The sequence below is a fragment of the Streptococcus shenyangsis genome, assembly GCF_006385785.1.
Lineage (GTDB): Bacteria > Bacillota > Bacilli > Lactobacillales > Streptococcaceae > Streptococcus > Streptococcus shenyangsis.
Genome location: NZ_VFSH01000002.1, coordinates 117,064 through 174,312, shown reverse-complemented (window position 1 = coordinate 174,312; position 57,249 = coordinate 117,064). Strand labels below are relative to the sequence as shown.

At 40.9% G+C, this 57,249-nt stretch carries 56 protein-coding genes, 2 pseudogenes and 3 riboswitches (1 of these 61 only partly in view); of the genes and pseudogenes, 48 read left to right on the top strand and 10 right to left on the bottom strand.

The features are described 5' to 3' along the window. The first annotated feature begins 42 nt into the window (after positions 1–42). From murD to pyrE, 5 genes are all read left to right on the top strand, one after another. Positions 43–1,395: a UDP-N-acetylmuramoyl-L-alanine--D-glutamate ligase gene (murD, locus tag FJR77_RS02525; RefSeq protein WP_140833127.1), complete on the top strand. Its 1,353-nt coding sequence runs from the start codon at positions 43–45 to the stop codon at positions 1,393–1,395. A gap of 2 nt (positions 1,396–1,397) precedes the next feature. Then, positions 1,398–2,456 (top strand): UDP-N-acetylglucosamine--N-acetylmuramyl-(pentapeptide) pyrophosphoryl-undecaprenol N-acetylglucosamine transferase, encoded by a 1,059-nt coding sequence (locus FJR77_RS02520; protein WP_140833128.1) that lies wholly within the window; start codon positions 1,398–1,400, stop codon positions 2,454–2,456. 9 nt (positions 2,457–2,465) lie between these two features. Beyond that, positions 2,466–3,701: a cell division protein FtsQ/DivIB gene (locus FJR77_RS02515; protein ID WP_140833130.1), complete on the top strand. Its 1,236-nt coding sequence runs from the start codon at positions 2,466–2,468 to the stop codon at positions 3,699–3,701. A gap of 231 nt (positions 3,702–3,932) precedes the next feature. Next, complete coding sequence (gene pyrF, locus FJR77_RS02510; RefSeq protein WP_140833132.1) at positions 3,933–4,634, top strand: orotidine-5'-phosphate decarboxylase; 702 nt, start codon at positions 3,933–3,935, stop codon at positions 4,632–4,634. Between the two features lie 33 nt (positions 4,635–4,667). Beyond that, positions 4,668–5,300 (top strand): orotate phosphoribosyltransferase, encoded by a 633-nt coding sequence (pyrE, locus tag FJR77_RS02505; RefSeq protein ID WP_140833134.1) that lies wholly within the window; start codon positions 4,668–4,670, stop codon positions 5,298–5,300. Positions 5,301–5,362: 62 nt separating this feature from the next. Here the strand turns inward: pyrE and FJR77_RS02500 are convergent, their stop codons facing one another. The 4 genes from FJR77_RS02500 to FJR77_RS02485 are packed head-to-tail and all read right to left on the bottom strand — an operon-like array spanning position 5,363 to position 8,305. Continuing rightward, entirely contained in the window at positions 5,363–6,217 is an 855-nt protein-coding gene (locus FJR77_RS02500; RefSeq protein ID WP_140833136.1) for a cysteine ABC transporter substrate-binding protein, read from the bottom strand. A gap of 11 nt (positions 6,218–6,228) precedes the next feature. Next, entirely contained in the window at positions 6,229–6,987 is a 759-nt protein-coding gene (locus FJR77_RS02495) for an amino acid ABC transporter ATP-binding protein (RefSeq protein ID WP_140833138.1), read from the bottom strand. Beyond that, on the bottom strand, positions 6,988–7,665 hold the full coding sequence (locus FJR77_RS02490; protein WP_140833140.1) for an amino acid ABC transporter permease: 678 nt from the start codon (positions 7,663–7,665) through the stop codon (positions 6,988–6,990). It abuts the gene before it with no gap. Continuing rightward, positions 7,625–8,305 (bottom strand): amino acid ABC transporter permease, encoded by a 681-nt coding sequence (locus FJR77_RS02485; RefSeq protein WP_140833142.1) that lies wholly within the window; start codon positions 8,303–8,305, stop codon positions 7,625–7,627. Before FJR77_RS02485 ends, FJR77_RS02490 begins: the two co-directional genes overlap by 41 nt. A 215-nt stretch (positions 8,306–8,520) precedes the next feature. Here FJR77_RS02485 and lctO point away from each other — a divergent pair, with 215 nt between their 5' ends. From lctO to thiE (FJR77_RS02425), 11 genes are all read left to right on the top strand, one after another. Then, the gene (gene lctO / locus FJR77_RS02480; protein WP_140833144.1) at positions 8,521–9,657 is read left to right on the top strand and encodes an L-lactate oxidase; all 1,137 of its coding nucleotides are present in this window, start codon (positions 8,521–8,523) and stop codon (positions 9,655–9,657) included. Between the two features lie 148 nt (positions 9,658–9,805). Further along, positions 9,806–9,894: riboswitch (TPP riboswitch) on the top strand. Positions 9,895–10,107: 213 nt separating this feature from the next. Next, positions 10,108–10,776, top strand: a complete 669-nt coding sequence (locus FJR77_RS02475; RefSeq protein WP_140833146.1) for a TenA family protein — start codon at positions 10,108–10,110, stop codon at positions 10,774–10,776. Positions 10,777–11,010: 234 nt separating this feature from the next. Beyond that, the gene (gene thiM, locus FJR77_RS02465; protein ID WP_140833148.1) at positions 11,011–11,793 is read left to right on the top strand and encodes a hydroxyethylthiazole kinase; all 783 of its coding nucleotides are present in this window, start codon (positions 11,011–11,013) and stop codon (positions 11,791–11,793) included. Between the two features lies 1 nt (position 11,794). Further along, complete coding sequence (gene thiE, locus FJR77_RS02460; protein WP_140833150.1) at positions 11,795–12,424, top strand: thiamine phosphate synthase; 630 nt, start codon at positions 11,795–11,797, stop codon at positions 12,422–12,424. A gap of 213 nt (positions 12,425–12,637) precedes the next feature. Beyond that, a riboswitch (TPP riboswitch) is annotated at positions 12,638–12,726 on the top strand. Between the two features lie 158 nt (positions 12,727–12,884). Then, positions 12,885–13,445, top strand: coding sequence for an ECF transporter S component (locus FJR77_RS02455; RefSeq protein WP_000915276.1), 561 nt, complete (start codon positions 12,885–12,887; stop codon positions 13,443–13,445). Further along, positions 13,446–14,831: an ATP-binding cassette domain-containing protein gene (locus tag FJR77_RS02450; RefSeq protein ID WP_140833152.1), complete on the top strand. Its 1,386-nt coding sequence runs from the start codon at positions 13,446–13,448 to the stop codon at positions 14,829–14,831. A gap of 1 nt (position 14,832) precedes the next feature. Continuing rightward, positions 14,833–15,483, top strand: a complete 651-nt coding sequence (locus tag FJR77_RS02445; protein WP_140833154.1) for an energy-coupling factor transporter transmembrane component T — start codon at positions 14,833–14,835, stop codon at positions 15,481–15,483. A gap of 10 nt (positions 15,484–15,493) precedes the next feature. Continuing rightward, on the top strand, positions 15,494–16,183 hold the full coding sequence (gene tenA, locus FJR77_RS02440; RefSeq protein WP_140833156.1) for a thiaminase II: 690 nt from the start codon (positions 15,494–15,496) through the stop codon (positions 16,181–16,183). Positions 16,184–16,190: 7 nt separating this feature from the next. Continuing rightward, a complete protein-coding gene (gene thiW, locus FJR77_RS02435; protein WP_140833159.1) occupies positions 16,191–16,715 on the top strand; it encodes an energy coupling factor transporter S component ThiW in 525 nt (174 codons plus the stop codon). Beyond that, entirely contained in the window at positions 16,715–17,518 is an 804-nt protein-coding gene (locus FJR77_RS02430) for a hydroxyethylthiazole kinase (protein WP_140833161.1), read from the top strand. Before thiW ends, FJR77_RS02430 begins: the two co-directional genes overlap by 1 nt. Continuing rightward, positions 17,511–18,143: a thiamine phosphate synthase gene (gene thiE, locus FJR77_RS02425; protein ID WP_140833163.1), complete on the top strand. Its 633-nt coding sequence runs from the start codon at positions 17,511–17,513 to the stop codon at positions 18,141–18,143. Before FJR77_RS02430 ends, thiE (FJR77_RS02425) begins: the two co-directional genes overlap by 8 nt. Before the next feature lie 148 nt (positions 18,144–18,291). Here thiE (FJR77_RS02425) and thiD read toward each other — a convergent pair whose 3' ends face one another. Next, positions 18,292–19,083 (bottom strand): bifunctional hydroxymethylpyrimidine kinase/phosphomethylpyrimidine kinase, encoded by a 792-nt coding sequence (thiD, locus tag FJR77_RS02420; protein ID WP_140833165.1) that lies wholly within the window; start codon positions 19,081–19,083, stop codon positions 18,292–18,294. 83 nt (positions 19,084–19,166) lie between these two features. Further along, a riboswitch (TPP riboswitch) is annotated at positions 19,167–19,264 on the bottom strand. A 184-nt stretch (positions 19,265–19,448) separates the two neighbouring features. Here thiD and FJR77_RS02415 point away from each other — a divergent pair. From FJR77_RS02415 to manA, 7 genes and pseudogenes are all read left to right on the top strand, one after another. Continuing rightward, complete coding sequence (locus FJR77_RS02415) at positions 19,449–19,844, top strand: CopY/TcrY family copper transport repressor (RefSeq protein ID WP_140833167.1); 396 nt, start codon at positions 19,449–19,451, stop codon at positions 19,842–19,844. 10 nt (positions 19,845–19,854) lie between these two features. Then, positions 19,855–20,226 (top strand): cupredoxin domain-containing protein, encoded by a 372-nt coding sequence (locus tag FJR77_RS02410; RefSeq protein ID WP_024057754.1) that lies wholly within the window; start codon positions 19,855–19,857, stop codon positions 20,224–20,226. Positions 20,227–20,235: 9 nt separating this feature from the next. Beyond that, complete coding sequence (locus FJR77_RS02405; RefSeq protein WP_140833169.1) at positions 20,236–22,479, top strand: heavy metal translocating P-type ATPase; 2,244 nt, start codon at positions 20,236–20,238, stop codon at positions 22,477–22,479. 322 nt (positions 22,480–22,801) lie between these two features. Continuing rightward, positions 22,802–24,577, top strand: a complete 1,776-nt coding sequence (spxB, locus tag FJR77_RS02400; RefSeq protein WP_061759194.1) for a pyruvate oxidase — start codon at positions 22,802–22,804, stop codon at positions 24,575–24,577. A gap of 58 nt (positions 24,578–24,635) precedes the next feature. Beyond that, positions 24,636–24,983: a VOC family protein gene (locus tag FJR77_RS02395; protein WP_140833171.1), complete on the top strand. Its 348-nt coding sequence runs from the start codon at positions 24,636–24,638 to the stop codon at positions 24,981–24,983. Between the two features lie 260 nt (positions 24,984–25,243). Then, positions 25,244–26,682, top strand: a pseudogene (locus FJR77_RS02390) (6-phospho-beta-glucosidase). Positions 26,683–26,802: 120 nt separating this feature from the next. After that, positions 26,803–27,747 (top strand): mannose-6-phosphate isomerase, class I, encoded by a 945-nt coding sequence (gene manA / locus FJR77_RS02385; protein ID WP_140833173.1) that lies wholly within the window; start codon positions 26,803–26,805, stop codon positions 27,745–27,747. Between the two features lie 41 nt (positions 27,748–27,788). On the opposite strand, the gene FJR77_RS02380 is transcribed toward manA, so the two are convergent. Further along, a complete protein-coding gene (locus FJR77_RS02380; RefSeq protein ID WP_140833175.1) occupies positions 27,789–29,129 on the bottom strand; it encodes a sodium-dependent transporter in 1,341 nt (446 codons plus the stop codon). 234 nt (positions 29,130–29,363) lie between these two features. On the opposite strand from FJR77_RS02380, the gene FJR77_RS02375 reads away from it, so the two are divergent. Beyond that, a complete protein-coding gene (locus FJR77_RS02375) occupies positions 29,364–30,104 on the top strand; it encodes a MerR family transcriptional regulator (RefSeq protein WP_140833177.1) in 741 nt (246 codons plus the stop codon). Between the two features lie 41 nt (positions 30,105–30,145). Here FJR77_RS02375 and FJR77_RS02370 read toward each other — a convergent pair whose 3' ends face one another. From FJR77_RS02370 to FJR77_RS02360, 3 genes are read right to left on the bottom strand one after another with little or no spacing between them, the layout of a single operon-like run. Beyond that, entirely contained in the window at positions 30,146–30,667 is a 522-nt protein-coding gene (locus FJR77_RS02370) for a DUF1697 domain-containing protein (protein WP_140833257.1), read from the bottom strand. Between the two features lie 37 nt (positions 30,668–30,704). After that, entirely contained in the window at positions 30,705–31,883 is a 1,179-nt protein-coding gene (locus tag FJR77_RS02365) for a BaiN/RdsA family NAD(P)/FAD-dependent oxidoreductase (protein WP_140833179.1), read from the bottom strand. A gap of 57 nt (positions 31,884–31,940) precedes the next feature. Next, a complete protein-coding gene (locus FJR77_RS02360) occupies positions 31,941–32,786 on the bottom strand; it encodes a DegV family protein (protein ID WP_140833181.1) in 846 nt (281 codons plus the stop codon). A gap of 124 nt (positions 32,787–32,910) precedes the next feature. Between FJR77_RS02360 and FJR77_RS02355 the strand changes: the two genes are divergently transcribed. From FJR77_RS02355 to FJR77_RS10435, 18 genes are all read left to right on the top strand, one after another. Next, on the top strand, positions 32,911–33,468 hold the full coding sequence (locus FJR77_RS02355; protein WP_000004132.1) for a TetR/AcrR family transcriptional regulator: 558 nt from the start codon (positions 32,911–32,913) through the stop codon (positions 33,466–33,468). A gap of 18 nt (positions 33,469–33,486) precedes the next feature. Then, positions 33,487–33,954, top strand: a complete 468-nt coding sequence (locus tag FJR77_RS02350; protein WP_140833183.1) for a deoxycytidylate deaminase — start codon at positions 33,487–33,489, stop codon at positions 33,952–33,954. An 88-nt stretch (positions 33,955–34,042) separates the two neighbouring features. Continuing rightward, positions 34,043–34,672: a uracil phosphoribosyltransferase gene (gene upp, locus FJR77_RS02345; RefSeq protein WP_140833185.1), complete on the top strand. Its 630-nt coding sequence runs from the start codon at positions 34,043–34,045 to the stop codon at positions 34,670–34,672. Positions 34,673–34,845: 173 nt separating this feature from the next. After that, entirely contained in the window at positions 34,846–35,436 is a 591-nt protein-coding gene (gene clpP / locus FJR77_RS02340; RefSeq protein WP_000613475.1) for an ATP-dependent Clp protease proteolytic subunit ClpP, read from the top strand. Positions 35,437–35,514: 78 nt separating this feature from the next. Further along, a complete protein-coding gene (locus FJR77_RS02330) occupies positions 35,515–35,802 on the top strand; it encodes a YlbG family protein (protein WP_000462127.1) in 288 nt (95 codons plus the stop codon). A 65-nt stretch (positions 35,803–35,867) separates the two neighbouring features. Next, positions 35,868–37,028, top strand: a complete 1,161-nt coding sequence (locus FJR77_RS02325; protein WP_140833187.1) for an ABC transporter substrate-binding protein — start codon at positions 35,868–35,870, stop codon at positions 37,026–37,028. 268 nt (positions 37,029–37,296) lie between these two features. Continuing rightward, positions 37,297–38,166 carry a branched-chain amino acid ABC transporter permease gene (locus FJR77_RS02320; protein ID WP_020901916.1) on the top strand — a complete coding sequence of 290 codons (870 nt, stop codon included), beginning with the start codon at positions 37,297–37,299 and terminating at the stop codon, positions 38,164–38,166. A gap of 3 nt (positions 38,167–38,169) precedes the next feature. Continuing rightward, positions 38,170–39,126, top strand: coding sequence for a branched-chain amino acid ABC transporter permease (locus FJR77_RS02315; RefSeq protein WP_000662290.1), 957 nt, complete (start codon positions 38,170–38,172; stop codon positions 39,124–39,126). Then, positions 39,126–39,890, top strand: a complete 765-nt coding sequence (locus FJR77_RS02310; RefSeq protein ID WP_001185995.1) for an ABC transporter ATP-binding protein — start codon at positions 39,126–39,128, stop codon at positions 39,888–39,890. Before FJR77_RS02315 ends, FJR77_RS02310 begins: the two co-directional genes overlap by 1 nt. After that, the gene (locus FJR77_RS02305) at positions 39,890–40,600 is read left to right on the top strand and encodes an ABC transporter ATP-binding protein (RefSeq protein WP_000062219.1); all 711 of its coding nucleotides are present in this window, start codon (positions 39,890–39,892) and stop codon (positions 40,598–40,600) included. Before FJR77_RS02310 ends, FJR77_RS02305 begins: the two co-directional genes overlap by 1 nt. Positions 40,601–40,961: 361 nt before the next feature. Then, positions 40,962–41,618, top strand: coding sequence for a CBS domain-containing protein (locus tag FJR77_RS02300; protein WP_000268671.1), 657 nt, complete (start codon positions 40,962–40,964; stop codon positions 41,616–41,618). 107 nt (positions 41,619–41,725) lie between these two features. Beyond that, a protein-coding gene (gene prfB / locus FJR77_RS02290; protein WP_140833189.1) for a peptide chain release factor 2 occupies positions 41,726–42,821 on the top strand; the annotation gives its coding sequence in 2 pieces (ribosomal slippage) (positions 41,726–41,797 and positions 41,799–42,821; 1,095 coding nt in all). A gap of 17 nt (positions 42,822–42,838) precedes the next feature. Beyond that, positions 42,839–43,531 carry a cell division ATP-binding protein FtsE gene (ftsE, locus tag FJR77_RS02285; RefSeq protein ID WP_000022265.1) on the top strand — a complete coding sequence of 231 codons (693 nt, stop codon included), beginning with the start codon at positions 42,839–42,841 and terminating at the stop codon, positions 43,529–43,531. After that, positions 43,524–44,450, top strand: a complete 927-nt coding sequence (gene ftsX / locus FJR77_RS02280) for a permease-like cell division protein FtsX (RefSeq protein ID WP_140833191.1) — start codon at positions 43,524–43,526, stop codon at positions 44,448–44,450. The genes ftsE and ftsX overlap by 8 nt, the downstream gene beginning before the upstream one ends. A gap of 185 nt (positions 44,451–44,635) precedes the next feature. Then, positions 44,636–46,816, top strand: a complete 2,181-nt coding sequence (locus tag FJR77_RS02275) for a PTS transporter subunit IIBC (RefSeq protein WP_140833193.1) — start codon at positions 44,636–44,638, stop codon at positions 46,814–46,816. 51 nt (positions 46,817–46,867) lie between these two features. Then, positions 46,868–47,683, top strand: a complete 816-nt coding sequence (locus FJR77_RS02270) for an endonuclease/exonuclease/phosphatase family protein (RefSeq protein WP_140833195.1) — start codon at positions 46,868–46,870, stop codon at positions 47,681–47,683. Between the two features lie 140 nt (positions 47,684–47,823). After that, positions 47,824–49,167, top strand: coding sequence for a DEAD/DEAH box helicase (locus tag FJR77_RS02265; RefSeq protein WP_140833197.1), 1,344 nt, complete (start codon positions 47,824–47,826; stop codon positions 49,165–49,167). A 470-nt stretch (positions 49,168–49,637) separates the two neighbouring features. Further along, positions 49,638–49,898 carry a hypothetical protein gene (locus tag FJR77_RS10435; RefSeq protein WP_140833259.1) on the top strand — a complete coding sequence of 87 codons (261 nt, stop codon included), beginning with the start codon at positions 49,638–49,640 and terminating at the stop codon, positions 49,896–49,898. 220 nt (positions 49,899–50,118) lie between these two features. On the opposite strand, the pseudogene FJR77_RS02255 reads toward FJR77_RS10435, so the two are convergent. Continuing rightward, positions 50,119–51,949 (bottom strand): annotated as a pseudogene (locus FJR77_RS02255) (LTA synthase family protein). A gap of 116 nt (positions 51,950–52,065) precedes the next feature. Here FJR77_RS02255 and FJR77_RS02250 point away from each other — a divergent pair. The 6 genes in view from FJR77_RS02250 to FJR77_RS02225 are tightly spaced (at most 18 nt apart) and all read left to right on the top strand, a layout consistent with a single transcriptional unit that may run on beyond the window. Beyond that, positions 52,066–53,229, top strand: coding sequence for a class I SAM-dependent rRNA methyltransferase (locus tag FJR77_RS02250; RefSeq protein WP_181146585.1), 1,164 nt, complete (start codon positions 52,066–52,068; stop codon positions 53,227–53,229). Continuing rightward, positions 53,226–53,903, top strand: coding sequence for a type I 3-dehydroquinate dehydratase (gene aroD, locus FJR77_RS02245; RefSeq protein WP_140833199.1), 678 nt, complete (start codon positions 53,226–53,228; stop codon positions 53,901–53,903). Before FJR77_RS02250 ends, aroD begins: the two co-directional genes overlap by 4 nt. Next, positions 53,893–54,747 (top strand): shikimate dehydrogenase, encoded by an 855-nt coding sequence (locus tag FJR77_RS02240; RefSeq protein ID WP_140833201.1) that lies wholly within the window; start codon positions 53,893–53,895, stop codon positions 54,745–54,747. The genes aroD and FJR77_RS02240 overlap by 11 nt, the downstream gene beginning before the upstream one ends. A gap of 18 nt (positions 54,748–54,765) precedes the next feature. Then, positions 54,766–55,833: a 3-dehydroquinate synthase gene (gene aroB / locus FJR77_RS02235; RefSeq protein ID WP_061759763.1), complete on the top strand. Its 1,068-nt coding sequence runs from the start codon at positions 54,766–54,768 to the stop codon at positions 55,831–55,833. 9 nt (positions 55,834–55,842) lie between these two features. Then, positions 55,843–57,009, top strand: a complete 1,167-nt coding sequence (gene aroC, locus FJR77_RS02230; RefSeq protein WP_061759764.1) for a chorismate synthase — start codon at positions 55,843–55,845, stop codon at positions 57,007–57,009. A gap of 9 nt (positions 57,010–57,018) precedes the next feature. Further along, positions 57,019–57,249: the 5' portion of a prephenate dehydrogenase gene (locus FJR77_RS02225; protein WP_061759765.1), read on the top strand. The gene runs 873 nt beyond the window's last position; only the first 231 of its 1,104 coding nucleotides appear in the window; its start codon is at positions 57,019–57,021; the stop codon falls past the right edge of the window.

Here is a 57,249-nt window from a genome sequence, read left to right as displayed (position 1 = left end):
TAAAAATGGTAAAATAGTAGGAGTAGAAATGGAGTTTGAGACATGAAAGTAATAGATCAATTTAGAAATAAGAAAGTCCTTGTTTTAGGTTTGGCCAAGTCTGGTGAATCTGCAGCTCGTTTGTTGGATAAGCTAGGTGCCATTGTGACGGTAAATGATGGGAAGCCTTTCGAAGACAATCCAGCTGCGCAAAGTTTGCTGGAAGAAGGGATCAAGGTTATCACAGGTGGCCATCCTTTGGAACTTTTGGATGAAGAGTTTGCCCTTATGGTGAAAAATCCAGGCATTCCCTACAGCAATCCTATGATTGAAAAGGCTTTGGCCAAGGGAATTCCAGTCTTGACTGAGGTGGAATTGGCTTACTTGATTTCAGAAGCGCCCATTATCGGTATCACAGGTTCAAATGGAAAAACAACCACAACGACTATGATTGGGGAAGTTTTGACTGCTGCTGGGCAACATGGTCTTTTATCAGGAAATATCGGCTATCCTGCCAGTCAGGTTGCTCAAACTGCGACAGACAAGGACACGCTTGTCATGGAACTTTCTTCCTTCCAACTCATGGGTGTGCAAGAATTCCATCCTGAGATTGCTGTTATTACCAATCTCATGCCAACTCATATCGACTACCACGGTTCTTTTGAGGAATATGTAGCAGCTAAGTGGAATATCCAGAACAAGATGACAGCAGCTGATTTCCTTGTCTTAAACTTTAACCAAGACTTGGCAAAAGAATTGGCTACCCAAACACAGGCTACTGTTGTTCCATTTTCAACACAGGAAAAGCTTGCTGGAGCTTATCTAGAAGATGGTAAACTCTACTTCCGTGGGGAAGTTGTCATGGCAGCTAGCGAAATCGGAGTTCCAGGTAGTCACAATGTGGAAAATACCCTTGCGACGATTGCTGTAGCCAAGCTTCGTGGTGTTGATAACCAAACCATCAAAGAAACTCTTTCAGCCTTTGGTGGTGTCAAACACCGTCTCCAATTTGTGGATGAAATCAAAGGTGTTAAGTTCTATAATGATAGTAAATCAACCAATATCTTGGCTACTCAAAAAGCCTTGTCAGGATTTGACAACAGCAAGGTCGTCTTGATTGCAGGTGGTTTGGATCGTGGCAATGAGTTTGACGAATTGGTTCCAGATATTACTGGACTCAAGAAGATGGTCATCCTTGGTCAGTCTGCAGAACGTGTCAAACGGGCAGCGGATAAGGCTGGTGTAGCTTATGTGAATGCGACTGATATTGCAGATGCGACCCGCAAGGCCTACGAGCTTGCGACTCAAGGAGACGTAGTCCTTCTCAGTCCTGCCAATGCTAGCTGGGATATGTATGCTAACTTTGAAGTACGTGGCGACCTCTTTATCGACACAGTAGCGGAGTTAAAGGAATAAGTATGAAAAAAATTGTCTTTACAGGTGGGGGGACGGTTGGACACGTGACCCTCAATCTTTTGTTAATGCCCAAGTTTATCGAAGATGGCTGGGAAGTCCACTATATCGGGGACAAGCGTGGTATTGAACACCAAGAAATCCTCAAGTCAGGTTTGGATGTCACCTTTCATTCCATTGCGACTGGAAAATTGCGTCGCTATTTCTCTTGGCAAAATATGATGGACGTCTTTAAAGTTGGCTGGGGGATTGTCCAATCTCTCTTTATCATGTTGCGACTTCGTCCACAGGCCCTTTTTTCAAAGGGAGGTTTTGTCTCTGTGCCGCCTGTTATCGCAGCGCGTGTGTCAGGAGTGCCTGTCTTTATTCACGAATCTGACCTGTCTATGGGCTTGGCCAATAAAATCGCCTATAAATTTGCGACTAAGATGTATTCAACCTTTGAACAAGCTTCAAGTTTGTCTAAGGTTGAGCATGTGGGAGCAGTGACCAAGGTTTCAGATCAAAAAAATCCAGAACCCGATGAATTGGTGGATATTCAAACCCACTTTAATCCCCAATTGCCAACTGTATTGTTTGTCGGTGGTTCAGCAGGCGCTCGTGTCTTTAACCAATTGGTGACAGACCATAAGAAAGAACTGACAGAGCGCTACAATATTATCAATCTAACTGGAGATTCTAGCCTGAACGAGTTGAGCCAAAATCTTTTTCGTGTTGACTATGTGACCAATCTCTATCAACCCTTGATGGAATTGGCTGATATTGTTGTGACAAGAGGTGGCGCCAATACGATTTTTGAGCTCTTGGCCATGGCAAAATTACATGTTATTGTGCCGCTTGGTCGTGAAGCTAGTCGTGGAGACCAGATTGAAAACGCAGCCTACTTTGTTAAGAAAGGCTATGCAGAAGAGCTTCAAGAAAGCGATTTGACCTTGGATAGTTTGGAAGAGAAGCTGTCTCACTTACTAAGCCACAAGGAAGACTACCAAGCTAAGATGAAGGCTTCTAAGGAATTGAAATCTCTAGCAGATTTTTATCAACTATTGAAAAACGATTTATCATAAGGAAAGTAAATGTCAAAAGATAAGAAAAATGAGGGCAAAGAAATCCTCGAAGAATTGAAAGAGTTATCAGAATGGCAGAAACGAAACCAAGAATATCTAAAAAAGAAGGCTGAAGAAGAGGCGGCCCTAGCTGAGGAGAAGAAAAAGGAAAGACAAGCTCGAATGGGAGAAGAATCTGAGAAGTCAGAGGACAAGGAGAGTGAAGCTGACCCAGAAGACTCAGAATCAGCCATGGAAGAGTCTGAAGAAAAAGTAGCATCCTCAGAGGGAGATAAAGAGGAAGAAGAGATAGAAGAATCAGGGGCTAAAGAGGGCGAGGAACAGGATAAAAAGCTTGCTAAAAAGGCTACAAAAGAAAAACCAGCCAAAGCAAAGATTCCTGGCCTCCATATCTTACGAGCCTTAACGATTTTATTTCCAAGTCTGCTTTTATTGATTGTCTCTGTTTACTTACTCAGTCCTTATGCGACTATGAAGGATATCCGTGTTGAGGGAACGGTGCAAACTACAGCTGATGATATTCGACAGGCTTCAGGCATTCAGGATTCGGATTATACGATTAACCTTCTGCTAGACAAGGCAAAATATGAAGAGCAGATCAAGTCTAACTATTGGGTTGAATCAGCTCAACTTGTCTATCAATTTCCAACCAAGTTTACTATCAAGGTCAAGGAATATGATATTGTTGCCTACTATGTTTCTGGTGAAAATCATTATCCTATTCTTTCCAGTGGTCAGCTTGAGACCAGTGCTGTGAGCTTGGTCAGTCTACCAGAAACTTATTTGTCAGTTCTCTTTAATGATAGTGAACAAATCAAGGCTTTTGTCTCAGAACTTTCTCAAATTAGCCCAGAACTCAAGGCTGCTATCCAAAAGGTGGAGCTAGCCCCAAGCAAGGTGACTTCCGATTTAATTCGATTGACCATGTATGATACAGATGAAGTCTTGGTTCCCCTGTCTGAAATGAGCAAGAAATTACCTTACTACAGTAAGATTAAGCCTCAATTGTCAGAACCGAGTGTGATTGACATGGAAGCTGGAATTTACAGTTACACTGTAGCGGATAAATTAATTATGGAGGCAGAAGAAAAAGCTAAAAAAGAGGCCGAAGAAGCTGAGAAGAAACAGAAAGACGAAGAGAAGAAAAGGCTAGAAGAACAGCAGAATAAATTGGAAGAAGAGAAGAAAAAGCTGGAGGAAGAAAGCAATCGAAATCAAACGCCCCAGCGTTCACCGCGTCGCTAGGTTTACCTTTTTTCTCATAGTACTTTAGTGACTAGTTTTTACTTGACAAGTGCTAGTAGAAATAATAGAATAGTAAAAAACCTTTAAAGCAGTCCAGAGAGGCAGCTAAGGTTAGACGATGAAAGGGTGGAGACTACCCATTTTTCGTGGAACCTTGCTGTTGGCAGGTTCCTTTTTTCGTGTCTTCTGTTGGCCAGACTCTCTCACTAGCAAAGGTAAAAGGAGAAACCTATGCGAGAACATCGTCCAGTCATTGCTCTTGATTTTCCTAGTTTTGAGGCAGTCAAGGAATTCTTAGCTCTTTTTCCAGAGGAAGAAAGCCTTTATCTCAAGGTAGGGATGGAGCTTTATTATGCAACGGGACCTGAGATTATTTCCTATTTAAAAAACTTGGGACATAGCGTCTTTCTTGATCTCAAACTTCATGACATTCCCAATACAGTCAAATCAGCCATGAAGGTCCTGTCTCAGCTTGGTGTGGATATGACCAATGTTCATGCGGCTGGGGGTGTAGAGATGATGAAGGCTGCGCGTGAAGGTCTTGGAAACCAAGCCAAATTGATTGCAGTGACTCAGCTCACATCAACCTCAGAAGCTCAGATGCAGGAGTTTCAAAATATCCAAACCAGCCTGCAAGAGTCTGTGATTCATTATGCTAAGAAGACAGCTGAAGCGGGTTTGGATGGTGTCGTTTGCTCGGCTCAGGAAGTGCAAGTCATCAAGCAGGCTACCAATCCAGATTTTATCTGTCTGACACCGGGCATTCGTCCACAGGGAGCTGCTGTTGGTGATCAAAAACGCGTGATGACACCTGCTGATGCCTATCAAATCGGTAGTGACTATATCGTAGTGGGACGTCCCATTACCCAAGCTGAGGCTCCTGTTGCAGCTTATTATGCTATCAAGGATGAATGGACACAGGACTGGAATTAAAGAACTAGATTAGAAAAATAAAAGGAGAATACCATGACACTTGCTAAAGATATCGCTAGCCACCTCTTGAAAATTCAAGCCGTTTACCTCAAACCAGAGGAGCCTTTCACTTGGGCATCTGGTATTAAGTCACCGATTTATACTGATAATCGTGTGACACTAGCCTATCCAGAAACTCGTACCCTAATTGAAAATGGCTTTGTGGAAGCTATTAAAGAAGCCTTTCCTGAGGTTGAGGTGATTGCAGGAACTGCAACAGCAGGGATTCCACACGGAGCTATTATTGCTGATAAGATGGACCTTCCTTTTGCCTACATCCGTAGCAAACCAAAAGACCACGGTGCTGGTAATCAAATCGAAGGCCGAGTAGCTCAAGGTCAAAAAATGGTAGTGGTTGAAGACCTGATTTCAACAGGTGGTTCTGTTCTCGAGGCCGTGGCAGCAGCCAAGCGAGAAGGAGCAGAGGTTCTCGGTGTTGTAGCGATTTTCAGCTACCAATTGCCAAAAGCAGACAAAAACTTTGCAGATGCGGGTGTTAAGCTGGTGACGCTTTCTAACTACAGTGAACTCATTCACTTAGCCCAAGAAGAAGGATATATCACACCAGAAGGATTGGATCTCCTAAAACGCTTTAAAGAAGACCAAGAAAATTGGCAAAATGTTTAGAGCATAGAAAAATCAGGTAGTCGCTAGGATTACCTGATTTCTTTTTGTGATTTCATTAAGTATTAGTCGACTTTTCCACCTTCAACAACCAGGTCATCTACTTTAGCAGCGTCACCATAGGTTGGGTGAAGTGTTTTTTCATAGGCCTTGTGGAAGAAGTTTTCCTTACCTAATTTTTCAATATCTTTATTGATGAAGTCTAGCAATTCTTGGTTGCCTTTTTGAACTGCTGCCGCAATGGTATCTGGATTACCAAGAGAAGTAATTCCTACTTCAAATCCTTTATTTTCAAGCGCCCAAGCTAGAACTTCCGTATTGTCAGTAGAGAAGGCATCTCCACGTCCGTCAAGAAGGGCTTGGTAAGAGTCACTGTATTGGTCGTATTTTTGGAGTTTGATTTCTGGATGATTCTTTTCAAAATAAGTCTCAGCAGTCGTTCCTTTTGTAACAATTAAGGTTTTACCTTCAAGTTGTTTGACGTCTGTAATGAGACCAGTCTTAGGTGATACGACACCCAGAGAAACTTTCATATATGGAAGGGCAAAGTCAACTTGTTTCTTACGTTCGTCAGTTACTGTAAAGTTGGCAAGGGTAATATCCACCTTGTTTGAAATCAAGTATTCCGCACGGTTGGCAGCATCAACTGAAACGTATTTAACCTTGACACCAAGGTCTTGAGCCAGTTGGTTCCCAAGCTCAATATCGTAACCTTTGTAAGAACCATCATTGTCAACGTAACCAAAAGGTTTCTTATCTCCAAATACGGCGATTCGCAGTTCACCGCTTTTTTTGATTTCATCGATTGTGCGAGCCTTGGCCGTCGTTTTTCCAGATGAGGAACCTGAGCTACAAGCTGTGACAAAGATAAGGGCAAAGGCAAGTGCCAAAACAGTTAAGAGTGGTTTGAATAGTTTCATAAGAATCTCCTTTATAGATATGAGCCAAATTGGCTAAAGTCAAAGACGTTTAAAAATTCTTGTGCTCGTTTGGTTTGTGGATTTGTGAAGAATTCTTGAGCAGTTCCTTCTTCAGCAATCTTCCCTTGGTCAAGGAAGATGATGCGATCGGCAATTGCTTGGGTAAACTGCATTTCATGGGTTACCAGAATCATGGTACGGCCTTCTTGAGCCAAATCATTGATAAGTTCCAGCACCTCACGCACCATTTCTGGATCCAGCGAAGCAGTCACTTCGTCAAAGAGGATAATTTCTGGATGCATGAGCAGGGCACGGACAATTGCAACCCGTTGCTTTTGTCCACCAGATAACTGGCGAGCAAAGCTATGTTGTTTATCTAGTAAACCGACTCGTTCTAGTAGTTTCAAAGCTTCTTCAGTGACTTCTTTCTTGTCTCTCCCTTGAGCCTTGATAGGGCCTAGGATGAGGTTTTGAAGGACATCCAAGTGAGGGAAGAGTTCATAACTTTGAAAGACCATGCCAATCTTTTGGCGAACTAGGTGAAAATCTTTTTTATTTTCAACGATAGACTGACCATCCAGCAGGATATCTCCACCTTGAATACTTTCTAAGCCATTGAGGCAACGAAGGAGGGTACTTTTCCCACAACCAGATGGCCCTAGGATGACGACAACTTCCCCTTTATTGATTTGTAGAGATAGACCTTGGAGGATGGGATTGTCTCCGAAGGATTTTTTTAGTTCCTTGATTTCTAAGATAGTTTCAGACATTTAGTTCCTCCAATGTTTTTCTAGGTGAGTGGATAGTTTGGAAATAGGAAAGCAGACTGCGAAATACAAGACAAGAATGGTTCCATAAATCCAGAAGGAAGCGGTTGGGATGGTCAGGCGATTGCTATCGATGATTTGCTGTCCAACCTTGGTCACTTCAACTACCCCAATCAAGACAACCAAGGAAGTGGTTTTGATCATCCGAGTGACAAGGTTAATGGCTTGTGGAAGCAATCTTCTCAAGACCTGTGGGATGATGATGTGGTAGTAAAGTTGAACATTGGTCAAGCCGAGCGCCTGTCCACTTTCAAACTGATGCTTAGAGAGGGAAGTGATAGCTCCACGTACCAAGTCTCCCATTTCAGCTGTTCCCCAGAGGGTAAAAACGATAATAGCAGAAGTTTCACCTGAGATATTAATATTAAAGTTTCGAGCCAGGCCAAAGTAAACGATAAAAAGTAGCACCAACTGGGGCATGATACGGATGAATTCCAGATAAAATCGTGTCAAAAATCGTACGATTTTAGAATGGGAGGTCATGATGATTCCCATGACTGTTCCGAACATCATGGATAAGAGGACAGACAGGATGGATATTCCAATCGTAACGCCCAGTCCCTGTACGATTCTCAAGAGATTATTTCCCTGAAAGAGTACTTGGATTCCCGAATACTGCATGGCGGAGCCTCCTTTCTATCCAGCTAAAGACCAGTGAGATAGGTAGCAGCATGATCAGGTAAGCAATTACCAACATAGCCAGCGCAATATCTGTCTCATAGTAGAGCCCAATCAAGTCCTTGGCGACGTACATGAGATCGGCCAAAGCCACTGCTGAGAAAACAGAGGTTTCCTTGATGAGGAAAATGACATTGGCACTAAAAGACGGTAGGGCAACTGCTGTTGCTTGCGGCAGAACCACATAGCGAAAAACCTGAAATGGAGTAAGCCCGATGGCTAAACCAATTTCATGCTGGGTTTGACTGACAGCTTCTAGTCCACTTCGGAAGGATTCCGCCATGTAGGAACCACCTAAAAAGACCAGTCCTAAAGTGGCACAGACTTCCGAAGATAGCACAATCCCTATTCGGGGAAGTCCGAAATAGAGAAAGAAGAGTTGAATCAAAAGGGGCGTGTTGCGTGACAATTCAATGTAGGCTGTCGCTACTTGCGCCAAAACAGGGATTCGATAATGTCGGATGATACTAACGATTAAACCGAGCAGAAAGGATCCCAGAATCCCCCAAAATGCAATATGTAAGGTCAGAAGAAATGCCTTTTGATATAGTGGTAGATATTGTTCAACAATGGACCAATCCAAAACTAGAACCTCCCATCTAGAAATAATACAGTTATTGTAGCACTTAAAATCTTCTTTGGATAATATCTATTTTTTATTGACCTTATAAGGATTTTTTATCATAGAAATAAAATTTCTGAAATTTCCAAACAAAATATTTGAAAAATTTTGAAAAAAGAGTTAAAATATCTTTGTAATATACAAAGTAAACGCTTACTTATTAAGGAGGGCATTTTATGTCATACAAAACAAGCAATGCAGAAGGTCCTGTAGATTTCATCAATACCTATGATTTGGAGCCAATGGCGCAACAAGTTATTCCTAAAGCAGCATTTGGCTATATCGCTAGTGGAGCAGAAGATACTTTCACTTTAAGAGAGAATATCCGCGCCTTTAACCACAAACTCATCGTTCCGCATACGCTTTGTGGTGTTGAAAATCCAAGTACAGAGATTGAATTTGCAGGTGAAAAATTGTCTTCACCAATCATTATGGCGCCTGTTGCGGCCCATAAATTGGCAAACGAACAGGGTGAAGTGGCGACTGCGCGTGGTGTGCATGAGTTCGGTTCGCTTTATACAACTAGCTCTTACTCTACTGTAGATCTTCCAGAAATTACAGAAGCCCTTCAAGGGACACCTCACTGGTTCCAATTTTACTTTAGTAAAGATGATGGAATTAACCGCCATATCATGGACCGTGTGAAGGCTGAAGGGTATAAAGCGATTGTCTTGACGGCAGATGCGACTGTAGGAGGCAATCGTGAGGTGGACAAGCGTAATGGTTTTGTCTTCCCAGTTGGTATGCCGATTGTTGAGGAATATCTGCCAGAAGGTGCTGGAAAATCAATGGACTTTGTTTACAAATCAGCTAAACAACGCTTGTCTCCACGTGATGTAGAATTTATCGCTGAATACTCAGGACTTCCTGTGTATGTCAAAGGACCACAATGCCGTGAGGACGTTGAACGTTCGCTTGCTGCGGGAGCTTCTGGTATCTGGGTAACCAACCACGGTGGTCGCCAAATCGACGGTGGACCAGCTGCCTTTGACTCACTTCAAGAAGTAGCAGAAGCAGTTGACAAACGTGTACCAATCGTCTTTGACTCTGGTGTTCGTCGTGGTCAACACGTCTTTAAAGCCTTGGCCTCAGGAGCAGACTTGGTAGCTATTGGTCGCCCTGTTATCTATGGCTTGGCTCTCGGTGGTAGTGTCGGTGTACGTCAAGTCTTTGAACACTTGAATGCAGAATTGAAGACAGTCATGCAATTGTCTGGAACTCAGACCATTGAAGATGTCAAACATTTCAAACTCCGTCACAACCCATATAACCCAACCTTCCCAGTTGACCCTCGTGACTTAAAATTGTATTAATAAAACAGCTTGCCTCCACTGAATGTGGAGGTTTTTCTTCGTCTATAGGAAGAATAAATCGCTATTTAAAACTATATAAATATATTTTTCAGTCAAATATCTTGCTAGGGCTTTCATTTTTTGCTATACTGGTGCAGTAATTAAATAATAAAGACATTTGGGGTGCTTTAGGCTGAGATGATACCCATTGAACCTGATACAGTTAAGACTGGCGAAGGGAAATGTGAAATGTTTTTTCGTATGTCGAAATGAACGGTCTAATCTTGTAAGCTAAACTCCAGTTCCTATATGTAATTGGAGTTTTTTGTTCATTAATAGCTGACAGCTTTGAGGCCAAGCGTTTAGGTAGCTCTTCTTGAAGCCCTTGATTTTCTTTAAAAAAGTCAAGTAAAACTAGGATTTTCTTGGTGTTTTGTTGATTACGAACGAGTAAAGAGAGGAAAAATAAATATGGAAACACAAGACTATGCATTTGAGCCAGGTTTGACTGTCGGAGAATTATTAAAAAGCAGTCAGAAGGATTGGCAGGCTGCAATCAATCACCGTTTTGTTCAGGAACTTTTTGCGGGGACAATTGAGAATAAGGTCTTAAAAGACTACCTAATTCAAGATTATCACTTCTTTGATGCTTTCTTATCCATGCTGGGCGCCTGTGTAGCCCACGCAGACCAGCTTGAATCCAAGCTTCGTTTTGCCAAGCAACTAGGCTTTCTTGAAGCAGACGAAGATGGTTATTTCCAAAAGGCTTTCAAAGAGTTAAAAGTATCTGAGAATGACTATCTAGAAGCGGACTTGCACCCTGTAACAAAAGCCTTTCAGGATCTTATGTATTCGGCAGTGGCTTCATCAGACTATGCTCATCTTTTGGTCATGTTGGTCATTGCAGAAGGTCTCTATTTAGACTGGGGTTCTAAAGATTTGGCTCTACCTGAATCCTATATTCATTCGGAATGGATCAATCTCCACAGAGGTTCTTTCTTTACAGAGTGGGTTCAATTTCTGGTTGATGAACTCAATCGTGTCGGAAAAGATCGAGAAGATTTGACAGAACTTCAGGAACGCTGGAATCAAGCGGTTGGTTTGGAATTAGCCTTTTTTGATATTGGCTATGACGCCTAGAGAAAGTTTAGGATATTTACAAATTTGATGAGGTAATTCTCTTCGAAAATCAAATTCAAACCACGTCAGCTTCACCTTGCCGTACTCAAGTACAGCCTGCGGCTAGCTTCCTAGTTTGCTCTTTGATTTTCATTGAGCATAAATCATTCAATGTAACTGAAAAATTTCTTAACGAAAGATAGAGATAAATCGAAATCAGTAGATCGTATAAAGTGAAAAAGGAAGGATTTCAATATGACAAGTTTAAAATTATTAAAAGAAAAAACACCTTTGGTCATTTGCATAACCAATGATGTAGTAAAAAATTTCACAGCAAATGGATTAGTAGCACTGGGTGCATCACCAGCCATGAGTGAGTTTCCTGCAGATTTAGAGGATTTGTTAAAGTATGCTGGTGGTTTATTAATAAACATAGGAACATTGACAGATGAAAATTGGAAATTATACCAAGCTGCTCTGAAAATTGCAGAGAAATATAATGTCCCAGCAGTTTTAGATCCTGTAGCTTGTGGAGCAGGATCTTATAGAAAAAAAGTATCCGAAGATTTAATAAATAATTACAAGCTCGCAGCGATTAGGGGAAATGCTGGCGAGATTGCCTCTTTAGTAGGAATAAATGTGGCATCTAAAGGAGTAGATAGTGCAGGTGTAGATAATATTGACGAAATTGCTCTAGCAGCAAATGAGAAGTTCAATATTCCTATAATAGTAACAGGTGAAGTGGATGCTATTGCGGTAAATGGAGAAGTGGTAACGATTCATAATGGTAGTGCCATGATGCCAAAAGTTATTGGGACAGGATGCTTATTAGGTGCTGTAGTAGCAAGCTTTATCGGACTTGAAAAAGGTCAAGAATTGAAATCACTAGAAACAGCAATGTTGGTTTACAATATCGCTGGAGAAATGGCAGAAAAACGTCCAAATGGACATCTTCCTGGAACATTTAAAGTTGAATTTATAAATGCTTTATATGAGATTACAGATGAAGATGTAAAGGAATTCAAAAGAGTGAAGTAAGATGTTTCATAAAGAATTACTAAAACTATATTTTATTTGTGGAACGACTACTTGCAAAGGAAAAGATTTATATACAGTCGTTGAGGAAGCTTTAAAAGGTGGTATAACCTTATTTCAATTCCGTGAAAAAGGTGAGGGAGCCCTGGAAGGTAAAGAAAAAGTGAAATTAGCAATTAAACTACAGGATCTTTGTAAAAAATACAATGTGCCGTTTATTGTTAATGATGATATAGATTTGGCAATGGAAATTGACGCTGATGGCGTACATGTAGGTCAAGACGATCTTGGAGTTGATGAAATTAGAAAATTGATGCCAGATAAAATAATTGGTCTTTCTATAAAAAACGAGGAAGAATTTCAACAATCAAAAGTTGAATATGTAGATTATGTTGGTGTTGGTCCTGTATTTGATACCCAGTCAAAGGATGATGCTGGTGGTGCTATAGGTTATGAAGGTCTTAAATTAATGAGAAAACTATTGCCACAAATGCCCTTAGTTGCAATTGGTGGGATACAGACGCAACATATTAAAGACATTATGAAGACCAATATGGATGGTGTTTCAATCATTTCAGCAATATCGTATTCAAAAAATATAGAAAAAACTGTTCGGGAAATGAGTGAACAATAGCTATCAATTTTTCCTTGTATTCTGATGGAGTAGGATTTTCTTTTTTCTAAAAAGCTATGCCCAGATTTAGCTCAAATGGCTAATCTATCAAACAAGACATTTGTTTTTTGCAAACGAAAGACTTACTATCTTTGTGAGTGCAAGGCTGTATTTCCAGTTCAATTTCTTGAACTAGAATAAATCATTTGTTAAAATAATTATATAATTAAATAATAAAGACATTTGGGGTGCTTTAGGCTGAGATGATACCCATTGAACCTGATACAGTTAAGACTGTCGAAGGGAAATGTGAAACGTTTTTTTCGTATGTCGAAATGAACGGTCTAATCTTGTAAGCTGAACTCTAATTCTTGATTGTAATTAGAGTTTTTTTCTTTTACGAAACTGGATGAAGGTGATACAAAGCATTTAGGTAGGTCTCCTTGAATGCCCCACTTTTCTTTAAAAAAAGGAGTTTTTTATGTTGAAAAAATGGCAATTAAAAGATGTTATCTTACTTGCTTTCTTGTCTATCTTTTTTGGTGGCGTTTTTGTGGGTTCAGGTTATCTGTTTGATATCCTCACTCTGATTTTAGCCCCTCTTGGCTTGCAGGCCTTTGCCAATGAAATCCTCTTTGGTCTCTGGTGTATGGCTGCGCCTATTGCGGCCATCTTTGTTCCAAGAGTAGGAAGTGCAACGATTGGTGAAGTGCTAGCTGCGCTTGCTGAAGTCCTTTATGGTAGCCAATTCGGTCTAGGTGCCCTTTTGTCTGGCTTGGTTCAAGGTTTGGGAAGTGAACTTGGTTTTATCGTAACCAAGAATCGCTATGAAAGTTGGCTCTCTCTAACTGCCAATAGTATTGGGATTACGCTTGTTAGCTTTGTCTATGAATACATTAAATTAGGTTACTACGCCTTTTCAGTGCCTTTTGTACTTTCCTTGCTAGTGGTACGTTTTATTTCCGTCTTTTTCTTCTGTACTATCTTGGTTCGTGCTATTGTCAAACTCTATCATCAGTTTGCAACTGGAGGAAAAGCATAGATGGGGCTGGAATTACGGGAGATTCAGTCCCCAATTTTTTCAGAACCGATTGATTTTACTTTTCATGCGCAAGCCTTTACCTTGTTAGTTGGGAGTAGTGGATCTGGAAAATCTAGTCTCTTTCAAATGATTGCCCAAGTCAGTTCTCTTCCCTATAGCGGTCAAGTCCTGATAAATGGGAGCGAGGTCAGTCAGCTTTCTATCATCGAACGTGTCCAGACGGTTGGTATTCTATTTCAAAATCCCAATCATCAATTTACCATGGAGAACTTGTTTGAGGAGCTGGTTTTTACCCTAGAGAATATCGGCCATCCCGTTCAGGAAATTGATTCAAAAATAGCAGAGGTAGTCCAGCAATGTCGCTGCAAGGCAATCTTGCACCGTCCCATTCATCACTTATCAGGTGGGGAAAAGCAAAAGGCTGCACTGGCAGTTCTCTTTGCTATGAATCCTAGGGTCTATCTCTTGGATGAGCCCTTCGCTTCCATTGACCGCAAGAGCAGGATAGAGATCTTGGAGATTCTAAAAGAATTGGCCTCTAATGGTAAGACAGTTATTTTGTGTGACCATGATTTAACAGACTATGAATCCTATATAGACCGTATGGTGGAGCTAAGAGATGGACAACTAAGGGAAGTGTTTCAAATCCCTACCTCTGAGATGACACAGGTTGCTTCAAAGGAAGTTGCTTCTAGCCCAAAACTATTCCATATGGAGCGTGTGACTTGTGAGCTGGATAAGCGTCCCCTCTTTTCAATTGCGGATTTTACATTCTATCAAGGAATTTCCTGTATCTTGGGTGACAATGGTGTCGGGAAATCAACCCTCTTTCGCTCCATTCTTCAATTTCAAAAGTATAAGGGGCGCATTACTTGGAAGGGTTCGGTTCTAAAAAAGAAAAAGAGTTTGTATCATGACCTGACGGGTGTTGTTCAGGAAGCTGAGAAACAGTTTATCAGAGTTAGTCTGCGAGAGGAACTTCAATTAGACGGACCTGATTCTGAAAGAAATCAGCGTATTCTCCAAGCTTTACGGTATTTTGATCTGGAGCGGGTGCTTGATAAGAGTCCCTATCAATTAAGTGGTGGTCAGCAAAAGATTCTTCAGCTCTTGACCATCTTGACCAGCAAGGCTTCTGTGATTTTACTAGATGAACCTTTTGCAGGTTTGGATGATAGAGCTTGCCATTATTTTTGTCAGTGGATTGTGGAGGACAGAAATCAAGGAAGAAGTTTTCTGATCATTAGCCATCGTTTAGATCCTTTGATCTCTGTGGTTGATTATTGGATTGAGATGACTAGTCAGGGGCTCAGTCATGTGAAAGAAGTGACAATTACCCAACTACTCACATCTCAGAGTAGCAATACCCAAGGGGAGGTGAAGTAGTATGGTCAAAGTAGCAACCCAGACACCGATTATCGGTCTCTTCTTGCTGATTTTATCCTTGGAAACATCTTTCATTCCTTCGATTCCTCTTAATCTCTCGGTAGTTGCATTTTGTATTCTCTTTATGCTCTATTACCGTCGATTTAAGATGTTGGCTTGGATGATTCTACTCGCCATTTTGCCATCTTTGGCCAACTACTGGGCAGTTCAGTTACATGGAGATGCTTCGCAGGCAGTTATGCTTGGAACGAGGGCCTTTGTGACAGTTTGTATAGGCCTTGTCTTTGTTTCCTCTATTTCCCTAAAAGAGCTTCTCTTGTACTTGACTCAAAAGGGGCTATCACGTTCTTGGGCCTATGCCTTGATTGTGGTATTCAATTCCTTCCCCCTCATTCAGCAAGAAATTAAGTCTCTCAAAGAAGCTTGCCTATTACGTGGTCAAGAACTGCATTTTTGGTCGCCCTTGATTTACAGCAAGGTTTTGATGACGGTCTTTAGATGGCGCCATCTTTACCTGAGAGCTCTATCTGCGCACGGATATGACGAACATGCACAGTTGAAGAATAGCTATAGGACTTTTAATATTCCTAAAAAAACAACATTAATCTACCTGCTTTTCTTTTTATTGCTTCAGACCAGTCTATTTTTATAAAGGAGTTATTATGGAATTTACAGATATTGCGATGGAATTATCCAAGGAAGCTTGGCAGACTTCTTTTCATCATCCCTTTATTTTACAATTACAAGAGGGAGATTTAGACCCTGCGATTTTCCGCTATTACCTGATTCAGGATGCTTACTATCTGAAGGCCTTCTCAGAAATCTATCACCTTTTGGCTGATAAGACTTCGAATCAAGAGATGAAAAGACTCTTGAAACAAAATGCTCAGAGTCTAGTGGAGGGTGAGTTATTTATCCGCCAACAATTTTTCAAGGAATTGGAAATCAGTGATCAGGAAATGGAGCAACATCCAATCGCTCCCGCCTGCTATCATTACATTTCTCACATTTATCGGCAATTTGCAGAGCCAAATTTGAGCATTGCCTTTGCAAGTTTGCTGCCTTGTCCTTGGTTATACCATGATATAGGCAAATCACTTAATCTTAAACCATCACCAAATCCTCTCTACCAACAATGGATTGAAACCTATATTACGGATGAGTTGGAGCAGCAGATCAGAGAGGAGGGAGCATTGGTCAATCAACTCTATCGAGAAAGTGACGAGACAGACAAGAAAAAAATGCTAGAAGCCTTCCGCATTAGTGTTCATATGGAAGCCAAGTTTTGGGAAATGGCTTACCAACATCAGACATGGAAGAGCGATTTACAGTCTTTAGAAAAAGGGGAATAATAGAAACATGAGAAAGCACCAATTACAGGTTCACAAATTAACCATTTTATCCATGATGATTGCCCTTGATGTAGTCCTTACGCCTATCTTTCGAATTGAGGGAATGGCACCGATGTCCAGTGTAGTCAATATTCTAGCAGGAATCATGATGGGACCTGTTTATGCCTTGGCTATGGCTACAGTGACAGCCTTTATTCGTATGACGACTCAAGGAATTCCGCCTTTAGCTCTCACAGGAGCGACTTTTGGAGCCCTCCTTGCAGGACTCTTTTATAAGTACGGTCGAAAATTTTACTTTTCTGCCTTGGGAGAAATTTTGGGAACAGGTGTTATTGGTTCTATTGTTTCCTATCCTGTTATGGTACTCTTTACAGGATCAGCTGCTAAGCTTAGCTGGTTTATCTACACGCCTCGATTTTTCGGAGCAACCTTGATTGGTACAGCGATTTCCTTTATTGCCTTTCGATTTTTAATCAAGCAGGAATTCTTTAAAAAAGTGCAGGGATATTTCTTTGCTGAAGGGATAGACTGATGCTGGAATTATCAAATCCTTTTCCTCTGGGAACGACTTCCCTCATTCACTGCATTACCAATGAGATTTCCTGTGAAATGCTAGCAAATGGGATTTTGGCTCTAGGATGCAAACCAGTTATGGCAGATGATCCCCGTGAGGTTCTTGATTTTACTAAGCAAAGCCAGGCACTTTTCATCAATTTGGGGCATTTGTCTGCTGAGAAGGAAAAAGCAATCCGTATGGCAGCTTCGTATGCAAACCAATCTTCTCTCCCGATGGTAGTAGATGCGGTTGGCGTAACAGCGTCGCCCATTCGTAAGAGCTTAGTTAAAGACCTTTTAGACTATAGACCTACGATCCTTAAAGGAAACATGTCGGAAATTCGAAGTCTTGTCGGCTTAAAACACCACGGCGTTGGGGTCGATGCGAGTGCTAAAGATCAAGAAACTGAGGATTTACTTCAAGTCTTGAAAGACTGGTGTCAGACCTATCCAGGTATATCATTCTTAGTCACAGGCCCCAAGGATCTCATCGTTTCAGAGAATCAGGTTGCTGTACTGGGAAATGGATGTGCAGAATTAGACTGGATAACAGGGACAGGAGACTTGGTTGGAGCTTTAACAGCTGTTTTTCTCAGCCAAGGAAAGACTGGATTTGAAGCTTCCTGCTTAGCGGTCTCTTATCTCAATATCTCTGCTGAGAGAATAGTTGTCCAAGGAATGGGATTGGAAGAATTTCGCTACCAAGTGCTCAATCAGCTTTCGCTCCTCAAAAGAGATGAAAACTGGCTAGATGCCATCAAAGGAGAGGTTTATGAATAGAGAGGTACTTAGACTGTATCTGGTAACCAATCGCTACCAAGATTCCTTGGAAAGTTTTCTTGAAAAGGTTGAGACGGCCTGCCGTGCAGGTGTCACCCTAGTCCAATTACGAGAAAAAACTCTCACAACTAATCAATATTATCAACTGGCAAAAGAAGTCAAGGAAATAACAGATGCCTACAATATACCCTTGATCATCGATGATCGTTTGGATGTCTGTCTTGCAGTTGATGCTGCAGGTCTGCATATCGGAGACGATGAACTACCCGTTTCGGTTGCCAGACAAGTCTTGGGACCTGAAAAAATCGTCGGTGTCACAGCTAAAACGGTAAAAAGAGCCCTCGAGGCAGAAGAAGGGGGAGCAGATTACTTGGGGACAGGAGCCATTTTTCCGACAACCACCAAGGAAAATGCACCCATCACCTTGATTTCAACCTTGAAAACAATTTGCCAAAGGGTCGCCATTCCAGTAGTTGCTATCGGAGGCTTGACGTCAGAGAACATTGACCAGCTTGTTGGCACTGGCATAGCTGGAGTAGCAGTCGTACGTGATTTGATGCAGGCAGAAGATATTGAGGCAAAAACGCAAGACTTTTTGACAAAGTTGGATGATATTATTTTCTAATGAATACTCAATGAAAATCAAAGAGCAAACTAGGAAGCTAGTCGCAGCTTGCTCAAAACACAACTTTGAGATTGCAGATAAAACTGACGTAGTTTGAAGAAGTATAAAAACTCTCTAATTCCCTTAAAGTGGGAACTAGAGAGTTTTTTTAATCTTTAAAGCTTGTATGGTTGACTGGGCCAGAACCATGACCGAGTTGAGGGGCGTCTTGGATGGCTTTCGTGATAAAGGCCTTGGCTTTATCGACTGCTTGATAGAGGGTTTTCCCCTTGGCTAGTTCAGCCGTAATCACTGCAGCAAAGGTACATCCAGTACCATGGGTGTGACAGGTTTGAATTCGTGGGCTTTCCCAGACAAATTGCTCATCCTTGGTAAAGAGGAAATCCTTGGCACCGCCTTCGAGATGTCCACCTTTGATGACCACAGACTGAGGACCAAATTCTTTTAAAATCAGGCGACCAGCACGCTGCATGTCTTCGGGATCATGGATTGAAAAACCAACAATTTCTTCTGCCTCAGGAAGATTGGGTGTGATAATGCTTGCAAGGGGAAGCAGGTTTGTTTTTAGGTAGGTTCTGGCACTAGTATCAATCAGGGTGTCACCACTCGTAGCGACCATAACAGGGTCAAGGACGTAGGGACAATCCAGCTTTTTAAGATAGGGCTGGATGATTTCCATAATTTCAGTAGTTGCCAACATCCCAGTTTTTACAGCCTGAGGCTTGATATCTGAAAAGACACTGTCCAATTGGGCTTTCAACATTTGAGGAGAAACGTGCTCGATTAGCTGAACGCCTCTGGTATTTTGAGCGACAAGACTGGTCACAACGGCCATTCCATAGACATTTCTAGCTTGGAACGACTTTAAATCAGCCATAATACCAGCACCACCGCTAGGGTCAGTACCAGCAATGGTCAAAGCAACGGGTAAATAAGTCATCTAAAACCTCCCAACCAACTGAAGTTTGTATTCTTAAGAATAAGCTGGTCTGTTTTAGAAAGGCAATAGAAGACTGCTAGTCCCCATTATCATTTCCACTTCCATCAGCTAGCATGACCTAGATTGAGTCAAAGGGTCTAACAGTTGTTAATCTCAGCTTTACGCACCCCTAGTGGTTGTTTTCTTTTTTCTTTAGTATAGCATATTTTTATAGTTTATATAGTAAGATTTGACTGAAAATTGTTTTTCAAATGATTAAAATTCTATTTTTCAAAGAAAAGATTAATTTAATAGTTGACAAATGTAGATTTTAGAAGTATACTAATAACTGTAATTGACAAATGTAGATTTTAGGAGGTGTGATTATGCAGATTTCAGATGCAGAATGGCAGGTCATGAAGATTATTTGGATGCAAGGAAAGCAGACCAGTACGGATTTGATCAGGGTTCTGGCGGAGCGGTTCGACTGGTCCAAGTCAACCATTCAAACTCTTTTGGCTCGTTTGGTTGAGAAAGAGTGTCTGACAAGGAAAAAAGAAGGCAAGTTCTTTGTCTATTCAGCCCTTTTAACTTTGGAGCAAAGTCGGGATTTACTTGTCCAAGATATCAAGGACAAGGTTTGTTCTCGTAGGATTAAGAACTTGTTGGCTGATTTGATTGCTGAATGTGATTTTACTCAGGCTGATTTGGAAGACTTGGAAGCTGTGATTTCTGAGAAGAAATCAAGCGCTGTAACAGAAGTGAAATGTAATTGTATGTAAAGGAGACGTCATGTTGAATATTATTGTAACCATTATTTGTATTGCCCTTATCGCGTTTATCTTGTTTTGGTTTTTCAAAAAGCCTGAAAAATCTGGACAAAAGGCCCAGCAAAAAAAGGGCTACCAAGAGATTCGAGTGGAAGTCATGGGAGGCTATACGCCTGAGTTGATTATCCTCAAAAAATCAGTGCCAGCCCGCATTGTCTTTGACCGTAAAGACCCTTCACCCTGTCTGGATCAAATTGTTTTTCCAGACTTTGGTGTTCATGCGGACCTGCCAATGGGGGAAGAGTATGTAGTGGAAATCACGCCTGAGCAGGCTGGAGAGTATGGTTTCTCTTGTGGCATGAATATGATGCACGGCAAGATGATTGTAGAATAGGAGAATGATATGACTGAAATTGTAAAAGCAAGTCTTGAAAATGGTGTTCAAAAAATCCGTATCACGGCAGACAAAGGCTACCATCCAGCCCACATTCAACTGCAAAAAGGAGTTCCTGCTGAGATCACCTTTCACCGTGTGACACCTTCAAACTGTTATAAGGAAATTCTATTTGAAGAAGAAGGCATCTTGGAACCAATCGGCGTAGATGAGGAGAAAGTCATTCGATTTACACCTCAAGAATTAGGTCAACATGAATTTTCTTGTGGCATGAAGATGCAAAAGGGGAGTTATACCGTAGTTGAGAAGACTCGAAAATCTCTATCACTTTTACAGCGTTTTTGGATTACTAGTATCTTTACTGTGCCTCTTGTGATTCTCATGATTGGGATGTCGACAGGAGGAATTAGTCACCAAGTTATGCGTTGGGGAACCTTTTTAGCCACAACACCGATTATGCTAGTAGCAGGTGGTCCTTATATCCAAAGTGCTTGGGCTAGTTTTAAAAAGCACAATGCCAACATGGATACCTTGGTTGCTCTGGGAACCCTAGTGGCCTATTTCTATAGCTTAGTTGCCCTCTTCGCTGGTCTCCCCGTTTACTTTGAAAGTGCTGCATTTATCTTCTTCTTCGTTCTTCTGGGAGCTGTTTTTGAGGAGAAAATGCGGAAAAATACTTCCCAAGCTGTGGAGAAATTGCTGGACTTGCAGGCTAAAACAGCAGAAGTCTTGCGTGAGGATCGCTATGTTCAAGTTCCTTTGGAACAAGTCAAGGTAGGTGACCTGATTCGAGTGCGTCCCGGTGAAAAGATTGCTGTTGATGGTGTCGTAGTAGAAGGTATCTCTAGTATTGATGAGTCTATGGTGACAGGTGAGAGTCTGCCTGTGGACAAGACAGTTGGAGATACCGTCATTGGTTCAACCATCAATAATAGTGGAACACTTGTTTTTAGAGCAGAAAAAGTTGGTTCAGAGACTGTTTTGGCTCAGATTGTGGATTTTGTGAAGAAAGCTCAGACAAGTCGTGCTCCGATTCAGGACTTGACTGATAAAGTTTCAGGGATTTTTGTTCCAGCAGTTGTCATTTTAGGGATTGTGACCTTTTGGGTTTGGTTTGTCTTGTTGAGAGATAGTGTAGTCGTGCTTGGAGCGAGCTTTGTGTCCTCTCTTCTCTACGGAGTGGCGGTTTTGATTATCGCCTGTCCTTGTGCCTTGGGACTCGCAACACCGACAGCCCTTATGGTAGGGACAGGACGCAGTGCCAAGATGGGAGTTCTCCTCAAAAATGGAATGGTTCTACAGGAAATCCAGAAAGTCCAAACTCTTGTCTTTGATAAGACTGGAACTTTGACGGAAGGGAAACCTGTGGTAACAGATATCATCGGCGACGAAGTAGAAGTGCTTGGATTGGCAGCCTCCTTGGAAGAAGCTTCTCAACACCCACTGGCTGAAGCCGTTGTGAAACGAGCGAGTGAAGTTGGACTTGAGTTACAAACTGTTGAAAATTTCCAAGCTTTGCACGGAAAAGGTGTCTCAGGGCAAATCAATGGAAAACAAGTTCTGCTTGGAAATGCTAAAATGCTGGATGGCATGGATATTTCTAGCATTTATCAAGAAAAACTAGAAGAACTGGAAAAAGAAGCTAAGACAGTTGTGTTCTTGGCTGTAGACAATGAAATCAAAGGCTTGCTTGCTCTGCAAGATATCCCTAAGGAAAATGCCAAACTAGCCATCAGTCAGTTGAAAAAACGAGGTCTTAAAACAGTCATGCTGACAGGAGACAATGCAGGTGTGGCGCGTGCTATTGCAGATCAAATCGGAATTGAAGAGGTCATTGCAGGTGTCTTGCCAGAAGAAAAAGCTCATGAAATACATAAACTGCAACAGTCAGGAAAAGTAGCCTTTGTTGGGGATGGTATCAATGATGCTCCTGCCCTCAGCGTAGCGGATGTGGGAATTGCTATGGGAGCTGGAACAGATATCGCCATCGAGTCAGCAGATTTGGTGTTGACAACTAATAACCTCTTAGGAGTGGTTCGTGCCTTTGACATGAGTAAGAAAACCTTTAATCGAATTCTGCTCAATCTTTTCTGGGCCTTTATCTACAATGTCGTTGGAATTCCGATAGCAGCAGGAGTCTTTTCAGGTGTTGGACTGGCCCTCAACCCAGAACTGGCAGGTCTAGCCATGGCCTTTAGTTCAGTATCTGTTTTGACCAGTTCCCTTCTGTTAAACTTTAGTAAAATAGATTAAAAGCGAGCTTGCTCGCTTTTTATACTCTTCGAAAATTTCTTCAAACCACGTCAACTTTATCTGCAACCTCAAAGCTGTGCTTTGAGCAACCTGCGGCTAGTTTTCTAGTTTGCTCTTTAATTTTCATTGATTATTATAAAACAGAATCTAAAAACGTTTTCAAACTGTACTGTAATAGATAATGAGAACTTGTGAGCAGATTCTTAGTAAAGTCGAACTAAATGTGGTAAATTAGTAGAGTAAAAATTTGCTGAAACGTTTTCAAAAAAGTATACGAAACTTTTTTAGTAGATTTAAAAATATTTGAAGGAGAGTTATCATTATGACTCAAGGGAAAATTACTGCATCTGCAGCAATGCTCAACGTATTGAAAACATGGGGCGTAGACACAATCTACGGTATCCCATCAGGAACACTCAGCTCATTGATGGATGCTTTGGCTGAAGACAAAGATATCCGCTTCTTGCAAGTTCGCCACGAAGAAACAGGTGCTCTTGCAGCGGTTATGCAAGCTAAATTCGGCGGCTCAATCGGGGTTGCAGTTGGTTCAGGTGGTCCAGGTGCGACTCACTTGATTAACGGTGTTTACGATGCAGCTATGGATAACACTCCATTCCTAGCAATCCTTGGATCACGTCCAGTTAACGAACTCAACATGGATGCCTTCCAAGAATTGAACCAAAACCCAATGTACAACGGTATCGCTGTATACAACAAACGTGTAGCTTACGCTGAGCAATTACCAAAAGTAATTGACGAAGCTTGCCGTGCTGCAGTTTCTAAAAAAGGTCCAGCTGTCGTTGAAATCCCTGTAAACTTTGGTTTCCAAGAAATCGACGAAAACTCATACTATGGATCAGGTTCATACGAACGTTCATTCATCGCTCCTGCTTTGAACGAAGTTGAAATCGACAAAGCTGTTGAAATCTTGAACAATGCTGAACGTCCAGTTATCTATGCTGGTTACGGTGGTGTTAAAGCTGGTGAAGTAATCACTGAATTGTCACGTAAAATCAAAGCACCAATCATCACTACTGGTAAAAACTTCGAAGCTTTCGAATGGAACTACGAAGGTTTGACAGGTTCTGCTTACCGTGTTGGTTGGAAACCAGCCAACGAAGTGGTCTTTGAAGCAGACACAGTTCTTTTCCTTGGTTCAAACTTCCCATTTGCTGAAGTATACGAAGCATTCAAAAACACTGAAAAATTCATCCAAGTGGATATCGACCCTTACAAACTTGGTAAACGTCATGCCCTTGACGCTTCAATCCTTGGTGACGCAGGTCAAGCAGCACAAGCTATCCTTGACAAAGTGAACCCAGTTGAATCTACTCCATGGTGGCGTGCAAACGTTAAGAACAACCAAAACTGGCGTGATTACATGGACAAACTCGAAGGTAAAACTGAGGGTGAATTGCAATTGTATCAAGTTTACAATGCAATCAACAAACATGCTGATCAAGACGCTATCTACTCAATCGACGTAGGTGACACTACTCAAACATCTACTCGTCACCTTCACATGACACCTAAGAACATGTGGCGTACATCTCCACTCTTTGCGACAATGGGTATTGCCCTTCCTGGTGGTATCGCTGCTAAGAAAGACAATCCAGATCGCCAAGTATGGAACATCATGGGTGACGGTGCATTCAACATGTGCTACCCAGACGTTATCACAAACGTTCAATACGACCTTCCAGTTATCAACGTTGTCTTCTCAAATGGTAAATATGCCTTCATCAAGGACAAATACGAAGACACAAACAAACACTTGTTTGGTTGTGACTTCCCTAATGCTGACTATGCGAAAATCGCTGAAGCTCAAGGAGCTGTTGGATTTACAGTTGACCGTATCGAAGACATCGATGCAGTTGTTGCAGAAGCTGTTAAATTGAACAAAGAAGGTAAAACTGTTGTTATCGATGCTCGCATCACTCACCACCGTCCACTTCCAGTAGAAGTACTTGAATTGGATCCAAAACTTCACTCAGAAGAAGCTATCAAAGCCTTCAAGGAAAAATACGAAGCAGAAGAACTCGTACCATTCCGTCTCTTCTTGGAAGAAGAAGGTTTGCAATCACGCGCAATTAAATAATTCCTTCGTGGAACTTAAAAAGATCGGAGAAATCCGGTCTTTTTATGGAGGATAGTAAATGAATTTAAATCAATTAGATCTTATCGTTTCAGATGTTCCCCAAGTCTGTGCTGACTTGGAGCGTATTTTGGATAAAAAGTCCGATTATGTTGATGACAGTTTTGCTCAGTTTACGATTGGCAGTCACTGTCTGATGTTGTCCCAAAATCATTTGGTTCCTTTGGAAAACTTTGAGTCAGGAATCATTCTTCACATTGAGGTTGAGAATGTAGACCAGAACTACCAACGGTTGAAAGAACTTGGTATTCAGGTTTTAAACGGTCCAACTGTAACCGATTGGGGAACAGAATCCTTGCTAGTGAGTGGCCCTGCTGGTCTAGTGATTGATTTTTATCGTATGAAATAGGACGCTTAGTCATTGACGTTAACTTTAGCTATTTTTACAACAGAAATTGCGAATATGAACTATTGAAAGATCGGAGCCATCCGGTCTTTTTCTTATCACAAGACTGTGATAGTTTACATTTTTATAGCAAAACTCTCAAACTCTTGCTTATTTTTTATTCAAACGTAAAAGCCCGCTCAGGACATCATTACCCAGATAGTTCCAAACTTTTTGTTTTCTTTTTAGTATAATAGAACTATCAAATCAAATGAGGTAAAGTGATGACAAAAATCCTACAATTTCCAGAGGGCTTCCTCTGGGGTGGGGCTACGGCTGCTAATCAATGTGAAGGTGCTTATAATTTAGATGGTCGTGGTTTGGCTAACGTTGATGTTGTTCCCATCGGTAAGGATCGTGAAGCTATTATCACGGGTCAGAAAAAGATGTTTTCGTTTGAGGAGGGCTATTTTTACCCAGCTAAAGAAGCCATTGATATGTACCATCATTATAAGGAAGATATTGCTCTTTTTGCAGAAATGGGCTTCAAGACTTATCGGCTTTCCATTGCTTGGACTCGGATTTTTCCTAAGGGAGACGAAACAGTGCCAAATGAAGCTGGTCTAGCCTTTTATGAGGATTTATTTAAGGAATGTCACAAGTATGGAATCCAACCTCTGGTAACCATTACTCATTTCGACTGTCCTATGCACTTGATTGAAGAGTACGGTGGATGGCGCAATCGTCGGATGTTAGACTTCTATGAAAAACTTTGTCGCACACTCTTTACCCGCTATAAGGGTTTGGTCAAATATTGGCTTACCTTCAACGAAATCAACATGATTCTCCATGCCCCCTTTATGGGAGCTGGTCTCTGTTTTGAAGAAGGAGAAAATCAAGAACAGGTTAAATATCAGGCTGCTCACCATGAGTTGGTGGCTTCAGCAACGGCGATTAAGATTGCCCACGAAATTGACCCAGAAAACAAGGTGGGATGTATGTTGGCGGCAGGGCAATACTATCCTAACACATCTCATCCGAGAGACTACTGGGCAGCCATGGAGGAAGACCGCAAGAGTTATTTCTTCATTGATGTTCAAGCGCGTGGGGAATACCCAAACTATGCCAAGAAGCAGTGGGAGCGTGAGGGAATTGAGATAGAAATGACTGCAGAGGATTTGGACTTGTTGAAGAATCACACTGTTGACTTTGTTTCCTTCTCTTACTATGCAAGTCGAGTGGCCTCAGGTGATCCAGAAGTTAAAGAATTAACTGCTGGAAATGTCTTTGCCTCCCTCAAAAATCCCTATCTAGATCCTCAGAATGGGGGTGGCAGATTGATCCACTTGGCCTTCGTATCACCCTCAATGCCATCTGGGATCGTTACCAAAAGCCTATGTTCATCGTAGAAAATGGACTAGGTGCTATGGATACACCGGATGAGAATGATTATGTAGCAGATGACTATCGGATTGCTTACTTAGAAGCTCATATAAAGACTATGCGAGATGCCATTTACCAAGATGGAGTAGACTTGCTTGGTTATACAACTTGGGGCTGTATCAATCTGGTTTCAGCTGGAACAGGCGAAATGAACAAGCGCTATGGATTTATCTATGTGGATCGAGATAACGCAGGAAATGGGACTCTCAAACGTAGCAAGAAGAAATCCTTCTACTGGTACAAGGATGTCATTGCCAGCAATGGTGCAAGCATTGAGTAGAGCACATTTGTTCACTATTTTTATAAAATCTTCTCCCTAATTTATAAGATGTGAAAAAGAGTTCTAATGGAACTCTTTTTTTGCTATAATGAGGGGAGAAAAATCAGACAGGAGATCGACATGTCAGAACCGTTATTTTTACAATCAGTTATGCAAGAAAAAATCTGGGGTGGAACCAAGCTACGTGATGAGTTTGGCTACGACATTCCAAGTGAAAAAATCGGAGAATATTGGGCCATCTCAGCCCATCCAAATGGTGTCTCTAAAGTTGCTAATGGTCGTTTTGAGGGAACAGACCTAGCTACTTTGTATGCGGAGCACCGTGAATTGTTTGGCAACCGTCCAGAACCAGTATTTCCACTCTTGACCAAAATTCTTGATGCCAACGACTGGCTCAGTGTCCAAGTTCACCCAGATAATGCTTATGGACTCGAGCATGAAGGCGAACTCGGAAAAACAGAATGCTGGTACATTATCGCAGCGGATGAAGGTTCAGAGATTATCTACGGTCACAATGCCAAGTCAAAAGAAGAACTTCGCCAGCAAATCGAGGATAAAAACTGGGAGGACTTGCTGACAAAAGTACCAGTTAAGGCTGGAGATTTCTTCTATGTACCAAGCGGAACCATGCACGCTATCGGTGCGGGCATCTTGATTCTTGAAACGCAACAGTCTAGTGATACAACTTACCGTGTCTATGACTTTGACCGTAAGGATGATAATGGTAACTTGCGTGAACTTCACCTTGAAAAATCCATTGATGTATTGAACATTGGTGAGCCTGCAAATAGCCATCCTGTAACTGTCAAAGCTGATGATTTATGCTCAACTCTCCTTGTATCCAATGATTTCTTTGCAGTTTACAAGTGGGAAATTACTGGAAAAGTTGACTTCGAAAAAACAGCTGACTACAGCTTATTGAGTGTCTTAGCTGGTCAAGGTCAGCTAACTGTTGATGGGAAAAATTATCCAATCCAAAAAGGTAGCCACTTTATCCTACCAAGTGATGTTGAAGCTTGGACCTTGGAAGGGCAAGGTTTGGAATTGATTGTTAGCCATCCATAAAAAAAGAAAGGGCCTGAGTTCATTACTCAAGTCCTTTTTAATTACATAAATTGGGCGATAAAGACCACGATGATGATGATTGGAATGACGAAACGAAGAAGGAAGAGCCAGACTTGGAACAGTCCTTGTTTCCATGGTGTTTCATTAAGATGGAATTCCTCTATAGCAAGAGCCTTCTTAAAGATGTAGCCTGTAAAGAGAGACAAGCAGAGGGCGCCGAATGGCATTAGGAGGTTGGAAACTAAGAAATCCATAGCATCAAAGAAGGTCTTCCCAAAAATGTGAACATCCGCCATGACACCGTAAGATAGAGCTGAAGGAATACCAAAGACAAAGGTCAAGATTCCTAAAATCACACTCCATTTGGCACGCTTACTGTTGTCCTGATCGGTGATATTGCCCACATTGATTTCCAGCATAACGACAGAAGAAGTGACCGTCGCAAAGAGGAAGAGCAAGAGGAAGAGGATGTAGAAAATGGTTCCAAAAGGCATCTTGTCAAAGAGTTGAGGCAAGACAATAAAGAGCAAGCTTGGTCCCCCTTCAGACTGGATGTTAAAGGCTGACATGGCTGGGAAAATGGCTAGACCTGCCATGATAGATACCGAGATATTCATGGCTACGATGGAAATCCCTGATTGAACCAGATTGGTTTGCTTATCCAAATAAGAAGCATAGGTCAGCATGGCTGTAACTCCTAGTGAGAGGGCAAAGAAAGATTGTCCCAGAGCATAGAGGAGACCAGCACTGGTCAGCTTAGAGAAATCTGGTTTGAGGAAGTAGAGACCTCCTTCCATGGCATTTGGCAAACTGAGAGAACGACCAATGATGACGACAAAGATGATAAAGAGCAGGGGCATCATAACCTTAGAAGCTCTTTCAATCCCTTTTTGAACACCACGTGATACAATAAAGATATTCAATAAGATAAAGGCTGCTTGAGCTCCTAGGGCAATGGCTGGATTTGAAATGATTGAAGTAAATAACTGAGCATAATCACCCGTTCCACCAAGTTGGAACAATTTTCCAAACTCAATACCTAGATAGACTAGAATCCATCCTCCAATAACACTGTAGAAAGATAAGAGGATAAAGAGGGCAAAGGCACCAATCCAACCGATAAAGTTGTACTTACTATTCTTGCCGAGTTTTCCAAAGGTTTTAATCCCAGAGACACCAGCGCTTCGGCCAAGGGCAAATTCAGCAAGGAGAAGTGGGAAACCGATTAAAATAGTGGAAATGAGAAAGACCAGTAAAAAGCCTCCTCCACCGTTAGCAGCAGTCATGTAGGGAAATTTCCAAACGGCACCAAGTCCGATGGCTGAACCAGCAGATGCTAGAATAAAGCCCAGTTTAGAACCCCATTGCGATTTTTCAGACATAGTTAAACTCCTAAAATTAGTATTACAAAAGAAAAAGCTACTGCCCTTGGCAAATAGCCTCATCAGTACTCAAGATGAGCGTTTCTTTTGATTGATAGACTTGACTATCCTATCATGTTTTCTAAGGTCTGTCAAGAAAACCATTTTCATGTTATGATAAAGTAAAAAATTTCGTAAAAACGCTTGACTCTGACCTAAGGGGAGGGGTTATACTATCAATGTAAGGAGGAAATCATGTACCATATAAAAGAAGCTGCGCAGCTTTCGGGTGTCTCTGTCAAGACCCTGCACCACTACGATAAGATAGGACTTTTGGTTCCTTTAAAGTCGGAAAACGGCTATCGAACCTACAGTCAGGAGGATTTGGAACGCCTTCAGGTTATTCTTTACTACAAATATCTAGGTTTTTCTTTAGAAAAAATAGCAGAGCTATTAAAGGAAGAAAGGACAGATTTATTGCCTCATTTGACCAGGCAGTTGGACTATTTGACTCGAGAAAGGGAAAATCTGGATACCTTGATTTCAACCTTGCAAAAAACCATTCAAGAACAAAAAGGAGAAAGAGAAATGAGCATTCAAGAGAAATTTGCTGGATTTAACTACCAAGACCATCAAAAATACCACCAAGAGGCGGTAGAGAAATATGGACAAGAAGTCATGGACCAAGCGCTGGAGCGCCAGAAAGGTCACGAAGACGAGGCTACGGCTGCCTTCAACCAAGTTTTTCAAGCATTGGCACAAAATCTTCAAGCTGGTCTACCTGTAACAGCAACTGAAAATCAAGAAGAAGCCGCTAAACTCTTGCAAGCCATCCGTACTTATGGATTTGACTGCTCTATTGAGGTATTCGGATATATCGGCAAGGGCTACGTCTATAACCCAGAGTTTAAGGAAAACATTGACAAATTTGGACCTGGAACAGCCCAGTACACATCAGATGTGATTGCCCACTATGTCCAAACTCAGACAAAATAAAATCGGAGGAGTGATCTTCCGATTTTTTCTAAATTCAAGTACTACTTGCTTAATAATTTTTCTACCACATTTAGTTTTCGCATGGTCAAATCTACATTGAAAAGCTTTTCAAGATAGTTAGTATTGAGCTTTTTTTGTTTTGCAGTTCTAGGGAGATAGAGGTAGAGACAGTGGTTACCGATACAAATTTCTTCTTCACCGTAATCAATTTTCAATTTGTCTAAAGGGAGGCTTTGAATAGATTCTTGATAAAAAATCACGTGTATACGGTCATAAAGATAGTGTTCTCCAAAAGGGTTTTCTTGGACAATGTTTTTAAAAATATCATTATTCTTAATGATTATTTTGAGATCGGCTCCAATCTTTTTCTTTATTAGAGTATGAACCTGTTCTCGTATTTTTTCTAAGGCTAAGTTACTTTCAAGAATGATATTACCACTTTGAATATAGGTTCGAACTTGTTGAAAACCGGCTTCTGTTAAGATATCTACTAGATAAGACATTTTAGGGATAGCATTTTTTCCATTAGGAGTAACACCTCTTAGTAAAATAATATGTTCCAAAGGACTTCCCTTCTTATTTGGTATTTTAGTCATTCAATTATTTATATATTTGATTTGAGCCTGCCACCCAGCCAGTACAGAGGGCAGAAGTGATGTTAAAGCCACCCGTGTGGGCATTGATATCCATGACTTCGCCTGCAAAGTGGAGTCCAGGGACCAGCTTACTTTCCAGAGTTTTAGGATTGATTTCCTTAAGACTGACACCACCCTTGGTAACAAAGGATTTGGCAAGGGACATTTTACCAGTTACAGGGATTTTGAGGTTTTTGATAGACTGGAGCAGTTGTTCGCGTTCCTTTTCAGTCAGTTGTTTGACTTTTTCTGGATAGCCTTGCACAAAAAATTCTGCCAAACGTTCTGGTAACAAGGTTTTTAAAGCATTTTTTAGAGATTTTTCCCGATTTTCTTCTAGAAATGCAGCTAAGTCCTTCTCAGAAAGTTGAGGCAAAACATCCAGTGAGAGAATCTCCCCACCCTTGACAAAGCTGGACATACGTAGGGCAGCAGGACCTGACAAACCAAAGTGGGTAAAGAGCAAATCGTGAGTGATGACATGCTTGCCATAACTTAGGGTCACATCATCCAATGAAATTCCCTGTAAGGCCTTGTGGGGGAAATCTGTCAACAAAGGACTTTCAGCGGCCTCAAGTTCAGTAATGGTATGTTTAAAATGACGGGCAATCTCGTGACCAAAACCAGTTGAACCAGTTGAAGGATAGGATTTACCACCAGTTGTGACAATGAGTTTATCACAAGAGAAAATTTGGTCAGCTGACTTAAGGATAAACTGATTTTCTACCTTTTTAACCGAAACAATTTCGGTTTGAGTAGCAACTTGACCACCTAGCCCAGTGATTTTCTTTTCTAAAGCTTCGATAATGGTACGAGACTTGTCACTAGCAGGAAAGACACGGCCGTGGTCTTCAACCTTTAGTTTAACACCATTTTCCGTAAAAAAGTTGATGATATCATGGTTATCAAACTGAGAGAAGACACTGTATAGAAAGCGTCCGTTTCCAGGGATACCAGCTAGCAGGTCATCTAGAGTTCCGTTGTTGGTTACATTGCAACGTCCCCCACCAGTCCCAGCTAGTTTTTTTCCAAGTTTCCGATTTTTTTCGATGAGTAGGGTTTTCTGTCCATAAAAGCTACTGGAAATCGTAGCCATCATGCCAGCAGGACCTCCACCGATGACAATAGTATCAAAATGTTTCATAGCTCTATTGTACCACAAAAAAACAAGAGATGAAGTCACCTCTTGTCGAGAATGTAATTAATCAATTTCATATCCCATTAGCAGACCGCCATCTTCTGCATAAAAACTGCAGAGACCAGAGGTTGGGAGAATCTTAATATCCGCATGTGGGAAGGTTTCACGGATTCGCTCTGACAGTTGTTGACAGAATTTTTCATTATTGCGATGGGCCATGACAATTCGACCACCAGCATATCCAGCTTTTATCAACTCTTCATGGGCTGCCTGAATCGATTTCTTTGGTCCTCTTGCTTTTTGTAGCAATTCAAGGGTTCCAGTTTCACTAGCTTCTCCGACCATACGAATATTGAGAAGGCCAACGACTGTACCGATAAGCTTGCTCAAACGGCCGTTCTTCACCAAGTTATCGACTTTGGCTAGGACAAAGAGTAACTTGGTTTTTTCTTGATAGGTAGTGATAGCTTCAACCACTTCTTCAAAAGATAAGCCCTGGTCAATCAAGTCATTTAATTTTTCTACGAGCAAGTCAACTTCCCCACCAGCAGACAAACTATCAATTACATGAATCTTAGTGTCAGGATGATCTTCCAGATAAATATTCTTAGCTAGTTGAGCACTATTGTGACTACCAGAAAGAGTACCTGTGATGGTTACTAGGAAAATGTTTTTGGCTCCTTCAAATGCTCGCAAATAATCATCTGGGCTTGGACAAGCTGATTTTGAAGCTTCTGCAGTTGCATACATGGTTTCCATCATTTGGTCAATGTCAAGATTGGCATCATCAACAAAGACCTGATCAGCTACTTGAATGGTTAAGGGAACATTCACAAAGGTTGTATCGATAGCTGGTCTTGCCAGCTGACGATAATCACAACCAGAGTCAGCAATAATCTTCCAAGTCATAGAAATTCTCCATCTTTGTCAGTTATACATTGACAAAGGTTCTGTCTTTTTTTACAATTATATCATGAAAACCCTTGAAACAAAAGCTTCATCCGTCTGTTGTGACAAGTAGAAAGAAAATGTTATGTCTGAACGTAGAATCTCTGAAAAGTCTCTTGAAAATCTCAGAAAATCAAACCAAGAATCCAATTTATTAACCAGAGAAGCCATCGAAACAGCCCTCTTGCAACTCTTGGAAAAAAAGGACTTGACCAAGATTAGTATTTCTGAATTGGTCAAACGTGCAGGTGTTTCGCGTGCGGCCTTTTATCGCAATTATGATTCCAAAGAGGAAATTTTAGAGAGCGTCTTTAAACGGAGTGTCCACAATATTATGGAACAGCTACATCATTACGATTTAAAGACAGACCTCTATTTGGTCTGGGTTCACCTTTTCCGGGAGGCAAGAAAAGAAGCAAGAGTGATTCAATTGGCCTTAGATTACCATTTGGAAAAAATCTTTGTCCAAGCCATGCAGGAATTTCTAGAAAAATACCATGGAAAATCAAAAGGTGTCAGCTCTTATCTTCATTCCTTCTGGAGCTCGGCCATCGTCTCTGTTCTCTTAAAATGGATCAAGGATGGCATGAAGGTGCCAGCTGAAAAGATTGCGGACTTACGGTTACCATTTTTTAAAAAATAGAGAAAAAGGAGAAAAGAGATGACTGAAAAAAGACTAGCCTGGGATGAGTACTTTGCAGCCCAAGCCCTACTAATTGCCAATCGTTCCACTTGTAAACGTGCCAAAGTGGGCGCAATTTTGGTAAAGGATAATAAGGTAATTTCCACTGGTTACAATGGTTCGGTGTCAGGAACCGAGCATTGTATTGATCACGAATGTCTGGTCATTGAAGGCCACTGTGTTCGTACCCTTCACGCCGAGGTCAATGCTATCCTTCAAGGTGCAGAACGTGGTGTTCCTAAAGGCTTTACAGCCTATGTAACCCATTTTCCTTGTCTCAACTGTACAAAACAATTGCTTCAAGTTGGTTGTAAGCGCGTGGTTTATATCAACCAGTACAGAATGGACGACTACGCCCAATACCTTTATCAAGAAAAAGGGACAGAATTGACCTATTTACCACTGGAGACAGTGCAAGCAGCTCTTAAAGAGGCTGATCTAATGTAAAATTTATCAAAAATAAATGGTTTAGAAAGATTTTTAAACCGTTTTTTGGTATAATAAGAAGAATAAATTGAAAGAAGGAATTCCAAAAATGGGAAAAATTGAAGTTATTAATCATCCACTGATTCAACACAAATTGTCAATCTTGCGTCGTACAGATACTTCTACAAAAGCTTTCCGTGAGCTAGTAGATGAGATTGCAATGTTGATGGGGTATGAAGTACTTCGTGATCTTCCACTAGAAGATGTGGAAATCGAAACACCAATTACAAAAACAGTTCAAAAACAATTGGCAGGTAAAAAATTGGCCATCGTTCCAATCTTGCGTGCAGGTATCGGAATGGTTGATGGTCTCTTGAGCTTGGTTCCAGCTGCTAAAGTTGGTCACATCGGTATGTACCGTGATGAAGAAACACTTCAACCAGTTGAGTATTTGGTGAAATTGCCTGAAGATATTGACCAACGTCAAATTTTTGTCGTAGACCCAATGTTGGCAACAGGTGGATCAGCAATCTTAGCTGTTGACTCGCTTAAAAAACGTGGCGCATCAAATATCAAATTTGTCTGCCTTGTATCTGCACCAGAAGGTGTAAAAGCCCTTCAAGAAGCTCATCCAGATGTAGAAATCTTTACAGCAGCCTTGGATGACTGCTTGAACGAACACGGTTATATCGTTCCAGGTCTTGGAGATGCTGGAGACCGCTTGTTCGGTACAAAATAACATCGAAAAGAAGAATGATTTGGAAAAGTATTTCCAGTCGTGAAAGGGGGTTGAATTTTTGTTTCTGTTTGATGAAAACAGAGCAAAAATTTGACCTTTTTTGACCAAAATATTATAATAGTCTTATATTTAGTCATTTGACCAACAAAATTAAAACTCAAAAGGAGAAATGAATGATTCCTGTAGTTATTGAACAAACAAGCCGTGGAGAACGTTCATACGATATTTACTCACGTCTTCTCAAAGACCGCATTATTATGCTGACAGGTCCAGTTGAAGATAATATGGCTAATTCTGTTATTGCCCAGTTGCTTTTCTTGGATGCCCAAGATAGTACAAAAGATATTTACCTTTATGTCAATACACCTGGTGGTTCCGTTTCAGCTGGTTTGGCAATCGTTGATACCATGAACTTTATCAAGGCAGATGTCCAAACCATCGTTATGGGAATGGCTGCATCTATGGGGACAGTCATCGCATCAAGTGGGGCAAAAGGCAAACGTTTCATGCTTCCAAATGCTGAATATATGATTCACCAACCAATGGGTGGTACAGGTGGTGGTACCCAACAAACCGATATGGCGATTGCTGCAGAACACTTGCTTAAAACTCGTAATACCTTGGAAAAAATCTTGGCTGAAAATTCAGGTCAGTCAATTGAAAAAGTCCATGCAGATGCAGAACGTGATAACTGGATGAGTGCCCAAGAAACACTTGAATATGGCTTCATTGATGAAATCATGGCCAACAATTCATTGAACTAATGATTAAAGAAGGCAAACTCGACTGGGTTTGCTTTTTTTGGTATAATAAGGAGAAATTTCTTAGAAAGAGGATTTATCATGTTTGAAAAAGTCAATCGTTCTGGCTTGATTATCTATCTTTACTATAATCGTGATGCAAAAAAACTGCAGGATTATGGAGATATTACCTATCATTCCAAGAAACATCGTTACTTACAACTCTATGTTCCAACTCAAGAAGTGGAGCAATTGGTCGGGCGCTTGAGCAAGGAAAAGTTTATAAAAAAAGTCAGAGTTTGTCATATTCAAGAGCTGGAAACACCCTTTGTGGGCAATCTTTATCGAGAGGAAAACGTTATCATCGAAAAAGTTCAAGAAAAGTGTTGACAATTTTCTGATAATTCGGTATATTCTTAACATGCTATTTATTTAAGAAATAAGGAGACAAAAAGATGAAGAAAAAATTTGCCCTATCGTTTGTGGCGCTTGCAAGTGTAGCACTTCTTGCAGCCTGTGGAGAAGTGAAGTCTGGAGCAGTCAACACTACTGGTAACTCAGTAGAGGAAAAGACAATCAAAATCGGATTTAACTTTGAAGAAACTGGTGCCGTAGCAGCCTACGGGACATCTGAACAAAAAGGTGCTCAACTTGCTGTTGATGAAATCAATGCAGCAGGTGGTATCGACGGAAAACAAATCGAAGTAGTTGATAAAGATAACAAGTCTGAAACAGCAGAAGCTGCTTCAGTAACAACTAACCTTGTAACCCAATCTAAGGTATCAGCAATCGTAGGACCTGCGACATCTGGTGCAACTGCAGCTGCGGTAGCGAACGCTACAAAAGCAGGTGTTCCATTGATTTCGCCAAGTGCGACTCAAGATGGATTGACTAAAGGTCAAGATTACCTCTTTATCGGAACTTTCCAAGATAGCTTCCAAGGAAAAATTATCTCAAACTATGTTTCTGATAAATTAAACGCTAAGAAAGTTGTTCTATACACTGACAACGCCAGCGACTATGCTAAAGGGATTGCCAAAGCCTTCCGTGAAGCTTACAAAGGTGAAATCGTTGCAGATGAAACTTTCGTAGCAGGTGATACAGACTTCCAAGCAGCCCTTACAAAAATGAAAGGGAAAGACTTTGATGCCATTGTTGTTCCTGGTTACTACACTGAAGCTGGTAAAATTGTAAACCAAGCGCGTGGTATGGGAATTGACAAGCCAATCGTTGGTGGTGATGGATTCAACGGTGAAGAGTTTGTACAACAAGCAACTCCTGAAAAAGCATCAAACATCTACTTTATCTCAGGCTTCTCAACTACTGTAGAAGTTTCAGCTAAAGCAAAAGCCTTCCTTGATGCTTACCGTGCTAAGTACAACGAAGAGCCTTCAACATTTGCAGCCTTGGCTTATGATTCAGTTCACCTTGTAGCAAACGCAGCAAAAGGCGCTAAAAACTCAGGTGAGATTAAGGACAACCTTGCTAAAACAAAAGACTTTGAAGGTGTAACTGGTCAAACAAGTTTCGATGCAGACCACAACACAGTTAAAACTGCTTACATGATGACCATGAACAATGGTAAGGTTGAAGCAGCAGAAGTTGTAAAACCATAATAGAAAAATGTTGAAATAGGGAATGAGCCTCGGACTCACTCCCTGTTTCGATGTTTAATACTCTTTGAAAATCAAATTCAAACTGCGTCAACGTCGCCTTGGATTATATATGTGAATGACTTCGTCAGTCTTATCTACAACCTCAAAGCAGTGCTTTGAGCAACCTGCGGCTAGTTTCCTAGTTTGCTCTTTGATTTTCATTGAGTATAAGAACTTATCAAAAAATGAGGGAAAATCCTCAAAATTATATATAGAAAGAGTGAATCTTATGCTCCAACAACTAGTAAATGGTTTGATTCTAGGTAGTGTATACGCGCTGTTAGCCCTAGGGTATACCATGGTTTACGGAATTATCAAGCTCATCAACTTCGCCCACGGTGATATTTATATGATGGGAGCCTTTATCGGTTATTTCTTGATTAATTCTTTCCAAATGAATTTCTTTGTAGCGCTTATTGTAGCTATGCTAGCGACAGCCGTTCTTGGTGTCGTGATTGAATTTCTTGCTTACCGACCTTTACGCCACTCTACTCGTATTGCTGTTTTGATTACAGCTATTGGGGTTTCCTTCCTACTGGAGTATGGTATGGTCTATTTGGTTGGTGCCAATACTCGTGCCTTCCCTCAAGCGATTCAAACAGTTCGCTATGATTTGGGACCAGTTAGCCTAACAAACGTGCAGTTAATGATTTTGGCTATTTCCTTGATTTTGATGATTTTGTTACAAGTTATTGTTCAAAAGACAAAGATGGGGAAAGCCATGCGTGCAGTATCTGTAGATAGCGATGCGGCGCAATTGATGGGGATCAATGTAAACCGTACTATCAGCTTTACCTTTGCTTTGGGTTCTGCTCTTGCGGGTGCGGCTGGTGTTCTGATTGCTCTTTATTATAACTCTCTTGAGCCTTTGATGGGGGTTACTCCAGGTCTTAAGTCATTCGTTGCCGCAGTACTTGGTGGTATTGGAATTATTCCTGGTGCGGCTCTTGGTGGTTTTGTGATTGGTCTATTGGAAACTTTTGCGACAGCCTTTGGAATGTCAGACTTCCGTGATGCCATTGTTTATGGAATCTTGTTGTTGATCTTGATTGTCCGCCCAGCTGGTATCCTTGGTAAGAATGTGAAAGAGAAGGTGTAAACGATGAAAGAAAATTTAAAAGTTAATATTCTATGGTTACTCCTTTTGTTAGCTGGTTATGGCTTGATTAGTGTACTGGTTTCAGTCGGAGTACTCAATCTATTTTATGTACAGATTTTACAACAAATTGGAATTAATATTATTCTGGCTGTTGGTCTTAACTTAATCGTTGGTTTTTCAGGACAATTTTCACTTGGGCATGCTGGTTTCATGGCGATTGGTGCCTACGCAGCAGCTATTATTGGTTCTAAATCACCAACCTACGGTGCCTTCTTTGGAGCTATGCTTGTAGGGGCTTTGCTTTCAGGAGCAGTTGCCTTACTTGTCGGAATTCCAACCTTGCGCTTGAAGGGGGACTATCTTGCGGTAGCAACTCTCGGTGTATCTGAAATTATCCGTATCTTTATCATCAATGGTGGAAGCCTTACAAATGGTGCGGCAGGTATCTTAGGGATTCCTAACTTTACAACTTGGCAAATGGTTTACTTCTTTGTCGTGATTACAACCATTGCAACCTTGAACTTCTTGCGTAGTCCAATTGGTCGTTCAACCCTCTCCGTTCGTGAGGATGAAATTGCTGCTGAGTCAGTTGGGGTTAATACGACTAAAATTAAAATCATCGCTTTTGTTTTTGGTGCTATTACTGCAAGTATTGCAGGGTCACTTCAGGCAGGATTTATTGGATCTGTTGTACCGAAAGATTACACTTTCATCAACTCAATCAACGTTTTGATCATTGTTGTATTTGGTGGACTTGGTTCAATTACAGGTGCGATTGTTTCGGCTATTGTTCTGGGAATTTTGAATATGCTTCTCCAAGATGTTGCTAGCGTGCGTATGATTATTTACGCTTTGGCCTTGGTATTGGTAATGATTTTCAGACCAGGTGGACTTCTTGGAACATGGGAATTGAGCCTATCACGTTTCTTTAAAAAATCTAAGAAGGAGGAACAAAACTAATGGCATTACTTGAAGTAAAACAGTTAACCAAACATTTTGGCGGTCTAACAGCTGTTGGAGATGTGACTCTTGAATTGAACGAAGGGGAACTGGTTGGACTAATCGGTCCAAATGGAGCTGGGAAAACCACCCTTTTCAACCTCTTGACGGGTGTTTATGAACCAAGCGAGGGAACGGTAACCTTAGATGGTCACCTTTTGAATGGAAAGGCACCATATAAGATTGCCTCTTTAGGCCTTGGACGTACTTTCCAAAATATCCGTCTCTTTAAAGATTTAACAGTTTTGGATAATGTTTTGATTGCTTTTGGCAACCATCACAAACAACATGTTTTTGCTAGTTTCTTACGCTTACCAGCTTTTTACAAGAGTGAAAAAGAATTAAAGGCTAAGGCTTTGGAATTGCTGAAAATCTTTGATTTAGATGGTGATGCAGAGACTCTTGCTAAAAATCTCGCCTACGGACAACAACGTCGTTTGGAAATTGTTCGTGCCCTTGCTACGGAACCTAAAATTCTCTTTTTAGATGAACCAGCAGCAGGTATGAACCCGCAGGAAACAGCGGAATTGACTGAGTTAATTCGTCGTATCAAAGATGAATTTAAAATTACAATCATGCTGATTGAACACGATATGAATCTGGTCATGGAAGTAACAGAACGTATCTACGTACTTGAATATGGTCGTTTGATTGCTCAGGGAACTCCAGACGAAATTAAGACCAATAAACGCGTTATCGAAGCTTATCTAGGAGGTGAAGCCTAATGTCTATGTTAAAAGTTGAAAATCTTTCTGTACATTACGGTATGATCCAGGCAGTCCGTGATGTAAGCTTTGAAGTTAATGAAGGAGAAGTTGTTTCCCTTATCGGTGCCAATGGTGCTGGTAAAACAACCATTCTCCGTACCTTGTCAGGTCTAGTTAGACCAAGTTCAGGAAAAATTGAATTTTTAGGTCAAGAAATCCAAAAAATGCCAGCTCAGAAAATCGTGGCAGGTGGGCTTTCACAAGTACCAGAAGGACGCCACGTCTTCCCTGGCTTGACTGTTATGGAAAATCTTGAAATGGGAGCTTTCTTAAAGAAAAATCGTGAAGAAAATCAAGCTAACTTGAAGAAGGTTTTCTCACGCTTCCCACGTCTAGAAGAACGGAAGAACCAAGATGCAGCCACTCTTTCAGGAGGGGAACAACAAATGCTTGCCATGGGACGCGCTCTTATGTCAACACCAAAACTTCTTCTTTTAGATGAACCATCAATGGGACTTGCCCCAATCTTTATCCAAGAAATTTTTGATATCATTCAAGATATCCAGAAACAAGGAACAACCGTCCTCTTGATTGAACAAAATGCCAATAAAGCACTTGCAATCTCTGACCGAGGCTATGTACTGGAAACAGGAAAAATCGTCCTATCAGGAACAGGAAAAGAACTCGCCTCATCAGAAGAAGTCAGAAAAGCGTATCTGGGTGGCTAAAACAATCCAGTGGATTGTTTTAGTCGGCAGATGAAGATTGCGTAAGCAATCTTCGCATAGTCTGGGAGACTAGTTTAGGTTGCAAATGAAGATTACGAAGTAATCCTCATTAATAGTCCAGGAGACCTTTTAGTCGGCATATTTGGATTGTAAACAAATCTGCATCTATTTTGAAAGATGAATTTCTAATAATTGAAAAATCGAATGAAAGGTATTTTATCTTCATTCACAGAGCTCGATTTTAGAGCTCTTTTTGCTAGCTTATTCATACTTTTCTGAATTTTGAAAAAGAAATGTAAGCGTTTGATAGATTTACAAAAAGATTGTATAATAGGGATAAGAATAGAAAAGGAGAAGTCTCATGGCAGTTAAAGATTTTATGACCCGCAAGGTAGTGTACATTAGTCCAGATACAACAGTATCTCATGCAGCAGATTTGATGAGAGAGCAAGGTTTGCACCGCTTGCCTGTTATCGAAAATGATCAATTGGTTGGTTTGGTGACTGAGGGAACCATTGCGCAAGCAAGTCCATCCAAAGCAACAAGTCTTTCTATCTATGAGATGAATTATCTTCTAAATAAGACCAAAGTAAAAGATGTCATGATTCGTGATGTTGTCACTGTCTCAGGTTATGCTAGTCTAGAAGATGCAACTTATCTGATGTTGAAAAACAAGATTGGTATTCTTCCTGTCGTAGATAACCATCAAGTCTATGGTGTTATTACAGATCGTGACGTTTTCCAAGCCTTTCTTGAAATTGCTGGCTATGGAGAAGAAGGAATTCGTGTGCGCTTTGTTACGGAAAATGAAGTCGGCGTTCTTGGTAAGATTGTTTCTCTAATCGTTGAAGAAAATTTGAATATCTCCCATACAGTCAATATTCCGCGTAAGGATGGTAAGGTGATTATCGAAGTTCAAATTGATGGTTCAGTTGATTTGACAGCCTTAAAGCAAAAATTTGAAGCTGAAAATATTCAAGTAGAAGAGATTAGTCGTACTTCTGCTAAAATTTTGTAAGCATGGAAGCCGAAAGGCTTCTTTTTTCATGAAAAGGGGAGTAAAGCAAAAGATGGAAAGAAATGAGAGAATATGGTATAATAAAATGATACAAAAAAGGAGTATTTATGGACATTTCAGAAATTCGTCAGAAAATTGACGCAAATCGTGAAAAATTAGCTTCTTTCAGGGGGTCTCTTTGACCTCGAAGGTCTAGAAGAAGAGATTGCTATCTTGGAAAACAAGATGACAGAACCTGATTTTTGGAACGATAATATCGCGGCCCAAAAAACGTCGCAAGAATTGAATGAATTAAAAAACACCTATAATACCTTCCACAAAATGGAAGAGTTGCAGGATGAAGTCGAAATTTTATTGGACTTTTTAGCAGAAGACGAGTCGGTTCAAGAAGAACTGGTAATGCAGTTATCCGAACTTGATAAGATGATGTCCAGCTATGAGATGACCCTTCTCTTGTCAGAATCTTATGACCATAATAATGCTATATTGGAAATCCATCCAGGTTCTGGTGGTACTGAGGCGCAAGACTGGGGTGATATGTTGCTTCGTATGTACACTCGCTATGGAAATGCCAAAGGCTTTAAAGTGGAAGTATTGGATTACCAAGCAGGAGATGAAGCTGGTATTAAGTCGGTAACTTTATCATTTGAAGGGCCTAATGCCTATGGTCTTCTTAAGTCAGAAATGGGTGTTCATCGCTTGGTACGAATCTCACCATTTGACTCTGCCAAACGTCGCCATACATCTTTTACATCTGTAGAAGTGATGCCAGAATTGGATGATACTATTGAAGTGGAAATCCGTGAAGATGATATCAAGATGGACACCTTCCGTTCAGGTGGTGCTGGTGGACAGAACGTCAATAAAGTTTCAACAGGTGTGCGTCTGACACACATTCCTACGGGAACTGTCGTCCAGTCAACGGTCGATCGTACCCAATATGGAAATAGAGATCGTGCCATGAAGATGTTGCAGGCTAAGCTCTATCAAATGGAGCAAGAAAAGAAAGCTGCGGAGGTTGATTCCCTCAAGGGTGAGAAAAAGGAAATCACATGGGGAAGCCAAATCCGTTCTTATGTTTTCACGCCATATACTATGGTAAAAGATCACCGAACTAGCTTTGAGGTTGCTCAGGTAGATAAGGTTATGGATGGAGACCTAGATGGTTTTATCGATGCCTATCTCAAGTGGCGCATCAGTTAAGATAGAAAGGAACTCACATGTCAATCATTGAAATGAGAGATGTCGTCAAAAAATACGACAACGGAACGACTGCCCTACGCGGTGTTTCGGTCAGCGTTCAACCGGGGGAATTTGCTTACATCGTAGGTCCTTCAGGAGCAGGAAAATCAACCTTTATTCGTTCTCTATATCGTGAAGTAAAAATCGATAAAGGAAGCCTATCAGTTGCTGGTTTTAATCTGGTTAAGATTAAAAAGAAAGATGTCCCGCTTCTCCGTCGTAGTGTTGGGGTTGTCTTCCAGGATTATAAACTCTTGCCTAAGAAAACTGTTTATGAGAATATTGCATACGCTATGGAAGTAATTGGTGAAAATCGCCGTAATATCAAAAAACGGGTGATGGAAGTTTTGGACTTGGTTGGACTGAAGCATAAGGTTCGTTCTTTTCCAAATGAGCTCTCAGGTGGGGAGCAACAGCGGATTGCGATTGCGCGTGCTATTGTAAACAATCCAAAAGTACTGATAGCCGATGAACCAACAGGAAACTTGGACCCGGATAATTCATGGGAAATTATGAATCTCTTGGAACGGATTAACCTACAAGGAACAACTATTTTGATGGCGACTCATAATAGCCAGATTGTAAATACCTTGCGCCACCGTGTCATTGCCATTGAAAATGGTCGTGTCGTTCGTGACGAATCAAAAGGAGAGTATGGATACGATGATTAGTAGATTTTTTCGCCATTTATTTGAATCACTAAAAAGTTTGAAACGAAATGGTTGGATGACAGTGGCTGCTGTCAGCTCAGTCATGATTACGTTAACCTTGGTGGCAATATTTGCTTCTGTTATTTTCAATACAGCGAAACTAGCTACAGATATTGAAAATAATGTCCGAGTGATGGTTTACATTCGTAAGGACGTAGCTGATAATAGTGAGACTATTGAAAAAGAAGGTCAAACTGTTACCAATAATGACTACCACAAGGTATACAATACCTTGAAGGGGATGTCTACAGTTAAGAGTGTTACTTTTTCAAGTAAAGAAGAACAATATGAAAAGTTGACCGAGACAATGGGGGACAACTGGAAAATCTTTGAAGGTGACGCTAATCCTCTCTATGATGCCTATATCGTTGATACAAATACACCAAGTGATGTTCAAAAAGTAGCTGAAGAAGCTAAGAAAATTGAAGGTGTGTCAGAAGTCCAAGATGGTGGAGCCAACACACAACGTCTGTTCCAACTTGCTTCCTTCATTCGTGTTTGGGGATTAGTCATAGCAGGACTCTTGATTTTCATTGCAGTCTTCTTGATTTCTAATACCATTCGTATTACCATTATTTCTCGCAGTCGCGAAATTCAAATTATGCGCTTGGTTGGTGCTAAGAATAGCTATATCCGAGGACCATTCCTCCTTGAGGGTGCTTTCATCGGATTACTTGGAGCAACAATTCCATCAGCTTTAGTATTCGTTGTTTATCAAATGGTTTACCAATCGGTTAATAAGTCATTAGTAGGTCAAAATCTTTCTATGATTTCACCAGAAGTATTTAGTCCACTGATGATTGTCCTCTTGTTTGTTATTGGAATTTTTATTGGTTCAATTGGATCAGGAATTTCAATGCGCCGATTCTTAAAAATTTAAATTTGAATAGATGTATATTTGAGGAGATTTTAATATCTCCTCTTTTACTACAAAAATTTTAGAAAAAAGTCTACTTTTTTCTATAAAAGCCTTTACAAAAAAAATTAAAGTGGTATAATTAATACATAGTTAAGTGCAAACGTTTTCGTAAAACGTTTGCCTAAATAAAAATAAAGGAGATTTGAATGATGAAAGATACATTCAAAAATGTCTTGTCTTTCGAATTTTGGCAAAAATTCGGTAAGGCTTTGATGGTGGTTATCGCCGTTATGCCGGCTGCTGGTTTGATGATTTCAATCGGTAAGTCGCTTGTGATGATTAACCCTAACTTTGCTCCACTGGTCATTACTGGTGGTGTACTAGAGCAAATCGGTTGGGGAGTTATCGTTAACCTTCATATCTTGTTCGCCCTCGCTATTGGAGGAAGCTGGGCTAAGGAACGCGCTGGTGGTGCGTTTGCGGCAGGTCTTGCCTTTATCCTAATCAACCGTATCACTGGTACAATCTTTGGCGTATCAGGCGATATGTTGAAAAATCCTGAAGCTATGGTAACAACTCTCTTTGGTGGATCAATCAAAGTTGCTGATTACTTCATTAGTGTTATGGAAGCCCCAGCGCTTAACATGGGTGTCTTCGTAGGGATTATTTCTGGTTTTATTGGAGCAACTGCTTACAATAAATACTATAACTTCCGTAAGCTTCCTGATGCACTTTCATTCTTTAACGGAAAACGTTTTGTACCATTTGTAGTTATTCTTCGTTCAATAATTGCTGCAATTGTACTTTCAGCTTTCTGGCCACTTGTGCAAACTGGTATCAATAGCTTTGGTATCTGGATTGCTAACTCACAAGAAACTGCTCCAATCCTTGCACCATTCTTGTATGGTACATTGGAACGTTTGCTCTTGCCATTTGGTCTTCACCACATGTTGACTATCCCAATGAACTACACAGCTCTTGGTGGTACTTATGAGGTCTTAACTGGTGCAGCTAAAGGTAGTCAAGTATTTGGTCAAGATCCACTATGGCTTGCATGGGTAACAGACCTTGTTAACCTTAAAGGTACAGATGCAAGTCACTACCAACAATTGTTAGATACTGTTCACCCAGCTCGTTTCAAAGTTGGACAAATGATCGGTTCATTCGGTATCTTGATGGGTGTGATCGTGGCTATCTACCGTAATGTCGATGCTGATAAGAAACATCAATATAAAGGTATGATGATTGCGACAGCTCTTGCAACATTCTTGACAGGGGTTACTGAACCAATCGAATACATGTTCATGTTTGTAGCAACACCTATGTATCTTGTTTACTCACTTGTTCAAGGTGCTGCCTTCGCTATGGCTGACGTTGTAAACCTACGTATGCACTCATTCGGTTCAATCGAGTTCTTGACTCGTACACCTATTGCAATCAGTGCTGGTATCGGTATGGATATCATTAACTTCATTTGGGTAACCGTTCTCTTTGCTGTAATCATGTACTTCATCGCAAACTTCATGATTCAAAAATTCAACTACGCAACCCCAGGACGTAACGGAAACTACGAAACTGCTGAAGGTTCAGAAGAAGCTAGCAGCGCAGTGAAAGTTGCAGCAGGTTCTCAAGCTGTAAACATTATCAACCTTCTTGGTGGACGTGCAAACATCGTTGATGTGGATGCATGTATGACTCGTCTTCGTGTAACTGTTAAAGATGCAGATAAAGTAGGAAATGCAGAGCAATGGAAAGCAGAAGGAGCTATGGGTCTTGTCATGAAAGGACAAGGAGTTCAAGCTATCTACGGTCCAAAAGCAGACGTATTGAAATCTGATATCCAAGATATCCTTGATTCAGGTGAAATCATTCCTGAAACTCTTCCAAGTCAAATGACAGAAGCGCAACAAAACACTGTTCAATTCAAAGGTCTTACTGAGGAAGTTTACTCAGTAGCTGACGGTCAAGTTATTGTTTTGGAACAAGTAAAAGATCCAGTATTTGCTCAAAAAATGATGGGTGATGGATTTGCTGTAGAACCTGCAAATGGAAATATTGTATCTCCAGTTTCAGGTACTGTATCAAGCATCTTCCCTACAAAACATGCTCTTGGTCTTGTGACTGAAGCAGGTCTTGAAGTACTTGTTCACATTGGTTTGGACACAGTAAGTCTTGAAGGAAAACCATTTACAGTTCATGTGGCTGAAGGACAAAAAGTTGCAGCAGGTGACCTTCTTGTCACAGCTGACTTGGATGCTATCCGTGCAGCAGGTCGTGAAACTTCTACAGTAGTTGTCTTCACAAATGCTGAAGCTATTAAATCAGTTAAATTAGAACAAACAGGTTCTCTTGCAGCTAAAACAGCAGTTGCTAAAGTAGAATTGTAATATACTTGAGGTTGGAAGCTGTATTCCAACCTCTTATTTTGGGAGAAAAGCATGAAATTTTTAACACTCAATACTCACAGTTGGATGGAGAAAGAAGCAGAGGAAAAATTCCAGCTCTTGCTTGAAGATATTCTTGATAAAGACTATGATTTGATTTGTTTCCAAGAAATCAATCAGGAGATTACTTCGCAAGAGGTGGAGGTTAATGACTTTTATCAAGCTTTGCCAGCAGCTGAGCCTATTCATCAAGACCACTATGTCAGACTCTTGGTTGAAAAGTTGTCTGAGCAAGGGAAAAATTACTACTGGACTTGGGCCTATAACCATATCGGTTATGACCGCTATCATGAAGGTGTGGCTATCTTGTCTAAAACACCTATAGAAGCACGTGAAATTTTGGTTTCAGATGTAGATGATCCAACAGACTATCACACTCGTCGAGTTGCTTTAGCAGAAACAGTAGTTGAAGGCAAAGAGCTTGCGGTTGCCAGTGTCCACCTTTCTTGGTGGGATAAAGGTTTCCAAGAAGAATGGGCACGATTTGAGGCTGTCTTGAAAGAATTGAACAAGCCACTTTTGCTTGCTGGGGATTTCAATAACCCAGCTGGTCAGGAAGGTTACCAAGCGATTTTAGCTAGTCCATTAGGCTTACAAGACGCATTTGAAGTTGCTCAAGAGAAAAGTGGTAGCTATACTGTTCCACCAGAAATTGATGGCTGGAAGGGGAACACAGAACCCCTTCGAATCGACTATGTTTTTACTACCAAAGAGTTAGCGGTGGAAAATTTACATGTAGTATTTGATGGTAACAAGAGTCCGCAAGTTAGTGATCACTATGGCTTGAATGCTATTTTAAACTGGAAATAATGACTTATAAGAGGTTGGGATTCACAAATTCCAGCCTTTTTCTGACTAGAAAAGCTACAGGAAATAGCCTAAATAAGTGATACTACTGAAATGGAATAAAATATGGTATAATTGATAAGATAGATAGAATCGAGGATATTATGTCATTTACGAAATTTCAATTTAAAAACTATATTAGAGAAGCCTTGGAGGAGTTAAAATTTACAACTCCTACAGAGGTGCAAGATAAGTTGATTCCGATTGTTTTGGCAGGTCGTGACCTAGTCGGTGAATCAAAAACAGGTTCAGGAAAGACTCATACTTTCTTGTTACCGATTTTCCAGCAATTAGATGAAGCTAGTGATAGTGTACAGGCAGTGATTACTGCACCGAGCCGTGAATTGGCTACTCAAATTTACCAAGCAGCCCGTCAGATTGCTACTCACTCAGAAGTAGAAGTTCGTGTGGTTAATTATGTGGGAGGGACAGATAAGGCTCGCCAGATTGACAAATTGGCAAGTAACCAGCCTCATATTGTTATTGGAACACCAGGCCGTATCTACGACTTGGTTAAATCTGGTGATTTAGCTATTCACAAGGCTAAGACCTTTGTGGTTGATGAGACAGATATGACCTTGGATATGGGATTCTTAGAAACGGTTGATAAGATTGCTGGAAGCCTTCCAAAAGACCTGCAATTCATGGTCTTCTCAGCGACTATCCCACAAAAACTACAACCATTCTTGAAAAAATACTTGTCAAATCCTGTTATGGAGAAAATCAAGACCAAAACGGTCATTTCTGACACTATTGATAATTGGTTGATTTCTACTAAGGGACGTGATAAGAATGCTCAAATTTATCAATTGACTCAGTTGATGCAACCTTATTTGGCAATGATTTTTGTTAACACTAAAACACGTGCTGATGAATTGCATTCATATCTGACTGCTCAAGGATTGAAGGTAGCGAAGATTCATGGAGATATTGCCCCTCGTGAACGTAAGCGAATCATGAATCAGGTAAAAAATCTAGATTTTGAGTACATTGTCGCAACAGACTTGGCAGCGCGTGGGATTGATATTGAAGGTGTCAGCCATGTCATCAATGATGCCATTCCGCAAGACCTATCCTTCTTCGTGCACCGTGTTGGTCGTACCGGACGCAATGGCTTACCAGGCACAGCTATTACCCTTTATCAGCCAAGTGATGACTCGGATATCCGTGAGTTGGAGAAATTGGGAATCAAGTTTATTCCTAAGATCGTCAAAGACGGGGAATTTCAAGATACCTATGACCGTGATCGTCGTGCCAACCGTGAGAAAAAACAAGATAAACTTGATATCGAAATGATTGGTTTGGTTAAAAAGAAAAAGAAAAAAGTCAAACCAGGTTATAAGAAAAAAATTCAATGGGCGGTTGATGAAAAGCGCCGTAAAACCAAGCGTGCTGAAAATCGCGCTCGAGGTCGTGCAGATCGTAAAGCAAAACGCCAAACATTTTAATAGCAATTGTTGGAGTGCTGAGCTCCAACTTTTTTAATTATGTGATTTGCAGTCCGTCTCGCTCAATTAGGTGCGAGACAAAAAAACCACCCGCTATGCGGGTGTGCGTCGAAGGTTATACCCAAAAAACTCCAAACGCGATACAATAAAGGTGTTAAAGCCAATTGTAAAGCGAAAGGAGAAAAATATGGCACAAAAGGCTCATAGTTTATCGCACACAAAGTGGCACTTTTCTATCACATTGTGTTCATACTCTTCGAAAATTTCTTCAAACCACGTCAGCGTCGCCTTACCGTATATATGTCACTGACTTCGTCAGTCTTATCTACAACCTCAAAACAGTGTTTTGAGCAGCCTGCGGCTAGCTTCCTAGTTTGTTCTTTGAATTTCGTTGAGTATCACAAAAAAATTTAAAAGAATGGCAATATTTGTTAACAAGGCTTTCCTAGTTTGTTATAATGTAGTTGTAAATTATTAAGATTACTAATCAAAAAAATATAGGGAGGAATATTTTGAATAAGAAATATAATATAGTTCTATTATTGTTGTTTATAGTTTATTTATTTGGATATTTTTCAATTTCAAAAACGTTAATTCCTATAATGTGTGTGATCGAAGTATTTTTGATAGAACATATATTTAAAATTCGAAATAGAATGATGCAAATAGGTGAAATTTTAATTATTGTTGCTTCTATGATATTATTTATTGATAGTATATTGAGTTTGTAACAAAAGGCTTTTCTATAAAATCAAATTTTCCAGATACCTGCTGAAGCTGATTTATATTCTCATATTTCTTCTACTATCTTTGTTACTAAACTTGACAGACATATATTGCTGATACAGCCTATCTACAATCTCACAGTTAACCTGAGGCTAGTTTCCTCTTTGATTTTCGTTGAATTTTATTTAATAAAAGAAATGCTCCTCCAAGACGGAAGAGCATTTTTTATTGTGATTTTGATTCGGTTTCTGCCGACTCTGGGTGGAGTTCTTGGTGACTTGATGCCTTGAAAAGGTCAGTACTGGTCTTACCTTGTCGTTGGATAAAGAGACTGGTTGATTGACTACCTTTTTCCTGCTCAATCTTTTGTAGAATTGCTAAGGAATTGAGGTAAGAAATACTTTCAGTATCAACTTTTCCAAGATGATCTGCTTGGTAGAAACGTATCAAATCTCCAGTTTGAATCTGGTCGCTGATTTTCAGCTGTTGGCTGGCTGCCTGACGGATATTTTCTAGTTCAGTCTGAGCTTGTTCATCAAGATTACTGATTTCAAGACCGCTCTCAGTATAGTAGGTTCGTCCGTCATAACTGGTGTATTTAGGTGTGACGAAGGAATTGGCAGTTCGAAAGGCAACTATTTCTTGATGGTCTGGAGATAGGAGATCTTGTCCAACTTGAAGGAAGGAATTGGATTCGATACCAAGTATGTGTTCTAGAGTTGGTAAGATATCGATTTGCCCACCGTAGGTATTGATAATTTGTCCTTTTTCATAGTCAGGCATGACTACCATAAAAGGCTGCTGCAAGTGCTCCAGATACTGAATAGAATCCTTCATCATGATTTTATCATTTAAACCATATTGGAAAGAATTGCTACTGTCTTGCTTAGTAAAATAGGAAGCATCAAAGAAGTATTGGTAGCCCCATTGTTTATAGGTCGTATTTCGATTCCAGAAGGTCCCGATATTACCGTGAAAGACGGCACTCGATTGATAGCCATTTTTTGATAGGATAAAAGGCGCAGCTTGCTGGGTATTGGTACCTCCATAGTTGACCATAAAGGAACCTTGGTCAAGTCCAAACAAACCAGTCTCCAGCATGGTTTCCGCATCTGAGGTCTTACCAGCCTTGATTTGGTTAAAGATATTTGAAAAGGCTAGGGTTGATTGCGAATGGTAGAGTGAATTTAGGAAGGGAGTGACTTCATGCTCAGTTCCATCTATGTTGAGTTTATAGTCAAGTAGGAATTGCTGGAAACTTTCCAAGTGGAGATAAATCACATTTTTCCCTTTAGCCAAGCCAACATAGTCTGGATTGGACTTAGCAGAATGTTCCTGGATATAATCTGTGATAGGTTGAAGGTCAGTCTCAGAAGCCTTAGCATGTTCTTTGTTGGCACTGTAGGATTGGTTGGCACTATAGCCTAAAAAGGCTGGCAAACTAAGGGTACGGACAACATAATAATTAGAAAACCCTTGCGATAGGAGATCGGGATGTTCAATCTCTGCCAAGAAAAGATTAGCAGAAAAGAGCAGGGCTGAGAGAGCAGTGATAGCAACACTGGAGCGGAATTTGAAAGGTCTCCTATCCAAATGGATGAATTTTTTATAGAGAAGATAAGCCAACAGTGGGAAATCCATAAAATAGATAAGATCCCAAGGACGTAGTAACTCTAGTTCCGCAGTATCAACAGATACCTTGCTGACCACCTTCATAGTATTAGCCGTGATAAAGTCACTAAATTCTCGATAGTAAAAGACATTGGAATAAAGCCAAATGAATAAAAGACTATAAATAGCTATACTAAGACTATAAAAAATCTTGGTTGATCGAGCATAGAGGGCTAGAGCTAGCAGGAGTAGTCCTAGAGGAAGGGGGGGTGAAAAAGGCGATAAAGGCAAGGTAATTTCCCTGCAGCTTTCCCAATTGAATGTCTAAATTAAAGTCAATGGCATAGGCTAATAAGGTTTTGAGTCAATAGAGGGTTAAAAGAGTTAGGACAAAACCCAGTCTAGTACCGATGGCTTTTTGGATTTTGTTAAAATTGATTCTCACACAATTACTTCCTAAGTTTTTATTAGTATTAGTATAGCATTTTTTAAAACTAGAGTAACAAAGCAAGGGTAGTTTCTTTTTTGAGAATTGTCATAAAATTTGATATAATAGGGACTATGAATAAAATAAGAGTCAGTAAACGGGTTGAAAAAAAGCTCGCTAAAGGACTAGTTTTACTAGAAGCTAGCGACCTTGCAGATGTTTATCTCAAGGATCAGGAAGTAGAAGTCTATCGTCAAGAAGGCACCTTTCTTGGGACTGCCTACCTTTCTCAGCAAAACAAGGGCTTGGGCTGGTTTGTGAGCACAGATAAGGTGACCTTCAATCAAGCTTTCTTTGAAACACTGTTTAGACAAGCTAAAGAAAAGAGAAAATCCTACTATCAAGATGAATTGACAACTGCCTTTCGTCTTTTCAACCAAGAGGGGGATGGCTTTGGCGGTCTGACAGTGGATCTTTATGGCGACTATGCTGTCTTTTCTTGGTATAACTCTTATGTTTATCAGATTCGCAAGGTTATTTCTGAAGCCTTTAGACAGGTTTTTCCTGAGGTTTTAGGGACCTATGAGAAGATCCGTTTTAAGGGTTTGGACTATGAATCTGCCCATGTTTATGGTCAAGAAGCACCTGACTTCTTCACTGTTTTAGAAAATGGTGTCCTCTATCAAGTCTTTATGAATGATGGCTTGATGACAGGGATTTTCCTAGACCAGCATGAGGTACGTGGTAGTCTAGTTGACGGGTTGGCTATGGGTAAATCCTTGCTCAATATGTTTTCTTATACAGCAGCCTTTTCAGTAGCTGCAGCCATGGGAGGAGCTAGCCAGACTACTTCTGTTGACCTAGCCAAGCGTTCACGAGAATTGTCTCAAGCGCATTTTCAGGCAAATGGAATCAGTACAGGCGACCATCGTTTTATAGTCATGGATGTTTTTGAGTATTTCAAGTATGCTAAACGAAAAGACTTGACCTATGATGTGATTGTCCTAGATCCGCCTAGCTTTGCTCGGAACAAAAAACAAACATTCTCTGTGGCCAAGGATTATTACAAGTTGATTTCCCAGAGTCTTGAGATTTTAAATCCGGGAGGTATTATTATTGCCAGTACTAATGCTGCCAATGTTTCCCGTCAGAAATTTACAGAACAAATTGATAAGGGCTTTGCAGGAAGAAGTTACCAGATTTTAAACAAATACGGTCTTCCAGCAGATTTCGCCTATAATAAAAAAGATGAAAGTAGTAATTACCTCAAGGTGATTAGTATGAAGGTTAGTAAATGAAATTAATCGTTTCAGTAATGCCAAGAAGTTTAGAGGAGGCCCAGGTTCTGGATGCCACGAGGTATCAGGATGCTGATATCATTGAATGGCGAGCCGACTATCTGCCTAAAGAAGCGATTTTGCAGGTAGCTCCAGCTATTTTTGAAAAATTTGCAGGCCGTGAATTGGTTTTTACCCTGCGAACTCGTGCTGAAGGGGGAGAAATTGACCTTTCTCCAGAAGAATATATCCATCTAATCAAGGAAGTGGCGCAACTCTATCAACCAGATTATATTGATTTTGAGTACTACAGCTACAAGGATGTTTTTGAGGAAATGCTGGATTTCCCAAATCTCGTTTTGAGTTACCACAATTTCCAAGAAACACCTGAGAATATGATGGAAATCTTGTCAGAGTTGACGAGCTTAAATCCAAAACTTGTTAAGGTTGCGGTGATGGCTCACACGGAGCAGGATGTCTTAGACTTGATGAACTATACACGAGGCTTTAAAACCCTCAATCCTGAACAGGAATATGTGACCATTTCTATGGGCAAGGTGGGCAAAGTCTCTCGTATCACTGCGGATGTGACTGGTTCTAGCTGGTCCTTTGCTAGTCTAGATGAGGCTAGTGCTCCTGGTCAGATTTCCCTAGCTAACATGAAAAAAATCAGGGAGATTTTGGATGAAGCTTGATGGCTATACACGTTTAGCTGCAGTTGTTGCCAATCCTATTAAGCATTCTATTTCGCCCTTTATCCACAATAGGGCCTTTGAGGTGACAGCTACCAATGGTGTTTATGTGGCTTGGGAGATTGAAGCGAGTGACTTGGCAGAAACAGTGGCTAATATTCGTCGCTACCAGATGTTTGGCATCAACCTATCCATGCCCTATAAGGAGCAAGTGATTCCTTATTTGGATGAGCTGAGCGATGAAGCGCGCTTGATTGGTGCGGTTAATACGGTTGTCAATGAGAATGGCAATTTAATTGGATATAATACAGATGGCAAGGGATTTTTTAAGAGCTTGCCTTCTTTTACAATTACAGGTAAGAAGATGACCCTGCTGGGCGCAGGTGGTGCGGCCAAGTCCATTTTGGCACAGGCTATTTTGGATGGTGTCAGTCAGATTTCTGTCTTTGTTCGTTCCGTTTCTATGGAAAAAACAAGACCTTACCTAGACAAGTTACAGGAGCAAACAGGCTTTAAAGTAGACTTGTATGCTTTAGAAGATGTTTCTGTATTGCAGGAAATGATTACTGAGTCGGATTTGCTGGTCAATGCGACCAGTGTGGGAATGGATGGTCAATCATCCCCAGTTCCTGAAAGCATTGTCCTATCAGAAACTCTTTTAGTAGCAGATATCATTTACCAACCTTTTGAAACCCCGTTTTTGAAATGGGCCAGAAGTCAGGGCAATCCAGCGGTCAATGGTCTGGGAATGTTGCTCTATCAAGCTGCAGAAGCTTTTCAACTGTGGACAGGAAAGGAAATGTCGACAGAAGAGATTTGGCAGTCTTTAACAGAAAAATACCAATAAAGAAAGGGAGATGCTCCTATGAAAATCAGAATCGATATTCCTCATCATCCTTATGATATTCAGATTGAAAAAGGCTGTCTGGCTCAGGCTGGTCAATGGTTGCTAGAACTGTGGCAACCTCAAAAAGTGGTCATTGTAACAGACAACCATGTAGCTTCTCTTTATGCAGAGAAGGTCAAGCTCAGCCTAGAAGATGCTGGTTTTCAGGTAGCTGTTTTTGACTTTTTAGAAGGCGAAGAAAGGAAAAATCTTACCACTGTCCAGAAAGTCTATGAATTTTTAGTCAAGCAAGGTCTGACTCGTAGTGATGGAATCGTGGCTCTTGGTGGTGGTGTCGTTGGGGACCTGGCTGGTTTTGTGGCCTCAACCTATATGCGGGGTATTCACTTTGTTCAGATTCCGACTAGCTTGACAGCTCAGGTGGATTCTTCTATCGGTGGAAAGACGGGTGTCAACACTCCATTTGCTAAAAATATGGTGGGGACCTTTGCCCAACCAGATGGGGTTCTGATTGATCCGCTTGTTCTTGAAACCCTCGGAAAAAGAGAGTTGATTGAAGGGATGGGTGAGGTTATCAAGTATGGCTTGATTGAGGATCCAGAACTTTGGGCTCTCTTGACAGAGCTGGATGGTTCTGTAGAGAGTATTTTGGAGCATTCAGAGACCTTGATTGAACATTCTTGTCAGGTTAAGCGCAAGATGGTAGTTGAGGATGAGTTGGACAATGGTGTACGCCTTTACCTCAATTTTGGTCACACCATTGGTCATGCCATTGAAGCAACGGCCGGTTATGGCAAGGTCATGCATGGAGAAGCTGTGGCCATGGGCATGGTGCAGATTTCCAAGGTTGCTGAGAAAAAGGGTCTTATGCCAACTGGCATTACCCAGTTCATCACAGCTATGTGTCAGAAATTTGGCTTGCCTGTTGATTATGAAAACTGGGATGTAGATAAGCTTTATCAAGCTTTGACTCATGATAAGAAAGCGCGTGGTAATACCCTGAAATTGGTCTTAGTACCAGAGCTTGGTTCAGCGACCATTCACCCAGTTTCTCTGGAAGAGATGAAAGACTACTTGGTAAAATAAGGAGAGTATATGAGATATTTAACTGCAGGAGAATCACACGGCCCCCGTCTGACAGCTATCATTGAAGGAATTCCAGCTGGATTACCTTTGGCAGTAGAGGATATCAATGGAGACCTTAAACGCCGTCAGGGTGGTTACGGTCGTGGTGGCCGTATGAAGATTGAGAGTGACCAAGTTGTCTTTACTTCAGGCGTTCGTCACGGGAAGACGACAGGGGCTCCTATTACTATGGATGTCATCAATAAGGACCATCAAAAATGGCTGGACATCATGTCTGCGGAGGACATTGAAGACCGCCTTAAAAGCAAACGAAAAATCACCCATCCTCGCCCAGGTCATGCCGATTTGGTTGGGGGCATCAAGTACCGTTTTGACGATTTGAGAAATTCTTTGGAGCGCTCATCTGCCCGTGAAACCACTATGCGGGTGGCAGTTGGGGCAGTAGCCAAACGCCTCTTGGCTGAGCTGGATATGGAGATTGCCAACCATGTCGTTGTATTTGGTGGCAAGGAAATCGATGTTCCTGAAAATCTCACAGTTGCTGAGATTAAGGAAAGAGCTGCCCAGTCTGAAGTTTCTATTGTCAACCAAGAAAGAGAACAGGAAATCAAGGATTATATTGACCAAATCAAACGTGACGGTGATACCATCGGTGGGGTTGTGGAGACAGTCGTTGGAGGTGTTCCAGTTGGTCTTGGTTCCTATGTCCAATGGGACAGAAAATTGGATGCAAGATTAGCTCAAGCTGTTGTCTCTATCAATGCCTTTAAAGGGGTAGAATTTGGTCTTGGCTTTGAAGCGGGTTACCGTAAAGGCAGCCAAGTCATGGATGAAATTCTCTGGTCTGAAGAAGAGGGCTATACCCGTCGCACCAATAACCTGGGTGGATTTGAGGGTGGTATGACAAATGGACAACCTATCGTTGTTCGTGGTGTCATGAAACCCATTCCTACTCTCTACAAACCACTCATGAGCGTTGATATTGAAACCCATGAACCCTACAAGGCAACTGTCGAGAGAAGCGATCCGACTGCTCTTCCAGCTGCAGGAGTGGTCATGGAAGCCGTTGTGGCAACGGTTCTGGCGCAAGAAATCCTTGAAAAATTCTCATCAGATAATCTCGAGGAACTAAAAGAAGCAGTAGCCAAACACCGAGACTATACAAAGAACTATTAAGGAGTTCCTATGGCAAAAACAGTCTATATCGTAGGTCTTGGATTGATTGGAGCCTCTATGGCCCTAGGTATCAAACGCGATCATCCAGATTATAAAATTTTAGGTTATAATCGCAGTCAAGCTTCGAGAGATATCGCCTTGAAAGAAGGCATGATTGACCGTGCAACGGATGATTTTGCCAGTTTTGCTCCTTTGGCAGATATCATTATTCTCAGTTTGCCAATCAAACAAACCATTGCT

Coding starts and splice junctions, on each gene's coding strand:
- murD (WP_140833127.1), top strand. CDS start 43: ATGAAAGTAATAGATCAATTTAGAAATAAGAAAGTCCTTGTTTTAGGT.
- FJR77_RS02520 (WP_140833128.1), top strand. CDS start 1,398: ATGAAAAAAATTGTCTTTACAGGTGGGGGGACGGTTGGACACGTGACC.
- FJR77_RS02515 (WP_140833130.1), top strand. CDS start 2,466: ATGTCAAAAGATAAGAAAAATGAGGGCAAAGAAATCCTCGAAGAATTG.
- pyrF (WP_140833132.1), top strand. CDS start 3,933: ATGCGAGAACATCGTCCAGTCATTGCTCTTGATTTTCCTAGTTTTGAG.
- pyrE (WP_140833134.1), top strand. CDS start 4,668: ATGACACTTGCTAAAGATATCGCTAGCCACCTCTTGAAAATTCAAGCC.
- FJR77_RS02500 (WP_140833136.1), bottom strand. CDS start 6,217: ATGAAACTATTCAAACCACTCTTAACTGTTTTGGCACTTGCCTTTGCC.
- FJR77_RS02495 (WP_140833138.1), bottom strand. CDS start 6,987: ATGTCTGAAACTATCTTAGAAATCAAGGAACTAAAAAAATCCTTCGGA.
- FJR77_RS02490 (WP_140833140.1), bottom strand. CDS start 7,665: ATGCAGTATTCGGGAATCCAAGTACTCTTTCAGGGAAATAATCTCTTG.
- lctO (WP_140833144.1), top strand. CDS start 8,521: ATGTCATACAAAACAAGCAATGCAGAAGGTCCTGTAGATTTCATCAAT.
- FJR77_RS02475 (WP_140833146.1), top strand. CDS start 10,108: ATGGAAACACAAGACTATGCATTTGAGCCAGGTTTGACTGTCGGAGAA.
- thiM (WP_140833148.1), top strand. CDS start 11,011: ATGACAAGTTTAAAATTATTAAAAGAAAAAACACCTTTGGTCATTTGC.
- thiE (WP_140833150.1), top strand. CDS start 11,795: ATGTTTCATAAAGAATTACTAAAACTATATTTTATTTGTGGAACGACT.
- FJR77_RS02455 (WP_000915276.1), top strand. CDS start 12,885: ATGTTGAAAAAATGGCAATTAAAAGATGTTATCTTACTTGCTTTCTTG.
- FJR77_RS02450 (WP_140833152.1), top strand. CDS start 13,446: ATGGGGCTGGAATTACGGGAGATTCAGTCCCCAATTTTTTCAGAACCG.
- FJR77_RS02445 (WP_140833154.1), top strand. CDS start 14,833: ATGGTCAAAGTAGCAACCCAGACACCGATTATCGGTCTCTTCTTGCTG.
- tenA (WP_140833156.1), top strand. CDS start 15,494: ATGGAATTTACAGATATTGCGATGGAATTATCCAAGGAAGCTTGGCAG.
- thiW (WP_140833159.1), top strand. CDS start 16,191: ATGAGAAAGCACCAATTACAGGTTCACAAATTAACCATTTTATCCATG.
- FJR77_RS02430 (WP_140833161.1), top strand. CDS start 16,715: ATGCTGGAATTATCAAATCCTTTTCCTCTGGGAACGACTTCCCTCATT.
- thiE (WP_140833163.1), top strand. CDS start 17,511: ATGAATAGAGAGGTACTTAGACTGTATCTGGTAACCAATCGCTACCAA.
- thiD (WP_140833165.1), bottom strand. CDS start 19,083: ATGACTTATTTACCCGTTGCTTTGACCATTGCTGGTACTGACCCTAGC.
- FJR77_RS02415 (WP_140833167.1), top strand. CDS start 19,449: ATGCAGATTTCAGATGCAGAATGGCAGGTCATGAAGATTATTTGGATG.
- FJR77_RS02410 (WP_024057754.1), top strand. CDS start 19,855: ATGTTGAATATTATTGTAACCATTATTTGTATTGCCCTTATCGCGTTT.
- FJR77_RS02405 (WP_140833169.1), top strand. CDS start 20,236: ATGACTGAAATTGTAAAAGCAAGTCTTGAAAATGGTGTTCAAAAAATC.
- spxB (WP_061759194.1), top strand. CDS start 22,802: ATGACTCAAGGGAAAATTACTGCATCTGCAGCAATGCTCAACGTATTG.
- FJR77_RS02395 (WP_140833171.1), top strand. CDS start 24,636: ATGAATTTAAATCAATTAGATCTTATCGTTTCAGATGTTCCCCAAGTC.
- manA (WP_140833173.1), top strand. CDS start 26,803: ATGTCAGAACCGTTATTTTTACAATCAGTTATGCAAGAAAAAATCTGG.
- FJR77_RS02380 (WP_140833175.1), bottom strand. CDS start 29,129: ATGTCTGAAAAATCGCAATGGGGTTCTAAACTGGGCTTTATTCTAGCA.
- FJR77_RS02375 (WP_140833177.1), top strand. CDS start 29,364: ATGTACCATATAAAAGAAGCTGCGCAGCTTTCGGGTGTCTCTGTCAAG.
- FJR77_RS02365 (WP_140833179.1), bottom strand. CDS start 31,883: ATGAAACATTTTGATACTATTGTCATCGGTGGAGGTCCTGCTGGCATG.
- FJR77_RS02360 (WP_140833181.1), bottom strand. CDS start 32,786: ATGACTTGGAAGATTATTGCTGACTCTGGTTGTGATTATCGTCAGCTG.
- FJR77_RS02355 (WP_000004132.1), top strand. CDS start 32,911: ATGTCTGAACGTAGAATCTCTGAAAAGTCTCTTGAAAATCTCAGAAAA.
- FJR77_RS02350 (WP_140833183.1), top strand. CDS start 33,487: ATGACTGAAAAAAGACTAGCCTGGGATGAGTACTTTGCAGCCCAAGCC.
- upp (WP_140833185.1), top strand. CDS start 34,043: ATGGGAAAAATTGAAGTTATTAATCATCCACTGATTCAACACAAATTG.
- clpP (WP_000613475.1), top strand. CDS start 34,846: ATGATTCCTGTAGTTATTGAACAAACAAGCCGTGGAGAACGTTCATAC.
- FJR77_RS02330 (WP_000462127.1), top strand. CDS start 35,515: ATGTTTGAAAAAGTCAATCGTTCTGGCTTGATTATCTATCTTTACTAT.
- FJR77_RS02325 (WP_140833187.1), top strand. CDS start 35,868: ATGAAGAAAAAATTTGCCCTATCGTTTGTGGCGCTTGCAAGTGTAGCA.
- FJR77_RS02320 (WP_020901916.1), top strand. CDS start 37,297: ATGCTCCAACAACTAGTAAATGGTTTGATTCTAGGTAGTGTATACGCG.
- FJR77_RS02315 (WP_000662290.1), top strand. CDS start 38,170: ATGAAAGAAAATTTAAAAGTTAATATTCTATGGTTACTCCTTTTGTTA.
- FJR77_RS02310 (WP_001185995.1), top strand. CDS start 39,126: ATGGCATTACTTGAAGTAAAACAGTTAACCAAACATTTTGGCGGTCTA.
- FJR77_RS02305 (WP_000062219.1), top strand. CDS start 39,890: ATGTCTATGTTAAAAGTTGAAAATCTTTCTGTACATTACGGTATGATC.
- FJR77_RS02300 (WP_000268671.1), top strand. CDS start 40,962: ATGGCAGTTAAAGATTTTATGACCCGCAAGGTAGTGTACATTAGTCCA.
- ftsE (WP_000022265.1), top strand. CDS start 42,839: ATGTCAATCATTGAAATGAGAGATGTCGTCAAAAAATACGACAACGGA.
- ftsX (WP_140833191.1), top strand. CDS start 43,524: ATGATTAGTAGATTTTTTCGCCATTTATTTGAATCACTAAAAAGTTTG.
- FJR77_RS02275 (WP_140833193.1), top strand. CDS start 44,636: ATGATGAAAGATACATTCAAAAATGTCTTGTCTTTCGAATTTTGGCAA.
- FJR77_RS02270 (WP_140833195.1), top strand. CDS start 46,868: ATGAAATTTTTAACACTCAATACTCACAGTTGGATGGAGAAAGAAGCA.
- FJR77_RS02265 (WP_140833197.1), top strand. CDS start 47,824: ATGTCATTTACGAAATTTCAATTTAAAAACTATATTAGAGAAGCCTTG.
- FJR77_RS02250 (WP_181146585.1), top strand. CDS start 52,066: ATGAATAAAATAAGAGTCAGTAAACGGGTTGAAAAAAAGCTCGCTAAA.
- aroD (WP_140833199.1), top strand. CDS start 53,226: ATGAAATTAATCGTTTCAGTAATGCCAAGAAGTTTAGAGGAGGCCCAG.
- FJR77_RS02240 (WP_140833201.1), top strand. CDS start 53,893: ATGAAGCTTGATGGCTATACACGTTTAGCTGCAGTTGTTGCCAATCCT.
- aroB (WP_061759763.1), top strand. CDS start 54,766: ATGAAAATCAGAATCGATATTCCTCATCATCCTTATGATATTCAGATT.
- aroC (WP_061759764.1), top strand. CDS start 55,843: ATGAGATATTTAACTGCAGGAGAATCACACGGCCCCCGTCTGACAGCT.